The sequence below is a fragment of the Mesorhizobium sp. Cs1299R1N3 genome (assembly GCF_037179625.1).
GTDB classification, from domain to species: Bacteria; Pseudomonadota; Alphaproteobacteria; order Rhizobiales; family Rhizobiaceae; genus Mesorhizobium; species Mesorhizobium salmacidum.
Genome location: NZ_JAPYKQ010000006.1, coordinates 166,776 through 224,275, shown reverse-complemented (window position 1 = coordinate 224,275; position 57,500 = coordinate 166,776). Strand labels below are relative to the sequence as shown.

49 protein-coding genes and 5 pseudogenes (2 of these 54 cut by a window edge) are annotated in these 57,500 nt (G+C 61.8%); 30 read left to right on the top strand and 24 right to left on the bottom strand.

What is annotated here, in order from left to right; all coding sequences use genetic code 11:
* The 3 genes from O7B34_RS16245 to O7B34_RS16235 form a co-directional block, all read left to right on the top strand.
* Nucleotides 1-411: the end of an aldehyde dehydrogenase family protein gene (locus O7B34_RS16245; RefSeq protein ID WP_337146997.1), read on the top strand. The gene continues 1,962 nt to the left of window position 1, outside the view; 411 of the gene's 2,373 nt are visible here — the last part of the coding sequence; the start codon falls outside the window, past its left edge; it ends in the stop codon at nt 409-411.
* A 227-nt stretch (nt 412-638) separates the two neighbouring features.
* On the top strand, nt 639-1,370 hold the full coding sequence (locus O7B34_RS16240) for an SDR family oxidoreductase (protein ID WP_337146996.1): 732 nt from the start codon (nt 639-641) through the stop codon (nt 1,368-1,370).
* Between the two features lie 202 nt (nt 1,371-1,572).
* Nucleotides 1,573-2,418: a fumarylacetoacetate hydrolase family protein gene (locus O7B34_RS16235; protein ID WP_337146995.1), complete on the top strand. Its 846-nt coding sequence runs from the start codon at nt 1,573-1,575 to the stop codon at nt 2,416-2,418.
* Nucleotides 2,419-2,591: 173 nt separating this feature from the next.
* Here the strand turns inward: O7B34_RS16235 and O7B34_RS16230 are convergent, their stop codons facing one another.
* The 6 genes from O7B34_RS16230 to O7B34_RS16205 all read right to left on the bottom strand — a co-directional run bounded on the left by O7B34_RS16230 (nt 2,592) and on the right by O7B34_RS16205 (nt 9,328).
* Nucleotides 2,592-3,590 (bottom strand): ABC transporter ATP-binding protein, encoded by a 999-nt coding sequence (locus O7B34_RS16230; protein ID WP_337146994.1) that lies wholly within the window; start codon nt 3,588-3,590, stop codon nt 2,592-2,594.
* A gap of 220 nt (nt 3,591-3,810) precedes the next feature.
* Nucleotides 3,811-4,890 (bottom strand): Gfo/Idh/MocA family protein, encoded by a 1,080-nt coding sequence (locus O7B34_RS16225; protein ID WP_337146992.1) that lies wholly within the window; start codon nt 4,888-4,890, stop codon nt 3,811-3,813.
* Complete coding sequence (locus O7B34_RS16220) at nt 4,887-5,726, bottom strand: carbohydrate ABC transporter permease (protein WP_337146991.1); 840 nt, start codon at nt 5,724-5,726, stop codon at nt 4,887-4,889. The genes O7B34_RS16225 and O7B34_RS16220 overlap by 4 nt, the downstream gene beginning before the upstream one ends.
* 220 nt (nt 5,727-5,946) lie before the next feature.
* Nucleotides 5,947-6,876, bottom strand: coding sequence for a carbohydrate ABC transporter permease (locus O7B34_RS16215; RefSeq protein ID WP_337146990.1), 930 nt, complete (start codon nt 6,874-6,876; stop codon nt 5,947-5,949).
* 230 nt (nt 6,877-7,106) lie between these two features.
* Nucleotides 7,107-8,366: an ABC transporter substrate-binding protein gene (locus O7B34_RS16210; RefSeq protein WP_337131682.1), complete on the bottom strand. Its 1,260-nt coding sequence runs from the start codon at nt 8,364-8,366 to the stop codon at nt 7,107-7,109.
* Between the two features lie 47 nt (nt 8,367-8,413).
* The gene (locus tag O7B34_RS16205; RefSeq protein ID WP_337146989.1) at nt 8,414-9,328 is read right to left on the bottom strand and encodes an N-acetylmuramic acid 6-phosphate etherase; all 915 of its coding nucleotides are present in this window, start codon (nt 9,326-9,328) and stop codon (nt 8,414-8,416) included.
* Between the two features lie 199 nt (nt 9,329-9,527).
* Here O7B34_RS16205 and O7B34_RS16200 point away from each other — a divergent pair, with 199 nt between their 5' ends.
* Genes O7B34_RS16200 through O7B34_RS16180 form a run of 5 tightly spaced genes read left to right on the top strand, consistent with a single transcriptional unit; the run spans nt 9,528 to nt 14,508 of the window.
* A complete protein-coding gene (locus tag O7B34_RS16200; protein ID WP_337146987.1) occupies nt 9,528-10,406 on the top strand; it encodes an N-acetylglucosamine kinase in 879 nt (292 codons plus the stop codon).
* Complete coding sequence (locus O7B34_RS16195) at nt 10,403-11,185, top strand: GntR family transcriptional regulator (RefSeq protein WP_337146986.1); 783 nt, start codon at nt 10,403-10,405, stop codon at nt 11,183-11,185. The genes O7B34_RS16200 and O7B34_RS16195 overlap by 4 nt, the downstream gene beginning before the upstream one ends.
* On the top strand, nt 11,182-12,216 hold the full coding sequence (locus O7B34_RS16190) for an SIS domain-containing protein (protein WP_337146985.1): 1,035 nt from the start codon (nt 11,182-11,184) through the stop codon (nt 12,214-12,216). The genes O7B34_RS16195 and O7B34_RS16190 overlap by 4 nt, the downstream gene beginning before the upstream one ends.
* The gene (gene nagA / locus O7B34_RS16185; protein ID WP_337146984.1) at nt 12,213-13,385 is read left to right on the top strand and encodes an N-acetylglucosamine-6-phosphate deacetylase; all 1,173 of its coding nucleotides are present in this window, start codon (nt 12,213-12,215) and stop codon (nt 13,383-13,385) included. The genes O7B34_RS16190 and nagA overlap by 4 nt, the downstream gene beginning before the upstream one ends.
* A gap of 10 nt (nt 13,386-13,395) precedes the next feature.
* Nucleotides 13,396-14,508: an NAD(P)/FAD-dependent oxidoreductase gene (locus tag O7B34_RS16180; RefSeq protein ID WP_337146983.1), complete on the top strand. Its 1,113-nt coding sequence runs from the start codon at nt 13,396-13,398 to the stop codon at nt 14,506-14,508.
* A 37-nt stretch (nt 14,509-14,545) separates the two neighbouring features.
* On the opposite strand, the gene O7B34_RS16175 is transcribed toward O7B34_RS16180, so the two are convergent.
* The 5 genes from O7B34_RS16175 to O7B34_RS16155 all read right to left on the bottom strand — a co-directional run bounded on the left by O7B34_RS16175 (nt 14,546) and on the right by O7B34_RS16155 (nt 24,250).
* The gene (locus O7B34_RS16175) at nt 14,546-16,072 is read right to left on the bottom strand and encodes a malonate--CoA ligase (RefSeq protein WP_337146982.1); all 1,527 of its coding nucleotides are present in this window, start codon (nt 16,070-16,072) and stop codon (nt 14,546-14,548) included.
* Between the two features lie 192 nt (nt 16,073-16,264).
* Entirely contained in the window at nt 16,265-17,011 is a 747-nt protein-coding gene (locus tag O7B34_RS16170; RefSeq protein ID WP_337147116.1) for a GntR family transcriptional regulator, read from the bottom strand.
* 392 nt (nt 17,012-17,403) lie between these two features.
* Entirely contained in the window at nt 17,404-18,081 is a 678-nt protein-coding gene (gene rpe, locus O7B34_RS16165; protein ID WP_027142504.1) for a ribulose-phosphate 3-epimerase, read from the bottom strand.
* A gap of 222 nt (nt 18,082-18,303) precedes the next feature.
* Nucleotides 18,304-22,083, bottom strand: a complete 3,780-nt coding sequence (locus O7B34_RS16160) for a DUF7929 domain-containing protein (RefSeq protein ID WP_442920970.1) — start codon at nt 22,081-22,083, stop codon at nt 18,304-18,306.
* 199 nt (nt 22,084-22,282) lie between these two features.
* Nucleotides 22,283-24,250 (bottom strand): hypothetical protein, encoded by a 1,968-nt coding sequence (locus O7B34_RS16155; protein ID WP_337146980.1) that lies wholly within the window; start codon nt 24,248-24,250, stop codon nt 22,283-22,285.
* A 489-nt stretch (nt 24,251-24,739) separates the two neighbouring features.
* On the opposite strand from O7B34_RS16155, the gene dnaK reads away from it, so the two are divergent.
* The 6 genes from dnaK (at nt 24,740) to O7B34_RS16125 (ending at nt 31,030) form a co-directional block, all read left to right on the top strand.
* The gene (dnaK, locus tag O7B34_RS16150; protein ID WP_140506953.1) at nt 24,740-26,656 is read left to right on the top strand and encodes a molecular chaperone DnaK; all 1,917 of its coding nucleotides are present in this window, start codon (nt 24,740-24,742) and stop codon (nt 26,654-26,656) included.
* 221 nt (nt 26,657-26,877) lie between these two features.
* Complete coding sequence (gene dnaJ, locus O7B34_RS16145) at nt 26,878-28,005, top strand: molecular chaperone DnaJ (protein WP_140715790.1); 1,128 nt, start codon at nt 26,878-26,880, stop codon at nt 28,003-28,005.
* A 105-nt stretch (nt 28,006-28,110) separates the two neighbouring features.
* Nucleotides 28,111-28,719: a phospholipid N-methyltransferase PmtA gene (gene pmtA / locus O7B34_RS16140; RefSeq protein ID WP_027142509.1), complete on the top strand. Its 609-nt coding sequence runs from the start codon at nt 28,111-28,113 to the stop codon at nt 28,717-28,719.
* A 683-nt stretch (nt 28,720-29,402) separates the two neighbouring features.
* Entirely contained in the window at nt 29,403-29,999 is a 597-nt protein-coding gene (locus tag O7B34_RS16135; protein WP_337141025.1) for an NADPH-dependent FMN reductase, read from the top strand.
* Between the two features lie 11 nt (nt 30,000-30,010).
* Nucleotides 30,011-30,724 carry an orotidine-5'-phosphate decarboxylase gene (gene pyrF / locus O7B34_RS16130; protein ID WP_181165994.1) on the top strand — a complete coding sequence of 238 codons (714 nt, stop codon included), beginning with the start codon at nt 30,011-30,013 and terminating at the stop codon, nt 30,722-30,724.
* An 18-nt stretch (nt 30,725-30,742) separates the two neighbouring features.
* A complete protein-coding gene (locus tag O7B34_RS16125; protein WP_337146978.1) occupies nt 30,743-31,030 on the top strand; it encodes a DUF1330 domain-containing protein in 288 nt (95 codons plus the stop codon).
* Here O7B34_RS16125 and O7B34_RS16120 read toward each other — a convergent pair.
* The 7 genes and pseudogenes from O7B34_RS16120 to O7B34_RS16090 all read right to left on the bottom strand — a co-directional run.
* The gene (locus O7B34_RS16120) at nt 31,027-32,085 is read right to left on the bottom strand and encodes a D-alanine:D-lactate ligase-like protein (RefSeq protein ID WP_337146976.1); all 1,059 of its coding nucleotides are present in this window, start codon (nt 32,083-32,085) and stop codon (nt 31,027-31,029) included. The genes O7B34_RS16125 and O7B34_RS16120 overlap by 4 nt on opposite strands.
* A 136-nt stretch (nt 32,086-32,221) precedes the next feature.
* Nucleotides 32,222-33,097, bottom strand: a complete 876-nt coding sequence (locus O7B34_RS16115) for an SMP-30/gluconolactonase/LRE family protein (RefSeq protein WP_337146975.1) — start codon at nt 33,095-33,097, stop codon at nt 32,222-32,224.
* Nucleotides 33,097-33,735 (bottom strand): 2-dehydro-3-deoxy-6-phosphogalactonate aldolase, encoded by a 639-nt coding sequence (locus O7B34_RS16110; RefSeq protein ID WP_337146974.1) that lies wholly within the window; start codon nt 33,733-33,735, stop codon nt 33,097-33,099. The genes O7B34_RS16115 and O7B34_RS16110 overlap by 1 nt, the downstream gene beginning before the upstream one ends.
* A complete protein-coding gene (locus O7B34_RS16105) occupies nt 33,732-34,685 on the bottom strand; it encodes a 2-dehydro-3-deoxygalactonokinase (protein ID WP_337146973.1) in 954 nt (317 codons plus the stop codon). Before O7B34_RS16105 ends, O7B34_RS16110 begins: the two co-directional genes overlap by 4 nt.
* Nucleotides 34,682-35,449 (bottom strand): SDR family NAD(P)-dependent oxidoreductase, encoded by a 768-nt coding sequence (locus O7B34_RS16100; protein ID WP_337146972.1) that lies wholly within the window; start codon nt 35,447-35,449, stop codon nt 34,682-34,684. Before O7B34_RS16100 ends, O7B34_RS16105 begins: the two co-directional genes overlap by 4 nt.
* Before the next feature lie 165 nt (nt 35,450-35,614).
* Nucleotides 35,615-36,964: a putative bifunctional diguanylate cyclase/phosphodiesterase gene (locus O7B34_RS16095; RefSeq protein ID WP_337146971.1), complete on the bottom strand. Its 1,350-nt coding sequence runs from the start codon at nt 36,962-36,964 to the stop codon at nt 35,615-35,617.
* A gap of 118 nt (nt 36,965-37,082) precedes the next feature.
* Nucleotides 37,083-37,211: pseudogene (locus tag O7B34_RS16090) on the bottom strand (LysR family transcriptional regulator); the annotation flags it as partial.
* On the opposite strand from O7B34_RS16090, the pseudogene O7B34_RS16085 reads away from it, so the two are divergent.
* Nucleotides 37,152-37,474, top strand: a pseudogene (locus O7B34_RS16085) (Atu4866 domain-containing protein). The pseudogenes O7B34_RS16090 and O7B34_RS16085 overlap by 60 nt on opposite strands.
* A gap of 15 nt (nt 37,475-37,489) precedes the next feature.
* Here the strand turns inward: O7B34_RS16085 and O7B34_RS16080 are convergent.
* Nucleotides 37,490-39,325: a GtrA family protein gene (locus O7B34_RS16080; RefSeq protein WP_337146970.1), complete on the bottom strand. Its 1,836-nt coding sequence runs from the start codon at nt 39,323-39,325 to the stop codon at nt 37,490-37,492.
* Between the two features lie 122 nt (nt 39,326-39,447).
* Here O7B34_RS16080 and O7B34_RS16075 point away from each other — a divergent pair, with 122 nt between their 5' ends.
* From O7B34_RS16075 to gshB, 3 genes are all read left to right on the top strand, one after another.
* Entirely contained in the window at nt 39,448-40,449 is a 1,002-nt protein-coding gene (locus tag O7B34_RS16075; protein WP_337146969.1) for a glycosyltransferase, read from the top strand.
* Between the two features lie 3 nt (nt 40,450-40,452).
* Nucleotides 40,453-40,827 (top strand): GtrA family protein, encoded by a 375-nt coding sequence (locus O7B34_RS16070; protein WP_337146967.1) that lies wholly within the window; start codon nt 40,453-40,455, stop codon nt 40,825-40,827.
* A gap of 71 nt (nt 40,828-40,898) precedes the next feature.
* Complete coding sequence (gshB, locus tag O7B34_RS16065) at nt 40,899-41,843, top strand: glutathione synthase (protein WP_337146966.1); 945 nt, start codon at nt 40,899-40,901, stop codon at nt 41,841-41,843.
* Nucleotides 41,844-41,853: 10 nt separating this feature from the next.
* Here the strand turns inward: gshB and O7B34_RS16060 are convergent, their stop codons facing one another.
* Complete coding sequence (locus O7B34_RS16060) at nt 41,854-42,228, bottom strand: cupin domain-containing protein (protein WP_337146965.1); 375 nt, start codon at nt 42,226-42,228, stop codon at nt 41,854-41,856.
* Between the two features lie 417 nt (nt 42,229-42,645).
* Here O7B34_RS16060 and O7B34_RS16055 point away from each other — a divergent pair.
* From O7B34_RS16055 to O7B34_RS16035, 5 genes and pseudogenes are all read left to right on the top strand, one after another.
* Nucleotides 42,646-43,258, top strand: a pseudogene (locus tag O7B34_RS16055) (class I SAM-dependent DNA methyltransferase).
* A gap of 259 nt (nt 43,259-43,517) precedes the next feature.
* Nucleotides 43,518-43,622: pseudogene (locus tag O7B34_RS16050) on the top strand (ATP-binding protein); the annotation flags it as partial.
* A gap of 63 nt (nt 43,623-43,685) precedes the next feature.
* Nucleotides 43,686-45,002 carry a recombinase family protein gene (locus tag O7B34_RS16045; protein WP_337146964.1) on the top strand — a complete coding sequence of 439 codons (1,317 nt, stop codon included), beginning with the start codon at nt 43,686-43,688 and terminating at the stop codon, nt 45,000-45,002.
* A 71-nt stretch (nt 45,003-45,073) separates the two neighbouring features.
* A complete protein-coding gene (locus O7B34_RS16040; RefSeq protein ID WP_337146963.1) occupies nt 45,074-45,496 on the top strand; it encodes a hypothetical protein in 423 nt (140 codons plus the stop codon).
* Between the two features lie 250 nt (nt 45,497-45,746).
* A complete protein-coding gene (locus O7B34_RS16035) occupies nt 45,747-46,406 on the top strand; it encodes a hypothetical protein (protein ID WP_337146962.1) in 660 nt (219 codons plus the stop codon).
* Nucleotides 46,407-46,720: 314 nt separating this feature from the next.
* On the opposite strand, the gene O7B34_RS16030 is transcribed toward O7B34_RS16035, so the two are convergent.
* Entirely contained in the window at nt 46,721-49,591 is a 2,871-nt protein-coding gene (locus O7B34_RS16030; RefSeq protein ID WP_337146961.1) for a plasmid replication protein, CyRepA1 family, read from the bottom strand.
* 389 nt (nt 49,592-49,980) lie between these two features.
* Here O7B34_RS16030 and O7B34_RS16025 point away from each other — a divergent pair, with 389 nt between their 5' ends.
* Nucleotides 49,981-50,352 (top strand): hypothetical protein, encoded by a 372-nt coding sequence (locus O7B34_RS16025; protein ID WP_337146959.1) that lies wholly within the window; start codon nt 49,981-49,983, stop codon nt 50,350-50,352.
* 401 nt (nt 50,353-50,753) lie between these two features.
* Here the strand turns inward: O7B34_RS16025 and O7B34_RS16020 are convergent, their stop codons facing one another.
* Nucleotides 50,754-51,017, bottom strand: a complete 264-nt coding sequence (locus O7B34_RS16020; RefSeq protein WP_337146958.1) for a helix-turn-helix domain-containing protein — start codon at nt 51,015-51,017, stop codon at nt 50,754-50,756.
* Nucleotides 51,018-51,123: 106 nt separating this feature from the next.
* Between O7B34_RS16020 and O7B34_RS16015 the strand changes: the two genes are divergently transcribed.
* Together O7B34_RS16015 and O7B34_RS16010 are read left to right on the top strand one after the other, a co-directional pair.
* Nucleotides 51,124-51,456 carry a hypothetical protein gene (locus tag O7B34_RS16015; protein ID WP_337146956.1) on the top strand — a complete coding sequence of 111 codons (333 nt, stop codon included), beginning with the start codon at nt 51,124-51,126 and terminating at the stop codon, nt 51,454-51,456.
* Between the two features lie 11 nt (nt 51,457-51,467).
* Nucleotides 51,468-52,184, top strand: coding sequence for a hypothetical protein (locus tag O7B34_RS16010; protein WP_337146955.1), 717 nt, complete (start codon nt 51,468-51,470; stop codon nt 52,182-52,184).
* A 55-nt stretch (nt 52,185-52,239) separates the two neighbouring features.
* Here the strand turns inward: O7B34_RS16010 and O7B34_RS16005 are convergent, their stop codons facing one another.
* Entirely contained in the window at nt 52,240-52,533 is a 294-nt protein-coding gene (locus O7B34_RS16005) for an ArsR/SmtB family transcription factor (RefSeq protein ID WP_337146954.1), read from the bottom strand.
* Nucleotides 52,534-52,800: 267 nt separating this feature from the next.
* Between O7B34_RS16005 and O7B34_RS16000 the strand changes: the two genes are divergently transcribed.
* Nucleotides 52,801-53,793: a hypothetical protein gene (locus O7B34_RS16000; RefSeq protein ID WP_337146952.1), complete on the top strand. Its 993-nt coding sequence runs from the start codon at nt 52,801-52,803 to the stop codon at nt 53,791-53,793.
* Nucleotides 53,794-53,848: 55 nt separating this feature from the next.
* Nucleotides 53,849-53,998: pseudogene (locus O7B34_RS15995) on the top strand (MucR family transcriptional regulator); the annotation flags it as partial.
* Between the two features lie 91 nt (nt 53,999-54,089).
* Here the strand turns inward: O7B34_RS15995 and O7B34_RS15990 are convergent.
* Entirely contained in the window at nt 54,090-56,087 is a 1,998-nt protein-coding gene (locus tag O7B34_RS15990; protein ID WP_337146951.1) for a caspase family protein, read from the bottom strand.
* A gap of 86 nt (nt 56,088-56,173) precedes the next feature.
* On the opposite strand from O7B34_RS15990, the gene O7B34_RS15985 reads away from it, so the two are divergent.
* Together O7B34_RS15985 and O7B34_RS15980 are read left to right on the top strand one after the other, a co-directional pair.
* Entirely contained in the window at nt 56,174-57,115 is a 942-nt protein-coding gene (locus tag O7B34_RS15985) for a glycoside hydrolase family 25 protein (protein ID WP_337146949.1), read from the top strand.
* Nucleotides 57,116-57,164: 49 nt separating this feature from the next.
* Nucleotides 57,165-57,500 carry the start of a phospholipase effector Tle1 domain-containing protein gene (locus O7B34_RS15980; RefSeq protein ID WP_337146947.1) on the top strand. It continues 1,047 nt past the right edge of the window, so 336 of the gene's 1,383 nt are visible here — the first part of the coding sequence; the start codon lies at nt 57,165-57,167; its stop codon lies off the right edge, out of view.

Here is a 57,500-nt window from a genome sequence, read left to right as displayed (position 1 = left end):
GTCGCGCCGGACAATCAGCCCCTGCTCGGCTTTATTTCGCTGGTCGCGCCGGCGCTGGCCATGGGCAACACGGTGATCGCCGTGCCATCCGAGCGCTATCCGCTGCTCGCCACCGATCTCTATCAGGTCATCGAATATTCCGACGTGCCGGCCGGCGCCATCAACATCGTAACCGGCCGCAGCGCCGAACTTGCCGGCGTGCTGGCCAAGCACGACGACGTCGACGGGCTCTGGCTGTTCACTGACGCCGAGACCTGCGCCAAGGCGGAAGCCGACTCCATCGGCAACCTCAAGCGCGTCTGGAGCGGCAATGGCCGCAGCCTCGACTGGGCTTCGGAAGAAGCCGCCGGCGATGCCTTGCTGCGCCGCGCCATCGAGGTGAAGAACGTCTGGGTGCCTTATGGGGACTAAGGCATGTCGCCCAAAAGTGCGCAGCGGTTTTGGGACAACGACATGCCTGGAGCTCTGTTGCGGTTGTTGATCGCGTTCGGGCTTGACGCCCGAACATATGTTCTTTAACGAGAAAAAACATCTTTATCAGTGAACTGGCACAGGCCGCACAATCGCGCCTGACTGGCACATGACGCCTTCGCCGGCCGCCGATAAAGGCAATTGACCCAAGCAGGCGAGGAAAAGATATGGCGGATCTGGCAGGCAAGGTCGTTGTCATCACGGCGGCGGCGCAAGGCATCGGCAAGGCAAGCGCGCTGGCCTTCGCCAAGGCCGGCGCCACCGTCCATGCCACCGACATCAACGAGACGCTGCTGGCGGAACTCGCCAAGGCCTCCGGCATCAAGACCCGCAAGGTCGACGTGCTCAACGACGAGGCGGTCAATGCCGCCTTTGCCGAGATCGGCGCCGTCGATGTGCTGTTCAACTGCGCCGGTTTCGTCCATTCGGGCTCGATCCTGGAGATGAAGGACGCCGATCTCGATTTCGCCTTCAATCTCAATGTACGCGCCATGATCCGCACCATCCGGGCGGTACTGCCCGGCATGCTGGAGCGCGGCGACGGATCGATCATCAACATGGCTTCGCTCGCCAGCTCGACCAAGGGCGTGCCGAACCGCTTCGCCTATGGTGTCACCAAGGCGGCGGTCATCGGCCTGACCAAGTCAGTCGCGGCCGACTATGTCGGCAAGGGCATACGCTGCAATGCCATCTGCCCCGGTACCGTCGAAAGCCCGTCGCTGCAGGACCGCATGCACGCCCAGGGCGACTACGACGCCGCCCGCGCCGCCTTCATCGCCCGCCAGCCGATGGGCCGGCTCGGCACGCCGGAGGAAATCGCCGATCTCGCCGTCTACCTGGCCGGCGCCAGTTACACATCGGGGCAGGCCTATAATATCGACGGCGGCTGGTCGATCTGAGCGCCGTCTGGAGACAAACTGGAAGATCGGGTTTGACGAAGGATCGCGAAGTCTGAAAATCCCGCTCGCCGGCCGTCAAAACAGGCTGTCCGCGCTTGTCGTGAAGCAGGCCGGTGGCTACGGTCCGCCCGGTTCCAGAAGGGCTGATGCCTCGGCGGAGAGTTTGTAGAACGGCCACGAGGCCGCAATCAGGAGAAGATGCATGAAACTGCTGCGCTATGGCGAGATGGGGAGCGAACGTCCCGGCCTGCTCGATGCGGATGGAACGATCCGCGATCTCTCCGCCCATGTCGCCGATATTGCCGGCACCACGCTTCATCCGGCCTCGCTGGATATGCTGTCGAAGCTCGACGCGAAGTCGCTGCCGGTGGTTTCCGGCAAGCCGCGCCTTGGCGCCTGCGTTGCCGGCACCGGCAAGTTCATCTGCATCGGGCTCAACTATTCCGACCATGCCGCGGAAACCGGCGCCACCGTGCCGCCTGAGCCGATCATCTTCATGAAGGCAAGCTCGGCCATCGTCGGCCCGGACGACGACGTGCTGATCCCGCGTGGTTCCGAGAAGACCGACTGGGAAGTCGAGCTCGGCGTGGTCATCGGCAGAAAAGCCAAATATGTCAGCGAAGCCGATGCGCTCGACTACGTCGCCGGCTATTGCGTCGCGCACGACGTGTCGGAACGCGCCTTCCAGGCCGAGCGCCAAGGCCAGTGGACGAAGGGCAAGAGCTGCGACACGTTCGGCCCGACCGGCCCGTGGCTGGTGACCAAGGACGAAGTGGCCGACCCGCACAACCTCAAAATGTGGCTGACGGTCAATGGCGAGACGATGCAGAACGGCTCGACCAGGACCATGGTCTATGGCGTTGCCTATCTCGTCTCCTACCTCAGCCAGTTCATGTCGCTGCACCCCGGCGACATTATTTCAACAGGCACCCCGCCTGGAGTCGGCCTCGGCATGAAGCCGCCAGTGTTCTTGAAGGCAGGTGACGTGGTGGAACTGGGGATCGAAGGGCTAGGACAGCAGAAGCAGACGTTCAAGGCTGACGTTTAAGCGCCTCTTCCTTCTCCCCCTGTGGGAGAAGGTGGATCGGCGCGCAGCGCCGAGACGGTTGAGGGGTGGGTGACGGAATGCCGTCGGTGCCAAGCTGGAGCACCCCTCATCCGACCTCGCTTCGCGAGGCCACCTTCTCCCACAAGGGGAGAAGGAAGAAGTACCGGCGCGTCCTACTTCAGCACCTTCCCATCCGCCCCGAACCGATACGTCTTCGCCGCATCCGGCGTCGCATAAAGCGTGGCGCCCGGTTCCGCGTCGTACACACCGAAAATCCGCACGGTGATCAGCCCGGCCTTCTCGCAATCCAGATAAAGATTGGTGTCGGCGCCGAGATGCTCGGCATGGACGACAGTGCCCTTCCAGGCGCCTGACTTGGGATCGACGGTCAGGTGCTCGGGCCGCACGCCGATGGTTTTGGCTGTCTCGCCGAGCCGGGCGCCGTCGACGAAATTCATCTTCGGCGAGCCTATGAAGCCGGCGACAAACTCGTTTGCCGGCGAATTGTAGAGCTCCATCGGGCCGCCGATCTGCTCGATCTTTCCGGCGTTGAGCACGACGATCTTGTCGGCCAGCGTCATCGCCTCGACCTGGTCGTGGGTGACGTAGATCATCGTCGCCTTGAGCCGGCGATGCAGCTGCGCGATTTCCAGCCGCGTGTTGACGCGCAGTGCCGCGTCAAGGTTCGACAGCGGCTCGTCGAACAGGAACAGTTTTGGCTCGCGCACCACGGCGCGGCCGATGGCGACGCGCTGGCGCTGGCCGCCGGAGAGTTCCGCCGGCCGTCTTTCGAGATAAGGCTCCAGCGACAGCATGGACGAAGCAACACCGATGCGGCGATCGATCTCCGCCGCCGGCGTGTGCGCCTGCTTGAGGCCGAGGCCCATATTGTTCTTCACCGTCAGATGCGGATAAAGCGCATAGGTCTGGAACACCATGGCGATGCCGCGTTTTGCCGGCGGCGTGACGGAGACGTCGTCGCCATCGATCAGCACCCGGCCCGAGGTCGAATCCTCCAGACCGGCGATGACGCGGAGCAAGGTCGACTTGCCGCAACCCGAAGGGCCGACAAAGACGACGAACTCGCCATCCGTCACTTCGAGGTCGATGCCCTTCAGCACCTCGACCGGCCCAAAGGCCTTCTTCACGTTCTCGATCTTCAACGAGCCCACGGCAGTCCTCCAAATTGATGAGTGGGCGCGAAAGCACCCCCCTCTGGCCTGCCGGCCATCTCCCCCTCAAGGAGGGAGATTGGCAGCGTCGACCCAGGCTTTCTTCTTGCAATGTTGGTGATTGGCGAAGGCAACCGAGACAGTCGATCTCCCCCCTTGAGGGGGAGATGTCCGGTAGGACAGAGGGGGGCGCCGTAGGGCGCTGACGACGACAGCCTGGTCACAGTCGCACCGCCTTGCCGCTGCGCACGCTCTCGTCGGCGGCAAGGCAGACGGCGAGCGACCGCACCGCGTCGTCCATGTGTCTGGTGAGATCGACGTCCTCGCGGACTGCCTTGAGGACAAAAGCCTGTTCGAGATCGCAGAGGTCCTGATGACCGGGTTCGCCTGCCATCGACAGCATCTCGTCCGGCCTGGCGAACTTGCCGTCCGGCCCGGTTTCGGCGCTGTGCAGGCGGATGGTCGAGGTCTTGGTGTGGGTGTCGATGTCGTCGGACTTCACGCCCTCCTTCATGACGATCGACACGCAGCCCTTGGGCGACATGACATCCTTCACGAAGAAGGCCGTCTCGGAAATCATCGGACCCCAGCCGGCCTCGTACCAGCCGACCGAACCGTCATCGAACAGCACCTGCAGATGGCCGTAATTGTACATGGAGGGCGCCACCTCGTCGGTCAGCCGCACCCCCATGCCGCGCACCTCGATTGGCTTGGCGTCGGTGATCTGCAGCATGACGTCGAGATAGTGCACGCCGCAATCGACGATCGGCGATGTCGTCCGCATCAACTGCTTGTGCGTCTCCCAGGTATGTCCCGAGGATTGCTGATTGAGGTTCATGCGGAAGACGTAAGGGCCGCCGAGCTTGCGCGCCTCGGCGATCAATCGGATCCAGGACGGGTGGTGACGCAGGATATAGCCGATCACCAGTTTTCGGCCATTGGCCTTGGCCGCCGCGACGACGCGTTCCGCATCGGCCACCGTGGTTGCCAGCGGCTTTTCGACGAAGACATGGCAGCCGGCCTCGAGCGCCTTCACCGCATAGTCGGCGTGGCTGTCGGAATAGGTGGCGATGCAGGCGACGTCGGGTTTTTCGTCGCGCAGGGCGTCGTCGAAGGACCGCCTGATGCCATAGCCGGCCAGCCCGCTAGGCAGCGGCACGTCGGAGCGATTGACCAGCGCCGCGATCTGAAAACCCGGATTGGTGTGATAGGCCAGCGCATGGCTGCGGCCCATATTGCCGAGGCCGGCGACGATTACTCGGAGGGGATCTGGGACGCGAAGGGGTGATTCTGAACTCACTTGACGGCTCCGGAAGTAATGCCGCGGATCAGCTGCCGCGAAAAGATGACATAGAGGATCAGCACAGGCAGGATCGCCAGCGACAGCGCGGCCAGGATGGCGTTCCAGTTGGTGACGAACTGGCCGAGGAAAAGCTGGGCGCCGAGCGTCACCGTCTTGGTCTCTTCCGACGGCGCCAGGATCAGCGGGAACCACAGATCGTTCCAGATCGGGATCATGGTGAAGACTGCGACCGTCGCCATCGACGGCCGCACCAGCGGCACCACCAGGCGGAAGAAGATGGTGTATTCGGACAGGCCGTCGATGCGGCCGGCATTCTTCAGGTCGTCGGAGACCTGCTTCATGAATTCGGACAGGATGAAGACAGCAAGCGGCAGGCCTTGCGCGGTGTAGACCAGGATCAGCGCGGTCAGCGTGTTGACCAGCCCGCTCGCCACCATCAATTGCAGGATGGCGACGGTGGCGAGGCGGATCGGGATCATGATGCCGAGCGCCACGTAAAGCCCCATCAGCGTGTTGCCGCGAAAGCGGTACTCCGACAGCGCGAAGGCAGCCATGGCGCCGAACAGCAGCACGAAGAACAACGAGCCGACGGTGACGACGAGACTGTTCTGGAAATAATGGATGAAATCACCCTGGCCGATCACCGTGGTGTAGCCGATCATGTCGAAGGTTTTCGGCGTCGGCGGCGTCAGCGGCGCGCCGAAGATGCCGGCGCGCGACTTGAACGAATTCATGATGACCAGAACCACCGGGAAAAGCGCGATCGCCGTGTAGGTCAGCAGAATCGCGTGGGCGCCGATGGTGCGGGGCAGTGAACGGGTGGCGATGCTCATTGGAAAAACTCCCAAGCGCGCAGAGAGGCTGGTTCCAAGGCGCGCCCCTCTGGCCTGTCGGCCATCTCCCCCTCAAGGGGGGAGATCGGCAGCGTTGGCCTTGCCGCCCACTTTGCAACGTTGACGATTGGCGAAAGCAGTAGTGACATCTGATCTCCCCCCCTGAGGGGGAGATGGCCGGCAGGCCAGAGGGGGGTGTTCAGCCGTGACATCTCCGCCCTCAGAACTGGTAGCGACGCAGGCGCGTCTGGATGAGGAAGAGGTAGACGCAGACACCGCCGAGGATGATCAGGAACATGATCGTGGCGATGGTCGCGCCCATGTTGGGGTCGCCGACCTGCAGCTGGAAGCCGAAGAAGGCGCGGTAGAGGAAGGTGCCTAGAATATCGGTCGAATAGTTCGGCCCGGCGAGCGCGCCCTGTGCGGTGTAGATCAAGTCGAAGGCGTTGAAATTGCCGACGAAGGTGAGGATCGAGATGATGCCGATCGACGGCAGGATCAGCGGCAGCTTGATCTTCCAGAACTGCGACAGGCCGGTGATCCCATCGCATTCGGCCGCCTCGATCACCTCTTCGGGGATCGACAGCAGCGCGGCATAGATCAGCATCATCGGGATGCCGATGAACTGCCACACCGAGATCAGGCTGAGCGCGGTCAGCGCGTATTGCTCCTTGCCGAGCCACGGCGTGAACAGGCTTTTCAGGCCGACGAAGTCGAGCAGATGCGGCGCAACGCCCCACAGCGGCGACAGGATCAGCTTCCAGGCGAAGCCGACGATGACGAAGGACAGGATGGTCGGCACGAAGATGGCGGTGCGATAGAAGGCCGAGAATCGCAGCTTCGGGCTGGACACGATGGCGGCCAAAAGCACGCCGACCGGGTTCTGCACCAGCATGTGGATGATGAAGAACCAGACGTTGTTGCGCAGCGCGTTCCAGAAATTCACCGACCAGTTGGGGTCGCCGAACAGGGTGCGGAAATTGTCCAGGCCGACGAAGACCTGGGACTGGTCGACGTTGCGGAACAGCGAAAGCTGCAGCGTGCCGGCCAGCGGCAGGATCATGATCGCCGTATAGACCAGCACCGCCGGCGCCAGGAAGACGGCGATATGCCAGCGGAACGGTCTTTTCGGTCGTGTTTGTGCGGCCATGAGTTCGGTCCCCGCCGTCTCTCGGTTCCAGACGATGTGATGCTAGATAATGCCTCGATACATGGCCCAAACCTTGCCCGGCGCGGCAAGACAAAGGCCTGCGACTGATCAGCTAGCCTTCCCCGACAAGAGCAGGGTAAAGCCGTGAGGCAGAGCCGACAATCGCAATATGGAACAGGATAATCCGGAACCGGCCGGGCATGCGCCCAGCCGGCTCCGTTGCTGAGCCCTTACTTGGCCGGCTTATACCAGCTGTCGAGGCCGGTCTGCAGCTTCTTGGCCGCGGCTTCGGGCGTATCGGTGCCGTTGATGACGTTGGCCGATTCAACCCAGGTCTCGTTTTCGAGGTTCGGCGTGCCGCGCGACAGGATCTGGTAGGTCGAGCGGATCGTCGACTTGCACTTGCCGCGCCAGGAGACGAATTCCTGCGCCAGCGGGTCCTGCATCTTCACCGGTGCGGAGTTCAGGCTGAAGAAGCCCGGCAGCGCGTTGGCGTAGATGGTGGCGAAGTCCGGCGAGGCCACCCAGGACAGGAAGGTCTTGGCCGCGTCCGCATGCTTGGAGGCTGCGTTCAGGCCCATGCCGATATCGGTATGGTCGGAGATGTAGCAGGTGTCGCCTGCCTTCTCGACCGGCGGCGGGAAGGCGCCCATCTTGAACTGGGCCTGCGTGTTGAACAGGCCGATTTCCCAGGAGCCGGCCGGGTAGATGGCGGCGCGGCCGAGCGTGAACAGGTTCTGGCTGTCCGGATAGGTCTGGGCTTCGAAGCCGTCGCCGAGATAAGGCTTCCACTTGGCCAGTTCCTCGTAGGGAGCGACCCAGTCCTTGTCGGTCAGCTTCTGATCGCCCTTGATCAGCGCCGCGCGGCCGTCCTCGCCCTTCCAGTAGTTGGGGCCGATGTTCTGGTAGCCCATGGTCGCGGCTTCCCAGAGGTCCTTGGTGCCCATCGCCATCGGGATATAGGTGCCGTCGGCCTTGATCTTGTCGAGCGCGGCGAAGAACTCGTCGCGGGTCTGAGGCACCTTGATGCCGAGCTTGTCGAAGGCATCCTTGTTGTAGATGAAGCCGTGGATGACGGATGCCATCGGCACGCAGAAGCTCGCCTTGCCGTCATCGGTCTGCCAGGCGGACTTGGCGACGGGCGAGAAGTTTTCCATGCCGGGCAGTGCGGAGAGATCTGCAAGGTTACCCTTCTTGAACAGTTCGAGCGACTTGTCGAAGGGGCGGCAGGTGATCAGGTCGCCCGCCGAACCGGCGGCGAGCTTGGCGCCGAGCGCGGCGTCATATTCGGTCGGAGCCGACGGGGCGAACACCACCTTGATGCCGGGGTTCTTGGCTTCGAAGGCCGGGATCAGCTTATCCTTCCAGATGGCAAGGTCGTCGCCGCGCCAGCTTTCGATGTTGAGCGTTACGTCCTCGGCGTGAGCCAATCCGGCCGAGCCGAGAATGCTGGTGCCCAGAAGCAGTGCCGTCAGTAGTTTCGTTGTCATGCTCAGTCTCCCTGTTGACCTTTTTCAGGTTCGGTTTTGATGAGAACCTAGGCTTTGGAGCCCTTGTTCCCCTCGATCGCGGAAAGGGCTGGCCGCAGCTTATGGCCTGTCCGTTCCAGTATCTTCTGCGCCGCGTCGGCGCTGTCGGCGCCGGCGGCGAGCAGAATGGCGGTCTTGACCGCGCCGCCGCTCTTTTCGAGCAGGCTGGCGGCCTCTTCGTGGCCGCGGCCACTGACGGCGGCAACGATGCGCGCCGCGCGGTCGCGCAGCTTCATGTTGTCGGCCATGAGGTTCACCATGTAGCCGTCATGGACATGGCCAAGATGAATGGCGGTCAGCGTCGACAGCATGTTGAGCGCGATTTTCTGCGCCGTGCCGGCGCCCATGCGGGTCGAGCCGGCGATGACTTCCGGCGGTGTTTCGAGCAGGATGGCGGTGTCGGCCAGCCGGAGCAGAGCCGTGTCCCTGTTGTTGGCGATGCCGATGGTGGCGGCACCCCGGCGCCGCGCGTCCTCGATGGCGCGCACCGCGTAGGGCGTCGTGCCGCTGGCGGAAAGAGCGATCAGGCAATCGCCCGCGCCGATACCGGCATGGGCGACCGCGGTCGACGCCTCCTCGGTATCATCCTCAGGCCCGCCAGCCAGCGTCCTGAAGGCTTCGTCGCCGCCGGCGATCAGGATGGCGATGCGGTCGCGCTGGATGCCGAACGTGCCGGGCAGTTCCAGCGCGTCGGCCAGCGCCATCAGGCCGGAGCTGCCGGCCGCGGCATAGGCAAGCTTGCCGCCGCTGCTCAGGCAGCCTGCAATGATCTCGGCTGCCTTGGCGATGGAGGGAATGGCGTTGCGGACGGCCTTCGCGGCCTCGACCTGCGCATCGGCCAGCGAGCCGAGGATCGCTTCGGGAGCCTGGATATCCAGCCCCTCGGCATTCCCATGCGGCGCTTCGGTGCGCGGTTCGGCCATCCCAGTTCCTCCAATCCACGAAACAATACCAAAAAAATACCACTTGTCCACACGCATTAACGAATTCGTGGACGGGAAATCGCTGAGCCGGCGAATTGCCCAGTTTTCTCAATGAAATGCGGCTTAATCTTTTTGAAACGGAAATTAACCCTTGGCTATTGGTATTTTATTGGTATTATCCGCCCGGAGGAGAAATCGCGTGAAATTCGTGCTCGGAATCGATGGCGGCGGCACCAGCTGCAGGGCCGCGCTGGCTACGGTGGACGGCGTTGTGGTCGGCCGCGCCAAAAGCGGCGCCGCCAACATCCGCACCGACCTCACCGGCGCCCGCTCGAACATCGTCGATGCGGCGCGGCAGGCTTTCATCGCCGCCGGGCAAGATCCCGAGCTAATCCCGCAAACACCGGCCATTCTCGGCCTTGCCGGCGCCAATGTCGGAACCTATAGGCAGCAGCTCGAAGCGATCCTGCCGTTCAGCACCAGCCGTGTCGAGACAGATGCGGAAATCGCGCTCGAAGGCGCGGTCGGTTCGGGTGACGGCGCGATGGCGATCCTTGGCACCGGCACAGCCTATATGGCGCGCAAGAACGGCAAATCGCGTGCCATCGGCGGCTGGGGGTTCCAGGTCGGCGACCAGGGCAGCGGCGCCCGCATCGGCCGCGACCTCCTGGAACAGACATTGCTCGCGCATGATGGCGTGCGCCAGGCCTCGCCGCTGACCGACAGCATGATGGCCGTTTTCCGCAACAATCCCGAGGACGTGGTCGAATTCACCACCAACGCCAAGCCCGGCGATTTCGGCGGCTTCGCGCCGAAAGTGTTCGAACACGCGCAAAAAGGCGACATCGTCGCCAACTGGATCCTCGACAAGGCGGTCGCCGATGTCGAGGCCTCGCTCGGCGCGCTCGACCTCGCGGCCGAAGCGCCGCTCTGCTTGCTCGGCGGGCTGGCGCCGCTCTATGCGCCGCGCCTGTCGGCGCGCTACCGCGCCCTGCTGAAGGAACCGCTCGACGATGCGCTAGGCGGTGCGGTGCAGATGGCGGCGCGTCTGTTCGCCAGGACGGAGGCCACACGATGAGCGATGCCGCCGACCAGATCTTCACCGCGCTCAAACAATCCTCGCAAAGCGGTGCGCCGCTTTATCTGCAGCTGCGCAAAAGCATCGAGGACGCGGTCAATCGCGGCCTGATCGGCCCGGGCGACGCGCTGCCTTCCGAGCGCGACATCGCCACCAAGGCCGACATTTCGCGCGTCACCGTGCGCAAGGCGGTGCAGGACCTGGTCAAGGGCGGCATATTGGTGCAGCGCCACGGCTCCGGCACTTTCGTGGCGCCGCGCATGGAACGCGTCGAGCAGTCGCTGTCGCGGCTGACCTCCTTCACCGAGGACATGGCGCGGCGTGGCATGGCGGTGCGCTCGGCCTGGCTCGATCGTGGCCTCTACGCGCCGTCGCCCGACGAGATGATGGTGCTCGGCCTGTCGTCGAACGAACTGGTGGCGCGCGTGGCGCGCCTGCGCATCGCCAACGATACGCCGCTGGCGATCGAACGCGCCTCGCTGTCGGCCAGCGTGCTGCCCGACCCGGCCGGCATTGGCTCCTCGCTCTACGCGGCACTGGAACTGACCGGCAACCGGCCGGTGCGCGCCGTGCAGCGCATCTCCGCCGCCAATCTCGGCGATGGCGATGCGCGCCTGCTCGAAGTGCCGCCAGCCATTGCCGGCCTGCACATCGAGCGTATTTCTTATCTCGCGAGCGGCAAGGTGATCGAGTTCACCCGCTCCATCTACCGGGGCGACGCCTATGATTTCGTCGCCGAACTGCGGCTGACAGGGCCAAGCGAAGAGGGCCGACCATGATTGCCAACACCACTCATATGCAGCGCGAGATCGAGGAGATCCCGCAGGCCGTGGCCCGCCTGCTCGACGGCTCGGGAGCGGTGCTGGCCGAAGCCGGGCGCGGCATCCGGGAACGCGACCCGCATTTCGTCGTCACCGTGGCACGTGGCTCGTCCGACCACGCCGCCACCTTCATGAAATATGCCGTCGAGCTGACCGCGGGCCTTGCCGTCGCCTCGGTCGGGCCCTCTATCGCGTCGATCTACGGCCGCAAGCTCCGGCTCGGCGGCTCGGCCTGCCTGGCGATCTCGCAATCGGGCAAGAGCCCCGACATCGTCGCCATGGCCGAAACCGCCCGGGCCGGCGGCGCGCTGACCATCGCCGTAACCAACACCGCCGATTCGCCGCTCGCACGCGCCTCGGATTTCGCCATCGACATCCTGGCCGGCCCCGAGCGCAGCGTCGCGGCAACCAAGACCTTCATCAACTCCGCCGTTGCCGGGCTCGCCCTGATGGCGCATTCGACCGGCGACGAAGCGCTTCTCGCGGCACTGGCCCGCCTGCCCGAGCATTTCGGCAAGGCGATCGCCTGCGACTGGATGAGCGTTCTGGCCGAAACGATCGAGAAGCAGAAGTCGCTGTTCATTCTCGGCCGCGGCCCGTCGGCGGCGATGGCCAACGAGGCGGCGCTGAAGTTCAAGGAGACCTGCGGCATGCATGCGGAGGCCTACAGCGCGGCCGAAGTCATGCACGGCCCTCTGGCGCTGATCGGCCCCGACTTTCCGGTGCTGGCGCTGGCCGCGCGCGACGCCTCCGAGCCCTCCGTCGCCGAAGCCGCCGACAGCCTGGCGGCCAAGGGCGCGCCGGTGTTCGTCACCTCGGCACTCGTCAATCGCGCCACGCGCCTGCCGCATGTCGCCACCGGTCACCCACTGACCGATCCACTGACGCTGATCGTCTCCTTCTACATGTTCGTCGAGGCCTTTGCCCGGCATCGCGGCCTCGACCCGGACGCACCACGCAACCTTCGCAAGGTGACGGAGACCATATGAGCGACCGTTTTGCCCTGACCGGCGCCCGCATTTTCGACGGCGACGACTGGCATGAAGGCGCAGCACTTGTCGTGCGCGACGGCCTCGTAGAAGCCATGCTGCCGCAAGGCGCGCTTCCCGGGGATATCCGCGTCATCGACACCGGTGGCGGCATGCTGGTGCCGGGCTTCGTCGATATCCAGGTCAATGGCGGCGGCGGGGTGATGCTCAACGACCATCCCGACGTCGCCTCGATCGAAACCATCTGCCGCGCGCATGCGCCATTCGGCACGACGGCGCTGCTGCCGACGCTGATCACCGACACGCCCGCAATCACCGCCGCCGCGATCGCCGCCGGCGAAGCGGCAGCGCTGCAGAAAGTGCCGGGTTTTCTCGGCCTGCATCTGGAAGGTCCGCATCTGTCGATCGCCCGAAAGGGCGCGCACGATCCGGCGCTGATCCGGCCGATGACGGACGCCGACCAGGCCATGCTGGTCGCGGCACGCCAGAAGCTGCCGGTGCTGCTGATCACGATCGCGCCGGAATCCGTCGACGCGGCCCGCGTCAGGGCGTTGGCCAAGGCCGGGATCATCGTCGGCCTCGGCCATTCGGACACGGGCCATGCCACGGCAAAAGCCTTCGCCGAGGCCGGCGCCAGCGTCGTTACCCACCTCTTCAACGCAATGAGCCAGATCGGCAATCGCGAGCCCGGACTGGCGGGCGCGGCCATCGACATCGGTACCTTGTCGGCCGGCCTGATCGCAGACGGCATCCATGTCCATCCGGCCACGATCAGGATCGCGCTCGATGCCAAGCAGGGACCGGGCAGGATCGTGCTGGTCACCGACGCGATGGCGACCATCGGCACCGATATGAGCTCGTTCACGCTCAACGGCCGCACCATCTACCGCAAGGACGGGAGCCTCAGGCTTGCCGACGGCACGCTGGCTGGCGCCGACCTCGACATGATCTCTGCAATCCGGTTCATGCACCGCACCGTTGGGCTCGAGCTGTCCGAAGCCCTGCGCATGGCCTCGCTCTATCCGGCGCAGGCGATCGGCCAGTCGCACCGGCTCGGCCGCTTCGCCAATGGCACGGCGGCGGACATCGTTGCGCTGTCGGACGATCTTGGCATAGGAAGCGTCTGGATCGGCGGCGACAAGGTGTTCGAGGCTGTCGCTCCCCGCTGAGAGCGAGGCCATGCGGACAATCGATTGTGTCGTCGCCGGAGCAGGCGTCGTCGGCCTTGCAGTCGCCAAGGCGCTTGCCTTGTCGGGCCGCGAGGTGGTGGTGATCGAAAAGGCCGACGCGATTGGCACCGTCACCAGTTCACGCAATTCGGAAGTCATCCATGCCGGGCTCCATTATGCGCCTGGCAGCCTGAAGGCCCGGCTCTGCGTCGAAGGCCGCCGGCTTCTCTACGCCTACTGCGCCGAACATGATATCGGCCATCGCCGCGCCGGCAAGCTGATCGTCGCCAGCGAGCCAGGCCAGGCGGACAGGTTGCGGGCGATCGAGGCCAATGCGAAGCGCTGCGGGGTCGACGATCTCCAGCTTTTGACGCGCGGCGAGGCCGAGCGCCTGGAACCGGCGCTGACCTGCGCTTCCGCGTTGCTGTCGCCGTCGACCGGCATCATAGACAGCCATGCGCTGATGCTGTCGCTGCGCGGCGACGCCGAAGCCGCCGGCGCGTCCTTCGCGTTCCTCACTTGCGTTGCCGGAGCGGCGATCGAAACCGACGGGATCCGGATCGACACGCGCGATGCCAATGGCGAGACCTTCGCCTTGGAGGCCGGCGCTTTCGTCAACGCCACAGGCCTTGACGCGCAGGCGGTGGCCAGCCGGATCGAGGGTTTCCCGAGGATGCTCATCCCCCGGCAGTGGCTGGCTCGCGGCAATTATTTCGCGCTTCCGGGGCGCTCGCCGTTTTCGCGCCTGATCTATCCGGTTCCGGTCGAAGGCGGCCTCGGCATCCACCTGACGCTCGACCTCGCCGGCAATGCGCGCTTTGGCCCCGACGTCGAATGGATCGACGGCGTGGATTACACGGTCGACCCCGGCCGAAGCGCTGTCTTCTACGAGGCGATCCGCCGCTATTGGCCTGATCTTGCGGGTGACGCGCTGCAGCCGGCCTATGCCGGCATCAGGCCGAAGCTGTCCGGCCCGGGTCAAGCTTCAGCCGATTTCATGATCCAGGGTCCAGCCGATCATGGCGCGAGCCAGATCGTCAATCTGTTCGGCATCGAGAGCCCCGGCCTGACGGCGAGCCTGGCGATCGCCGACCATGTCGTCGAACTCTTGTACCCGACCTGAACCGGCACGTCGCGCCGGGCCGGAGCGGGATATCTGCTTAGCCGACTTTGGTTGAGGCGTAGAGGTCCTTGTAGCTGTCGCGCAGCAAGTTCTTCTGCACCTTGCCCATCGTGTTGCGCGGCAGTTCGTCGACGAAGATCACCCGTTTCGGGTGCTTGTACTTCGCCATGCGGCCGGTGATGGCGTCGAGGATTTCGGCCGCGGTGATCCGCGACGCGGGCGAGCGCACGACGACAGCGGTGACGCCTTCGCCGAAGTCCGGATGGGCAAGGCCGATGACGGCGCTTTCCAGGACGCCGTCGAGCGCGTCGATCTCGCTTTCGAGCTCCTTCGGATAGACGTTGTAACCGCCTGAGATAATCAGGTCCTTGCCGCGACCGACGATGTGGACATAGCCGCCGGCATCGATCATGCCGAGATCGCCGGTGATGAAGAAGCCGTCGGCGCGGAATTCCGCCCTGGTCTTTTCCGGCATGCGCCAGTAGCCGCCGAACACGTTGGGACCCTTGACCTCGATCATGCCGACCTCGCCCTGGCCAAGCGGCTTGCCGGAATCGGGATCGGCGATGCGCAGCGATACGCCAGGCAAGGGGAAGCCGACCGTGCCGGCGCGCCGCTCGCCCTCATAGGGGTTGGAAGTGTTCATGTTGGTCTCGGTCATGCCATAGCGCTCGAGGATGGCATGGCCGGTACGCTCGCTCCAGGCCTTGTGCGTTTCGGCCAGCAGCGGCGCGGAACCGGAAACGAACAGCCGGATGTTTTTCGCCGCCTCGCGATCCAGCCCCTCCTGCTGCAGCAGCCTGGTGTAGAAGGTCGGTACGCCCATCAGCGCGGTGGCGCGCGGCAGCAGCGAGACGATGCGGCCCGCGTCGAATTTCTGCTCGAACAGCATCGAGGCGCCGGCCATCAGGACGACATTGGTGGCGACGAACAGGCCGTGCGTGTGGAAGATCGGCAGCGCGTGGATCAGCACGTCGTCCCTGGTGAAGCGCCATTGCTCGACCAGCACCTGCGCGTTCGAGGCGAGGTTCTCGTGGCTGAGCATGGCGCCTTTCGAGCGGCCGGTCGTTCCCGACGTGTAGAGGATCGCCGCAAGGTCGTCGCCGCCGCGCTCGACATCGTGGAAATCGGAGGACTGGCGGGACGCCTGGTCCGCAAGCGATCCCCGGCCATTGCGGTCGAGCGTGACCACGATGGCACCGGACGGGTCGACCATCCCACGGATATCCGCCGACCGTGCCGGATCGCAGACGATGACCCGGGGTGCCGCATCGTCGAAGAAATAGCCGAGTTCGGCCAGCGTGTAGGCGGTGTTGAGCGGCAGGAAGACGGCGCCGGCGCGCACGCAGGCGAGATAGAGCAAAACCATCTCCGGGCTCTTCTCGACCTGCACGGCGACCCGGTCGCCGGGCGCGACGTCCATTTGCAGGAGCGCATGCGCGAACTGCGCCGACCGCGCCAGCATGTCACCATAGGTGAGCGAGCGTCCATCATCGGTTTCCATCAACAGATGACCAGGCGCCGGCATCCGGGACCGGAATGCATCGAACAGATGATTGCTCATGAAATCTTCCTGAATGACCGCAATTGGGGTGACGGCACTTGGGGGTGATAGCAATGTCGACGCCGATCGTGGGTCGGCACGCGGCGAAGCGTTCGCGTTTCCCGGCCCGGCCGTCAAGCCGCAAACGGCTGCCCGGCGTCTACCGAAAAAGTTCGAGAGATGGGACAGCAGAGCGCGCCGATCAAACAGCCGTCAACGGTGGACGCGCTGGCCCGGACCGGCGGCGACCTTTGGCGCCTCGCCTTGCTTGAAGCGTTCCATGCACATGGCGGCGGTCAGCTGGTAGTGATCGATCAGGGCCTGGACGGCGCCATCCGCGTTTCCGTCCAGCGCATTTTCGGCAATCAGCCGGTGTTCGGCGAAATCGTCGCGCTGGATGCTCTCGCCGTCATTGGCCATCTGCCGATAGCGGTAGGCGTGATCGGAAAGCTGGTCGCAGAACCCCACCAGCCAGTGCGACCGGCAGGCCGAGATCAGCACCCGATGGAAAGTGCGATGCAATTTCTCCCAGTCCGGATTGAGCGACGAGGTACTTTGCGGCGAAAGCCGTGAGGCGCGCCCCAGGCGATGCAGCGCCAGCACCAATTGTTCTTCCCATTCGGCGGTGCGGTGGGCGATCGATTCGCGCAACGCCCGCTCCTCGAGCCAGCAGCGGGTGCGCGTCAGCTCCTCGAGTTCGGCCGCACTGACCGGCATGATGAAGAAGCCACGCTGGTCGTGGCGGCCGAGGAGGCCTTCCGAGGCAAGGCGATTGAGAGCTTCGCGAACCGGAGAGGCACCGGCGCCATACTTGGAAACGACCCACTCGACGCGCAGCTTGCTTTCGGCTTCCAGAGCGCCGCCGAGAAGATCATCACGCAATTGATGATAGACCGTACTGGCAAGCGTACTCTTGGCGCCCGTGCCGTCGTCGTTCAGATTGGCAGCTCCATATGTCAAAGCGACTCCTTGTCCCCAACTGTCGTGTTGGGCAATTCGAGTCAGAAATTCCCCTTCTGTACATGTACCATACAGCGCCACGCTTCCGCCGCTCAAGCAGAAGATCGCGCTATTGTACTTTAGAACAAAGAAATATACCCAATCGGCACGCCGATCGCGGGAATTCGAATATCTCTACAACCAGCAGAACCTTAAAGCGTTTTGTATGCACGCATGGTCATCTGTTTCTTGTGTCCCCATGCGAGCATCTTTTCTGCCGCGCGCAAAAGACAGTCGCGGTTTGGTCGGTTCAGGCCTTCTGCACGGATTTGATTCGGCCCGGACGCCGGGAGCCACTCTCCGCACCACGTTCTTGGACCGACCGAAATTGAAAACCGGTCGATCGGGCCGAGTTAGCCGGCGGCCTTGTCGGCCGCGGTCCTGATCGCCTCGATGTTGGCGCGGTACGCTTCGACGCTGCCGCCCCTGAAGATGGCAGCACCGGCCACCAGCACGTCGGCGCCGGCAGATGTGACCAGCGGCGCGGTTTCCGGAGAGACGCCGCCGTCGATCTCGATGCGGATCGGCCGGTCGCCGATCAATGCCTTGACCCTTTTCACCTTGTCGACCATTGCCGGGATGAAGGCCTGCCCGCCGAAACCCGGATTGACGGTCATGATCAGGATCAGGTCGAGCCGGTCGAGCACATATTCGACGGCGCTTTCCGGCGTCGCCGGATTGAGCGAGACGCCGGCCTTCTTGCCGAGGTTCCTGATGGTCTGCAGCGAGCGGTCGAGATGCGGCCCGGCCTCGGCATGCACCGTCATGCCGTCGCAACCGGCCTCGGCGAAGGCGGCGAGATAGGGATCGGCGGGCGCGATCATCAGGTGGCAGTCGAAAAAGGCCTTGGTGCGGTTGCGGATCGCCTTGATGACAGGCGGGCCGAAGGTGATGTTCGGCACGAAATGCCCGTCCATCACGTCGAGATGGATCCAGTCGGCACCGGCCGCCGCCACCGCCTCGACCTCGTCACCGAGCTTCGAGAAATCCGATGCCAGCACCGACGGTGCGATCAAGGTTTTTTTGCTCATCTCGCGGCCTTTCCGGGCGCCCTTTCATACGGTCGCCCCGAACCGACTGCCTAAAGCGCTCCCGGCGACTTGTCGAGGGCGCAAGTACAGCGGTTCCACAGGCAGGGGTATCGTCGCGGCGTTAGCCGATCCTGTTGCCGTCAATCACCGCCTGCCTTGATCATAAAGAAAACCCGCCGGATTGCTCCGGCGGGTGGTTCTCGTTTGGCGTCACGCGGATGGTTACTGCTGCTGGAGTTTCAAGACCCTGTTTGGAACCGGATCCTGTTGCTGGTCGATCTGTTGCCTGCGTCGCGGCAGCAATTGCAGCAGTTGACCCGGATCGATTTCCAGCGACGGCTGCCCGCGTATCGGCCTGCAGTTCGGATACCGCCCGATCGTACCCTCCGGGCAGTGTCGCCTGAAGATGGGCTGGCACTGGCCGTTGACCATCTGCGAGCCCGGCGCGCATTCGCTCTCTTGCCTGGGCTTGCGGCATGCGCCGTCGATCACCTCGGTCCCACGCGGACAGACGCATTCGCCGCGCTTGTTGTGGACCTGGGCGCGTATGTCGCACTGCTGCATGTCAGGCTGCTTGCGCCGGCAGGCATTGCCTTGCACCTCCGTACCCCTCGGGCAGACGCAATTGCCATCGGAGTCATGGACCTGGCCACGAATGGTGCACTGGTCAGGCTGCGGACGGATCGGACGGCAGGCCCGGTCTCGCACCTCGGTGCCTTGCGGGCAGACGCAGTCCCCGTCCGCGTTGTGGACCTGGCCACGGATGCTGCACTGCTCGGGCTTCGGCCTGATCGGGCGACAGGCGCCGTCGCGCACCTCGGTGCCTTGCGGGCAGACGCAGTCCCCGTCCGCATTGTGGACCTGGCCACGGATGCCGCACTGCTCGGGCTTCGGCCGAGTTGGGCGGCAGGCGCCGTTGCGCACCTCGGTGCCTTGCGGGCAGACACAGTCACCGTCGGCATTGCGGAACTGGCCAGGGATGCGGCACTGCTGTGGTTTTGGCCGGATCTGACGGCAGGCGCCGTCTCGCACCTCGGTGCCGCGCGGGCAGCCACAGTCGCCGTCGGCGTCGTGGACCTGACCACGGATGCTGCACTGCTCGGGCTTGTCGGTCCTGACGCATTTTCCGTTCTCCAGCTCCGTGCCGCGCGGGCAGACGCAACGTCCGTCCTCGGTGCGGATCTGGCCTTCGAGCAGCACGCAGCGCGGCGGCGGTGGCAACGGCAGAACATTGGTGCCGCCGCCCGTGCACTGGCCGTTGCGGAAGGTGGTGCCTTCCGGGCAGACGCAGCGGCCGGCGTCGTTCATGACAAAGCCCGGCGAGCACTCATTCTTCACCTCATGCGTGATGATGAACGGATGGCACGCATAGGCCTTGCCGCGATCGCCCTGGACGCTGGTCGCATCCTTGGACAGCACGTCGGCGCCGCCCTGCACCCGTGTGTCGGGAGAGAGCACGCCAACGCAGTTCTGGCCATTGACGTTGCCCTGCAGATTGGCAAGACGCCCATCGTCGGGGATGACCACTGTCACACGGTGGGACTGGCTTTCGCCGGCGCCGAGGGTCAGGTTGGCGATGCAGGAGGCCGGCAAGCTCGTCGGTTCCGGCGAGCAGCCGAAGGGCGGGTCGATCGAAGTGATCGCAACGCCTTCCAGTCGGCCAAGCCCTTCCACCCCGATCGCATCGCCGATGCGGACCGGACCCAAGAAGGGGCTCGTCCCGTCATTTGTGATGGTGATGTCGAACGAGCAGGGCCGGCCGAGCCTGCATTCGCGGTCGCCGGTCTTCTCGACACGGATGGTCGAGGAGCCGCCGCCCTTGGCGCAGGCCTGGCCGATCGGATAGACAACGTCGTCGCCCTGCGCCGGGCCATAGGAGCCGCGCGCGCAGTTCTCGAACTCGCCATTGGCCGAGACCGTCACGTCGAAGTGCCTTGAGGTCCCGGGTGTCATGACGGCGCCGGGAATCTGGCACGACAATGCATTGGCCGGAACCGGTCCGCACGCCCATTCCGCGCCGTCAGGGGTGACGGTCTGGATCTGCACGGGCGCTCCGCCCGACACCAGCGTGGCGGCATCGTTGACCCGCACCGGACCGGTGGGGGCAGCCGTGCCGACGCTGCTGATGGTGATGCGGCAGGAAACCAGCGCCGCACCAGCCAGCGAGCCGTTGCACACCTTGGTGATGCGCAAGGTCGGCTGGCCGCCATTGGGATGGCGGATGCGTTCCTTGGCGCAGGCCCTGTTGTTGGTGAGATCGACCTCACCGGGGATGGCCCTCACCTCGGCGCAATTCTCGACCATGTCCGACCGATAGCTGGCCGGCACGACCGCCTTGACGAAGATCGGCGTCGAGGCGCCCGCAGGCAGCGAGATGCCGGCATTGTCGCAGCGGAACTGGCCGGGGCCGTTCGGGCCGCATGTCCAGGGCGGGCTCGGTCCGAAGGTGGAGGATGTCGGCGCGCCGCTTGGGTAGTTGTCGATCACCGTCAGCGGCCCGTTATAGGTCGATGTGCCGTTGTTGATGATGTCGATGATGAAGGTGCAGACGCCATCGGCGGTGCAGACTTCGGTGCGGGCACGCTTCTTGAGGATCAGGTCGACCTTCTTTTCGACCGGCGGCTGGCAATCCGGGTTGCGGTCGCCGCGGCGGCAGATCGGGATCGACGCGCAGCCCCGGTCATTGGCCTGGCTGCCGAAAAGCGACTTGCCGCTGGCGCCGTAATTATAGGTGGCGCAGTTGCGCAGTACGCTGCCTTGCCAGCCTCCGGCCGGCCTGAAGCCGAGCTTGAGGTCGACAAAGGCCCCCGGATTGAGCGTGGTTACCGGGTAGGTGCACGTCATCGGGGTGGTTCCCGGCGCGCAGACCCAGGGCGGATTGGGCCCTGAACTCAGCGTCGAGCCGGCCGGCAGCGTCACCTCGTCGAGCACGATCTTGCCGTTGTAAGGCCCCGTGCCGACATTGGTGACCCGGATGGTGAAGTCGCAGCCGCCGGCCATGGTGCAGCGTGTGACATCGGCATGCTTTTCAACCTTGAGATCCGGCTCCTTGTCCCTGGGCGGGCACCTCTGGTCACGCGGGATGACGATGTCGATGGTTTGCGTGCAGCACCGGCCCCAGCCCTCCTTCGGTCCGGCATAGGTCTCGATGCCGGTGACGATGAGGTGGATGACGTCGCCGGGTGACGCGCCGACGATCTTCCAGTTGAGCACCCCGCCGCCCGCCGGCACCTTCTGGGTGTCGGGGATGATGGTGATGCCTGACGAGGTCGTCGACACCTGCACCCACTTGCCGCCCATCTCCGGGCCGACAGGCATGTGATAGATGAAGGCACCACCGCCGGGCACGCAGTCGACCGTGCCGCGCTCGACCTTGAAGCACTCATGGTCGGTTGGGGGCGGAGGTTGCTTGTCGCATTTGGTGAGGTCGATCCGGATCGAGGTCTTTTCGCCGGTCGCGATGTTGCCATCGTCCGGCTTGCCCGGATCCTGCGAGGGGATGATGGTTCCCGTGCCGATGCCGCCGGTGACCTTGATCAGGCCCTGATTGTCGACATTGAGCGGCGCCAGAAACGCAGCGTGGTCGATCTTGGCCGTGATGCGGAAGGTGATGACGCGTTCGTTCAGTGCGCCCGAGCCATCGAGATCGCTGGCGGACATCCGGAAATCGGAAACCGTTGCCGTATCGCTGGGTCCGGCCGAATTGCTGATGACGGCGGCAGGCAAAGGCCCACCCGATGCATCGGTGCCGTCGCCGGAGACCGTCACGTTGACGATGGAAAGACCGTGCGGAAGCTGATCCTTGAACTCGAGCTGGGCTTTCTTCAGCGCCGCCTCGAGGCCCGGATCGGCAAAGCCCTGCGGATTGCCGCGCAGGCCGAAGGTCAAGGTGTAGAAGACATAGTCGCAGCTGCGCTGGCCGCCGGTCTTGGTGAAGAACGGCACGACACGTCCGGGCTCCGGATTGATGATGCGCGGATTGTCGAGTTGCAACGGCTGCACATCTGGGCTGGTGACAGCCTGGACGGTCTGGGCGGCGGATGCCGGCAGTGCGGGCGCAAGGGCGACCGCGATACCGGCAGCCATCAGCCAGCGCGCACCGCGCCTGGCATATGACAGGGGTTTCATGATCGTCTCCATGACGGTTTTTTGCGTTTGGGTCGCGAGCGGGGATGGGGCAAGACTGTTCATCTTCGCCTCCTCAACGTTCGCAGCTGACGGCTGGGGTCCGGAGCGGCAAGGTCATCTTGCAGCAAGGGTAGTAGCCACCCTTGTCCTTGTCGGACTTCCTGTAGAAGCAAAGTCCAACATCCACTCTGTCGCCCGGATAGTGGCCGGTGATGTCGATCGTGTACGGCTTGCCCAGTGCATGCGACATGGGTGAGGTCACCCCGACGCCTGGCGTCCTGGACTGGGCCTTGATCGAATCGCCGCCGAAGCCGGCATGGTCATGGAGATAGAGATCGGCCTCGAGGCCATGCGGCGTGCAAAAATACTGCACGTCCTCGACATCGAGACACGGAGGCAGATTGCCGGGCGGTGGGAAGTCCGGCGGGTAGAAGGGGGGCTCATAGCCGCCCGGTATTTCCTCATAATAGCCGGCACGGCCCTCGCAAGGGTGCCAGACGGCGACGTCGCCGACATGGCCTTCCACTTCAGGATCCTCGAAATAGCCGTCGAAATCGACGAACCAGGAGCCGAAGGGCGGCACGTTGGCCGGCTTGACCAGGTCCTTGGGCGTGATCTGCACGCCATGGACGGCAAGCGGCCCGCCGGCAGCGAGCTTTTCGGCGAGCTCGGGGTTGTCGCGCAATTTGTCGCCGGTGTTGACCAAGGTCTGGGTGCAGACCGAGGTGTCGAGATTGCCGTCGGCGTCGTAGCCGTATTGCAGGTCGAGGCCGCCGGCCGACTGCCTGTTGCCTTGCGGGAAGCCGACCGCGTATTCCTGCGGCGCTTCCACCCAGATCGATTCCGTCGAGGGATCGTCCGGGTTTTCCCTGAAGTAGCGGATGACCTCGCCCTTGCCGGAATCGGCGAAGCGGCTGTAGTCGTAGCGGTTTTCGGTCGGGCCGCGTTGCGCAAGGTACATGAAGCCGCTGTTGTCGAAGGCGATGTCGGTGACGGCGTAGTCCTTGTCGGCCTTGACCGTCAGTTCCCAATGCGGATCGCCGGCGAAGGTGCCGTCGCGGGCAATGCCCACCGACCAGATTTCGGACTTTTCGCCGACCGAATAGTAGAGCCGGCCGCCATGATAGGAGACGGCCCAGACGCGGCGCTCGTCCTGGGTGTAGCCCCAGGTCTCGGCGTCTTCGGTGTCGAAGGCGGCGCCCTGTATGTCCATCACCGCGCCATCGTCGGCGACGGGAGCCAGCCCATGCGCCGGTCGCCCTGCGACGCCATGGTCGAAGGTGTCGATCGGTCCGCCGTCGGCGTCGATGCGGTGGATCAGGCCGGTGTCGAGGTCGGAGGCGAAAAACTGGCGATGGACGGGATCGAAGGTGAGGTTGCCGATGCCGGGACCGCTGTTGGTGTCGATGTCGGCGAATTTGGCGACCTGGCCGGTGATGCCGTCGATCTTCCAGATGGTGCCCGGTCCGCCGCCGTTTTCGGTGCCGAACTGACCCTCCATGAAAGTGGCGCCCGCCGTGCCGCGGCGCTGCCGCTCCGGCCTGCCGTCCTTGTCGGCGTCCGGCGTGACGATTTCGACGCCATGCAGCGAGGTGGCGGCGGCATAGAGGTTGGGAATGCCCGATGGCACACCGCCGCGCACGCCGTCATCATAGGCGAGGCCGAACACCTCGCCGATCTGGCCTGATGTCACCTCGAAAGGCGGCGGCGTGAAGACGAGCTGGCCGGAGGCCGGGCCGCCCAGGTGCGAAACATCGAACACGCGCAAGCTGGCGCGCGAAGTGTCGATGAAGGTCTCGTCGACCGGATCGACGCCGGGTGGCAAGCCCTCGTCGAAATTGGGGATGATGGTGCCGGGGAAGCCGGTCACCGCCATCGAGCCGGGATAAATGATCTGGGTTTCCTGCGCCTGGGCGGCGCCTCCAAGCCACAGGCTGGCGGCAAGTGCCAGGGCCAGCAAGCCGCTGCCTGCATGCGCGGCTCGTCGCAAGCCGCCGGCAAAATGGAGAGAAGACACAAACGTGCCGTGGACGCGAGACATGAAGCTACCCCCGTTAGCCACGGGAGAAACACCCGGCATCGCCGCGCAAATCAGGGCAAGGCGCGGTGGTCCGGCACGTTCTTCCCTGATCGAATTGTCTGCTTTCCTCATAGTCACGATACGCCTGCTCCTGCGCAGGGTCAACGGAATCAGCGGAAAGCCCAGCGCATCGACCCCGTCCCGAAGGCGGTGGTCGCGCCGAGCTCCTGTTGGTCCCGGAGACCATGGAGTCTCTGGGTTGCTGGTCATGGGGGCTTCCTTTCCGGGGCCGCACCATGCGGCACCTGGACATCAGTCGCGGGCGGAGGTGGAAAGGTTCATGGAAGCCTTGCGCAGAATGCTTGCGCGCGATGCCGCCTGTTCTTATATACGCGCCAAGCCGTGCGGCGCCGGAGAACCGGTGGCCGGACGGGATTTCTTGTGAACAGGGGCTTTCGTCGGAACGCCTTACCGGGTCCTGAGAGCCTGCTTAGCGGAGAGACTAGAAAAATGGCAAAAGTAATCGGTATCGATCTCGGCACCACCAACTCCTGTATCGCCATCATGGATGGCAAGGAGCCGAAGGTGATCGAGAATGCGGAAGGCGCGCGCACGACGCCTTCCATCGTCGCCATCTCGGGCGACGGCGAACGTCTCGTCGGCCAGCCGGCCAAGCGCCAGGCGGTCACCAATCCTGAAAACACCATCTTCGCGGTCAAGCGCCTGATCGGCCGCCGCTATGACGATCCGGTGACGGAGAAGGACAAGAAGCTCGTCCCCTACAAGATCGTCAAGGGCGACAATGGCGATGCCTGGGTCGAGGCCGGCGGCAAGAAGCAGTCGCCCTCGCAGATCTCGGCCATGATCCTGCAGAAGATGAAGGAAACGGCGGAGGCCTATCTCGGCGAGAAGGTCGAGAAGGCGGTCATCACCGTTCCGGCCTATTTCAACGACGCCCAGCGTCAGGCGACCAAGGACGCCGGCAAGATCGCCGGCCTCGAAGTGCTGCGCATCATCAACGAGCCGACCGCGGCAGCGCTTGCCTATGGCCTCGACAAGAAGGAAGGCAAGACCATTGCCGTCTATGACCTTGGCGGCGGCACGTTCGACATTTCGGTGCTCGAGATCGGCGACGGCGTGTTCGAGGTGAAGTCGACCAATGGCGACACCTTCCTCGGCGGCGAGGATTTCGACATGCGCCTGGTCGAGTATCTGGCGGCCGAGTTCAAGAAGGAACAGGGCATAGACCTGAAGAACGACAAGCTCGCCCTGCAGCGCCTCAAGGAGGCGGCCGAGAAGGCCAAGATCGAGCTGTCGTCGACGACGCAGACCGAAATCAACCTGCCCTTCATCACCGCCGACGCGACCGGACCGAAGCACCTGACGCTGAAGCTGACGCGCGCCAAGTTCGAAAGCCTGGTCGAGGATCTCGTCCAGCGCACCATCGAGCCGTGCAAGGCGGCGCTCAAGGACGCCGGCCTGAAGGCCGCTGAGATCGACGAAGTGGTCCTGGTCGGCGGCATGACCCGCATGCCCAAGATCCAGGAGATCGTGAAGCAGTTCTTCGGCAAGGAGCCGCACAAGGGCGTCAACCCGGATGAGGTCGTCGCACTCGGCGCCGCCATCCAGGCCGGCGTGCTGCAGGGCGACGTCAAGGACGTGCTGCTGCTCGACGTGACGCCGCTGTCGCTCGGCATCGAGACGCTGGGCGGCGTGTTCACCCGTCTGATCGAACGCAACACGACGATCCCGACCAAGAAGAGCCAGGTGTTCTCGACGGCCGAAGATTCGCAGTCGGCCGTGACCATCCGCGTCTTCCAGGGCGAGCGTGAAATGGCCGCCGACAACAAGGCGCTCGGCCAGTTCGACCTGGTCGGCATTCCGCCGGCGCCGCGCGGCGTGCCGCAGATCGAAGTCACGTTCGACATCGACGCCAACGGCATCGTCAACGTCTCGGCCAAGGACAAGGGCACTGGCAAGGAGCACCAGATCCGCATCCAGGCGTCGGGTGGTCTTTCGGACGCCGACATCGAGAAGATGGTCAAGGATGCCGAGGCCAATGCCGACACCGACAAGAAGCGTCGCGCCGTGGTCGAGGCCCGCAACCAGGCCGAAGCCCTGGTGCATTCGTCGGAGAAGTCGCTGAAGGAATATGGCGACAAGGTCTCCGAGGCCGAGCGCACCGCTATATCCGATGCGATCGCGGCGCTGAAGACCGCTGCCGAGGGCGACGATCCGGCCGACATCGAGGCCAAGAGCCAGGTGCTTGCCGAAGCCTCCATGAAGCTTGGCCAGGCCATGTACGAGGCCTCGCAGAAGGAAGCGGCGGAAGCCGATGCCAAGGCGGATGCCGCCAAGGACTCCGATGTGGTCGACGCCGATTTCGAGGAAATCGACGAGGACGACGACAAGAAGAAGTCGGCCTGAACGGCCTGACGGCAAGATAATGCGAAAAGCCCGGCGCAAGGCCGGGCTTTTTTGCAACCCTCGCTGAAAAAAATGCGCGCGCTGCCGAAAAAATCACCGAAAACCACGGACAAGTTCGCGCCGGCCCTAGCATACGGGCAGCACCGCTCCTAAATCGAACAACGTGCCGGCAAACGACGCACACCATGCATCAAGACGTTGATCCGGAACTGCGGGAAAAAATGAAAGCTGATTTCTACGAAACGCTGGGCGTGCAAAAGGGCGCCGACGACAAGGAGCTCAAGAGCGCTTTTCGCAAGCTCGCCATGCAGTTCCATCCCGACCGCAACCCCGGCGATCATTCCTGCGAGCACAAGTTCAAGGAAATCAATGAAGCCTACGAGACGCTGAAGGACCCGCAGAAGCGCGCGGCCTATGACCGTTTCGGCCACGCCGCCTTCGAGCAGGGCGGCATGAATGGCGCGCAGGGCTTTGGTGCGGGTGGCTTTGCCGATATCTTCGAGGATATTTTCGGCGACATGATGGGCGGCCGCCAGCGCCGCTCTTCCGGCGGCCGCGAGCGCGGCGCCGACCTGCGCTACAACATGGAAATCTCGCTGGAGGAAGCCTTCGCGGGCAAGACCGCGCAAATCCGCGTGCCAGCTTCGATATCCTGCACGGAATGCTCGGGCAGCGGCGCGAAGCCCGGCACCCAGCCGGTCACCTGCTCGATGTGCAACGGCCACGGCAAGGTGCGCGCCACGCAGGGCTTTTTCTCGATCGAGCGGACCTGCCCGCAATGCCAGGGGCGCGGCCAGACGATCAAGGATCCGTGCCCGAAATGCGCCGGCCAAGGCCGCGTCACCGAGGAACGCTCGCTGTCGGTCAACATCCCGGCCGGCATCGAGGACGGCACCCGCATCCGCCTTGCCAATGAGGGCGAGGCCGGGCTGCGCGGCGGGCCGTCGGGCGACCTCTATATCTTCCTGGCCGTCAAGCCACACGAATTCTTCCAGCGCGACGGCGCCGATCTCTATTGCAAGGTGCCGATCTCGATGACGACGGCAGCCCTTGGCGGCTCGTTCGAGGTGACGACGCTCGACGGTACCCAGACCAAGGTGAAGGTGACCGAAGGTACGCAGAACGGACGCCAGTTCCGCCTCAAGGGCAAGGGCATGCCGGTGTTGCGCCAACCCAATGTCGGCGACCTCTACATCCAGACCGCGGTCGAGACGCCGCAGAACCTGTCGCGCCGCCAGCGCGAATTGCTGGAGGAGTTCGAACAACTCTCCTCGCAGGACAATTCGCCCCAATCGAGCGGCTTTTTCGCCCGCATGAAGGACTTTTTCGAATCTTTCGGCGAGCGTTGAGACGCGACCAAAGCTATCTTATCCACGACACAGGCAGGGCAGCGCCTTGCCTTGCGTCACCCAGGTGTTAAGTAGCTTCCAAGGGGAGCGCTGAGGAGAGCTTGCATGGCACGTGGTCACGGACTGCGGAAGGCGTTTGCCGAGAAGTTCGACGACGAACTCAAATTCTTCAAGGGCTGGATCGACAAGCCGAAGACGGTCGGCTCCATCGTTCCGACCAGTTCGATCACCGCACGCAAGATGGCTTCGATCGTCAACCCGAAGTCCGGACTGCCGGTGCTCGAGGTCGGTCCCGGTACCGGGGTCATCACCCGCGCCATCCTCGCCCAGGGCGTGCGGCCTGAAAACCTCTACGCGGTCGAATATTCCACCGATTTCGTGCGCCACCTGCGCCAGCTCTATCCCGGCGTCAACGTCATCGAGGGCGATGCCTTCAACCTCAACGCCACGCTTGGCGAGAGAAGCGGGATGATCTTCGATAGCGTCGTTTCCGGCGTGCCGCTGCTCAACTTCCCGGTCGCCCAGCGCATCGCCTATATCGAAAGCCTGCTCGACCGCATCCCGGCCGGACGGCCGATCGTGCAGCTGACCTATGGTCCGATGTCGCCGATCCCGGCCGGCCGCGGCGACTACACGGTCAAGCATTTCGACTTCATCTTCCGCAACATCCCGCCGACGCAGCTGTGGATCTACAGGCGCGGCAGCGGCGATTGACGCGGATTCTCGCCCAGTATCCCGCCTGCTTCGCCGGGAAAACGAATTGGTGATTTATCGCCGTTCGATATCATTTGATATTTAATTGCAGGTATAGAGAAACTGCTGATCGGTATAGCGGGGCTCCGGATGCATAAGGAGCTACCCTTGCGCCTCGTATATTCCCTATTGTTGTTTTTTTCTGTATTTCTGGCAACGGCGCCATTGGCCGCCGAGCCCATCTCGCTTCGAGGACAGTGGCGACAAGTCGCCTCGAATGCCGGGGCTTGTGACAGTTGTCGTGTATCGATTGAGCAGCACGGTAATGCGCTTTTGGTGACAGCGAATAACGGATGGACGGCAACAGTTGTTCCAGACCAGGCTGGCGGTCGATTCGCGAGGGGAGAAGGGCGATGGGGTTCTGACTCTGGTGGTTCCTATAAAGGACAGCCTTTTCAGATTCTTGTTGCCTCGAAAGATGGCGGACGGATGTGGATGGCCATGTCCGTGAGATCGGCAAAAGGTAGGCAAGCAGTCATCCAAGCGGTCTTTGAACTGGAGTACCCCGCCGATACTGAACTTTGAAATCGCCGCGCCTCCGACGTCCATGATGCGCCTCCGTGTCTAGCGGCAACAATATGAGCTTGGCTATTTGATTCAGTCCGTGCATCGCCTATAGCTGCCGCGACAGCATGGGAGACTCGATGCCGATCATCCCGAAAATCCTCGTCTTCGCCGGCTCGGTGCGCAGCGGCGCCTATAGCGGCAGGACCGCCGACGTGGCGCAGAAGGAACTTGCGGTGCAAGGCGCCGAGGTGACCCGCATTTCGCTCGCCGATTATCCCTTGCCGATCCTCGACGAGGACCTGGAAAAGGAAAATGGCATCCCTGAAAACGCCCAGAAGCTGGCGCGATTGATCGCCGTCCATGATGGGCTGCTGATCGCGACGCCTGAATATAACGGCTCCATCCCGCCGTTGCTCAAGAACACGATCGACTGGGTGAGCCGGGTGCGACGGGATGGCGGCCAGACGGTCAGGCCGCTTGCCGGCAAGGTCGCCGGCCTCTGCTCGTCCTCCAAAGGCCATTTTGCCGGCATCCGCTGCATCAATCATCTGCGCGCCGTGCTGGTGCGTTGCCGGATGGAGGTGGTGACGCCGGAATGCTCGGTGCCGGAGGGTGGCGACGCCTTCGATGGGGACGGCCATTTCCGTGACGAAAGACTGCACAAATCGATGGAGCACCTATGCCGCACGCTGATCGAAACCTCACGCATGCTGTCGACCAGGGTCGAGGCGTGACTGCCGCTACCATGCAGGCTCACCCCATGCAGGCCAAATCCATGCAGGAAAGATTGATCGTCGGCCTCGACGTGCCGACCGTGACGGAGGCCGAGCAGGCGGTGCGCGAGCTCGACGGTGTCGTCTCCTTCTACAAGATCGGCTATCAGCTGGCCTTTGCCGGCGGGCTCGACTTCGCCAGGGAGCTGGCCAGCGGCGGAACGAAAATCTTCCTCGACATGAAGCTGCTCGACATCGACCACACGGTGGCCAAAGGCGTCGAGAACATCGTCAAGATGGGCATGACCATGCTGACCATACATGCTTATCCCAAGGCGATGCAGGCGGCGGTGGAGGCAGCGCGCGGCAGCGAGCTTTGCCTGCTTGCCGTCAGCGTCCTGACCTCGATGGATGAGCAGGACATGATCGATGCCGGCTATGAATATGACCCGCACACGCTGGTGCTGAGGCGCTCGGAACAGGCGCTGCATGCCGGCATGGGCGGCATCGTCTGCTCGGCCGCGGAGGCCGAAGCGGTGCGCCGCCTCGTCGGGCCCGACATGGCGGTGGTGACACCCGGCATACGCCCCGTGGGCAGCGATCATGGCGACCAGAAGCGCGTGATGACACCTGCGCAAGCCATTCGCAGCGGCTCCAGCCACCTGGTCGTCGGGCGCCCGATCGTCGCTGCGGCGGACAGACGCGCGGCGGCTGAAGCCATCCTCGACGAAATGCGCTCGGCGTAAGGAATAGGGAGAAGAAGAATGCCCAAGGGATACTGGATCGCCCGCGTCGATGTGCGCGACGCGGAAGGCTACAAGGATTACGTCGCGGCGGCGAAGCCGGCTTTCGAGCGCTTCGGCGCGAAATTCCTGGCCCGTGGCGGCGAGCATGAGAAAGCCGAGGGCCCAGGGCGCGCGCGCAATGTGCTCATCGAGTTCGAATCGCTCGCCGCCGCGCATGACTGCTACCATTCGCCGGAATATCAACGCGCAGTGACGATCCGCCAGAAGGTGGCCGACGGCGAGATCGTGCTGGTGGAAGGGGTCTAGCGAAAGAGCCTGTTCGCCGCGGTTTCCGCCATCGCGTCGACGAGTTCCAGCCCCCATTGCTGGCGGCAATAAGCGCGGAAATCGAAGCACGGCAGGCCGGGGCAGACCTCGAACTCGATGAGATGAACCGTATCGTCGGCCTCGACGCGCAGGTCGACGGAAAACACGTCCCGCAGGCCGAGCCCGTCCATCAACCGTTTGGCAATCGTGTGGATTCTGGCATCGGCCACCGGCTGACTGTTTGCGACCGGAGCGAGTTCGGGTTCGGCATAATGCCCAGCGGCCTTCGCCGCCTCGCCGGTGTCGCCATAAAGCGCCAGGCTGTCGGCCATGGTCTGGAAATCCGCGCCTGACTCGACAAAGGCGATGCCAAGCGCCTCGGCACCGGTTTGCGGCGTCAGCCCAAGGAAGCTGGCGCGCACATTGCGGCCCGCGACATAGGGCTGGACGACGACATCATCGCGATAGGCCGCGAAAACACGCCGGCTAAGCTCCAGCGCGTGACCGAGATCGGTTACGCGCGAATCCGGCCAGATGCCGATCTTGGCGCCGAGCCTGTTGGGCTTGACGAACCAGCCGGCGGCGGAGGCCGGCGGCTCGACCAGCCAGTTTCCATTCCGGGCAAGACCCGCCTGCGGCACCGGCAGGCCGAGCGCGCCAAGCACGGCGCCGGAACGGAACTTGTCCTGGCAGAGCGCGAACAGCGCATCGTCCGCTCCGATCGTCCTCATTCCGTTGAGCCGAGCCAGCGCGGGTGCGGCGCCGCCCCGGAAATAGGCGATGCCGTCGGTCAGCGTCCAGACCAGCGTCGTGGAAGGATCGGCTTCGGTGAGCGCGCTCGCGGCATGGTCCAGCTCCACCGCCGCGAAGGTGAGGCCACGCCTGTCACAGGCGGCGGCCAGCGCGTCGAATTCGGGGGCGAGGTCGGTCGATTGCGCCAGATAGGACGATATCTCGGCCGCGCGCTGCGGTGCGTGACCGTCGGCGACCAGGCGGTCGAAGCAGGCCTTCACCGGCTCGTGAACGAGGATCAGCTTTGGCTTGTGACTCGACATGAGACGAACATTCCCGGCGGTGCGATCACCTAGCATCGCACGGCCGACGCAAACGGCTTTCGCGAAACCGACTCAAGCCGGACGCCTGCGTGACAGCACCACGATAGATATGCGCGGAGCCAATCGCCCGGCCTGTTCAGGCGATCAGCACGCGCGGTTCGAAGCGGCCGTTGACGGGAATATCGAGGACGAACGTCATGCCGGCCTGCGGATCGAGCTGGCGCTGCTTGTCGTCCTTGCCCTTCCAGGCCGACGTCACCGCCAGCCGGTCGGCGTTCCTGCCGACAAAGGCCGGGCACGAGGGCTGCGTCACCGGCATCGCAACTTCGCGCAGCAATGTTCCGTCGGGCGAATAGGCCTTGACCGCCTTGCCGCTCCAGACGGCGTTCCACAGCACGCCGTCGCGGTCGACGACCGATCCGTCGACATAGCCCTTGGACGAGCGATGGTCGACGAACACTTTTGGTTCTCCAGAGGGCAGGCCGCTCGCCGGATCGCAGGCGACGCGCATCAGCAGGCCGGTCGAGGTGTCGGTATAATAGGCGAGCGCGCCATCCCCGGAGAAACAAATCGAGTTCGACACGGTGATGCCGGAGAACAGCTTGCGCAGTTCGCCCTTGAAAAACCAGTAGATCGCACCGGCGCCCTTTGCCTCGCTCTTGCCCATCGTCCCCATCCACAAGGCGCCGCAGGGATGGACACGGGAATCGTTGGACCGGGTAAGGGGGTTGTCCGCCTCGACAGGCGTATGCAGCGTCATCTGGCCGGTCGCGACGTCGCGGACGAAGAGGCCGGTCTCGGTGGCGATCAGCTGGCGCTTGTCGTCGATGATGGCGATGGCGCTCGCCATCTGGCCAAGCTCGTGGATCTTCAGCGCACCACCGGCCACGGGCTTTTCCAGGAGCTGGCCGTTGACGATGTCGAACCAGAACAGCGCATCGGTGGCGGGATCGTAGCTTGGCCCTTCGCCGAGCTCGCAGACATGATCGGAAAAAACCGAAACCTCGTTCATCATGCGTCTCCGAATGCTACGTCCCAGGCAGCGACGGCGGCGTGAGCGCGCGCCGCCACGTCATCGACGCTCATGCCTGGCTTGAACAGGCTGGAGCCAAGTCCGAAGACCGTCACACCAACCGCCTTGTAGCCGGCAAAGTCCTTGTCCGAAACGCCGCCGACCGCGCCGACCAGCGTCTGCGCCGGTAGCACGGCCCGGATCGCGGAAATACCCGATGCGCCGAGCACGCTGGCGGGAAAGAATTTCAGCGCCGAGGCGCCGAGCCGGATCGCCTGGAAGGCTTCCGTGGGGGTAAACACGCCGGGCATGGTGACCATGCCGTATGTCCTGGCACGGCCCATGACCTCGGCATCGATGTTGGGGCTGACCAGCAGCCGGCCGCCGGCCTGGTGAAGATTGTCGACGTCGGCCCCCGTAAGCACCGTGCCGGCGCCGACCAGGGCGGTTTTCGGCAGCACTTCGACAATCCTGGCGATCGACGAGAACGGCTCGGGCGAGTTCAGCGGCACCTCTATCGCCTCGATGCCGGCATCGAACAGCGCCTGGCCCATGGCGATCGCCTCAGTGGGCTTGAGGCCGCGCAGGATAGCGACCAGGCCGCGCTTGAGTTTTGGAAAGGGTGCGGTCTGGCTCATATGGCGGCTCCACTTCTGGCAATCATGCCATTCTCCCGCGCGGCCTCGATCAGCCCGGCGCGTACTGCTTCGTCGGCGTCGACGGTGCGCACACCTAGCCCGGCAAGGCCGAGCGCAGTCTGGTAAAGCACCGCCAGCGCGCCCGAGGCAACCAGCACGACCGATGTCGCGCCGGCGCCATGGCGGCGCCGGGCGGAGGCGATCTCGCCGCCGATCAGCAGGCCCGACAGGCAGGCGGCCGCATCATCGCCCTTGAGATCCTGGAGCAGGCCGGCAGCGCGGATGGCAAACAGCCGCGAGGTGACATCACCACCCTCGCCCAGTGCTGTTTCGCACCAGCGGCGGAAGAACGGATTGTCGGGAGCAACCGGGCTGGGATGTTCGCCCAGCGAATGGCGCAGGATCGAGTGCGCGGCAAGCACGGAAAACAGCTCGCCCGTCGGCCAGGTGCCGAAGCCGGCGACGGCGCCATCCTCGACCAGCACCCATTTCGAATGGGTGCCGGGCATGCAGACCAGTTCGCGGCCTCTGGCCGGCAGGCCAGCGCCGGCAAGCTGCGTCTCCTCGCCGCGCATGACGTCGGGCGCGTCGGCCAGGCGCTGGGCAAGGCCGGGGACGATGCGGATGTCGCGTTTCTGATCTGGCACCCGGGCGGCGACGCCGAGAATGGCGCCGAGCGGCGACGGCACGCTGACATAGGGCGCCTCCAGCCAGCCCTGGCGGGAGCCGGCCATGCCGCAGATGATTACGGGCAATTCCTCCGGCGCTCCCATCGCCGCCAGATGGCCCTCCAGGATATTGGCAAAGCCCTTTTCGCGCGCGGTGATCAGGCCATCGTCGCCGCGACGCTCGGCAAGCACCTTGCCGCCGCCGTCGATCAGCCAGGCCCGAAGCCGGGTCGTGCCCCAATCGAGCGCCGCGACTGCCGGAACGTTGCTGGCTGGGCTCATAGGAAGCCACCATCGACGATCAGCATTTGCGCGGTCAGCATCCGCGAGGCGTCCGAGGCCAGGAACAGCACCGTGCCGACCATGTCGTCCGGCCGCATGACGTCCCTGATGCATTGCTTGGCGACATGGGCGGCAAGCGCCTGTTCGGTCACCCAGCGCTCCTGCTGCCGCTCGGTGATCACCCAGCCGGGCGCGACGGCGTTGACGCGGATGCGGTCGGGACCAAGCTTGCCGGCCAGCCCCTTGGTGAGGCCGAGTATGCCCGCCTTGGCGGCGGTATAGGCCGGCATGTCTGGATGGTTGATCAGGTAGGAGGTCGAGGTGAAATTGATGATCGAGCCGCCGCCGGCCCGCTTCATGCCCGGCGCCACGGCCTGCGCGGTGAAGAAATGCGGGCGCAGGTTGATGGCGAGGTTGTTGTCCCAGAACTCGACGGTGACGTCCTCGACGGCATGGCGTTCGTCCCAGGCGGCGTTGTTGACCAGCACGGTGACGTCGCCATGCGCCTCGGCCGCCCTTGCCGCAGAGGCGCGCAGCGCCTCGACGTCGCGCAGATCGGTCTTGAGGTAGAGCGGTCGGTGGCCGAGCTCCTTCTCGATGCGGTCGGCGAGCGCGGTGCTCGGCGCGTCGGCGATGTCGAGGAAGGCGACCTTGGCGCCTTGGCGCATGAATCCTTCGGTCAACGCCGCGCCGATGCCGGAGCCGCCGCCGGTGATCAGCACCGAAGCGCCTTCGAGGTCGGCAAAACGCGCCGATGGCATCATGAGTTTCGTCTCCCGGGTCAACCGGCGCGCATCCTAGCCAGACACGTCCGGCGGGCAAGGGCGAAAAGACGCTATTTCGGGCTTATGTCGGACAAAAAGGCCTGGCGATGGCGCGAGACCCGCCAGCGGCATCGCCGCTTGGCCGGCATCGCCGAATTTAGCCGCTCAGATCGCCTTGGCGCGCAAGGCGCCACGAAAGGAATCGCGGAGGTAGCCCAATGTAGCGTCGGCATCGACCGGCTTGCCGAAGAGATAGCCCTGCCCGCCGGCGCAACCGAACTGGACCAGCCGGTCGGCCTGCGCTTCCTCTTCGATGCCTTCGGCAACCACGTCCATGCCGAGCCCTTCGCACATGGCGAGAATGGCCCGAATGATGTGTTCGGACGGCCGGTCGTCGAGAATGGAGGAGACGAAGGCGCGGTCGATCTTGAGCTTGTCGAAATGAAACTCGCGCAGGCGGCCGAGCGAGGACTGGCCGGTGCCGAAATCGTCGAGCGAGACACGGATACCGACGCGGCGCAGATCCTCCACGATCTGCGCGGCCGAGGCAGGGTCGTTCATCAGGCCGGTCTCGGTGATCTCGATCTCCAGCCGGCGCGGATCGAAACCGGTGCGGTCGAGGATCGCCAGTATGTGCAGGCCGGTGTTCTGATCGACGAGCTGCGAGGGTGACAGGTTGAAGGACAGGAACAGGTCCTTCGGCCAACTCCTGGCGGCTTCCGTCGCCTTGCGCAGCACCAGCTGCGACAGCGGGCCGATGATGCCGCGCTCCTCGGCGATCGGAATGAAGACGGTCGGCGGCACCGCGCCGAGGTCGCGGTCGGTCCAGCGCGCCAGCGTCTCGAAGCCGATGGTGCGGCGCGTGGTGAGGTCGACGATCGGCTGGAAATGCGGCTCCACCTCGCCGGCGGAGACGGCGCGGCGCAGCGCCTGCTCGATGCGGGTGACGCGCTTGGCGGCCTCTTCCATCTCGCGGGTGTAGACGACTACGCGGCCACGGCCGGAGCGCTTGGCATGGTAAAGCGCCGTTTCGGCCTTGTTGATGAGGATCTCGGTGGTCTCGTCGCCGGAATAGAACAGCGAGCAGCCGACAGAGGCGGAAAGCCTGGCGGTGCGTTCGCCGACATCATAGGGCGCCGACAGGATCTCGATCAGCATGCGGGATTTTTCCGCCGCCGCCTCTTCCGAGAATACCAGGGGATAGAGGAAGGCGAATTCGTCGGCGCCGATGCGGCAGACCGTCGAATGACCGTCCATCGAGGCACGCAGCCGCATGGCGACCTGGATCAGGATGTCGTCGCCGGCCTTGTGGCCGAACAGGTCGTTGATCGGCTTGAAGCCGTCGAGGTCGAGAATGCCGACGGTGAAGGGTGCGGGATCGTCGGCGCGGTCGCTGATCAGGCGGTCGACCTTGTCGAAGAAGCGGCGATGATTGCCAAGCCCGGTCAACGGATCGGTGAACGCCAGATCCGTGCTTTCCCTGTTTGCCTGACCGGTGCCAAACGGAGTTTGCATCGGTGTCCCTGCTCGTCCCTGCTTTTGTCGTCGGAATTTATTTCGAGACTGGCAGCAAACCCTTTAGGAAACGTATCGCGCCAACCGATTTTCGAGACTCGCGAACGATCCCACGATGCTATCTGAAGCGCTGCAGGTGATCGACAAGGGCGAGCAGCTTCGGCGCCAGGTTGCGACGGCCTGGATAATAAAGATAGAAGCCGGCAAAGCGTGGGCAGTAGGTCTCCAGGATGGGCACCAGAACACCGACCAGAAAATCATAGCTCAGCCAGCGCAAAGCCATCCCTATGCCGGCATGTGGGTGACAGCCGATGGTCATGTCCGTCACAAGCTGCTTCCAAATGGCCGCTACGACGAAGCGCGTGGGACCCGGGAAAGCGCGTATCGGGGCGTTACGAAGTCCGGGGAAATCACATCGACTATTGGGACGATGCCGGATTCACCGCCGATGGCAGGTTCGTCGACGGCGTGCTGCATCACGGCGGCATGATCTTGTATCGGAAGGAGTAGCGGCTGCCGGTTGGATCAGCCGCCGAGCCGGACGCGGTAGAGTTCCAGGGGGCTGCCCCTGGTCTCCGCCACCGGCTCCAGCCATTCCGGCACGCTGCCGCGCATCAGACCGGCCAGAAAACCGTCCGGCGCCCTGGCCGCGAACAGCCGGCTTTCCGGGTTGCCGCGGCAGAGCGCGACAAGGCCGACATGGTGGCTTTCGACGACGGCTTTCGCGTCGGTGGCCGAGCCCAGCAAGGCGTCGAACACGAGCAGGTTACCGGCGACGTTGCGATGATAAGGCCCGGCGAACACGCGATGACCGGTAAAGGCGAGGATCGGCGAGCCAAGATTGGAGATGGCAAGCACCGTGGCGGGGGCCATCGCGCCAAGCACGGCGAACGAAGCCTTGCTGTTGCAGGGCGCATCGACACCGGCATCCCTGGCGGGAGCAGCGGTTGCGAAGGCGCTCGATGCCGCTTGAGCGGCACCCGACCAGATGGCGTTGACCGAGATCAGCCAGGCCGCCGCCATCCTGAGCACGGAACCACTGGACGGGCTGGCTTCTGCCCGCTGCCGCCATTTGGTGATCCAGGCCGAAAGCGGGATCACCGCGAAGGCGATGGAGAAGGTCGAGCCGCGCACTTCCCAGGCACTGACCAGGACCGCCACCACCAGCAGTGCGGCGACGAGGCTGTCCTGCCGCCGCCAGCCGCCATGGCTGAAGCGGAGCGCCGTCAGAACGATCGCCACCAATGGCGTGGCAAAACGCGCCACCGCCCTGGCCGGATCGCCGGCGACAAGCTGGACGATCGACTGCGCCTCCTCGATATAGCCGAGCCACATTTGCTGCAGGCGCGGATCGAGATGGGCATAGGGCGCCGCCAGGCATTGCGGAAACACGAGCACCACGACGAGAGCGACAGCGACGGCGAGCAGGCCAAGCGACATCAGGCGCCGGGCGGCCGTCGCGTTGGCGGCCTTCCATGAAGCAATGATTGCCAAACCGGCGCCGGCAAGCCCGGTGACGGCGAACTGCACGACCGAGAACGTGTCGCATTGGGCCTGGCCCCAGGACGAGACGGGGATGGTTGCGGCGAAGATGAGAGCCGAGGCGCCGGCGACGCCGAGGCCGAAATCCCTGGCGATCAGCCTTTCACCCTCCCGATTGCCGAGAAACAACAGCGCGACGACGGCGCCGAGGGCTCCGGCATAGGGCGCGCTTTCCATGCCGATGGCGAGGGTCAGCGTGGCGCAAATGCCCGCGACGAGGGCAGCCGGCCGATGCGTTGGCGCCTCGAGCAGCAAGGCGAGGCTCGCCAGCGTCAGCATCAACTGGACATTGTGATGATCGAGCGCGCCGGGAGAAAAAATCCCGATGTAATACAAGGCCGCCCCGCCGACGACGGCGGCGGGCAACACAGCGGACGGGCCGGCGAAAGCGCGCGCGGCGCGGATGGTCAAGAAGATCGCGAGCCAGAACTGCAGGGCGGGCCAAAGTATCTGCACGACATGTTCGGCCATGGCGGTGCTGCCTGTCAGGGCCGAAACGGCAAGGATGCTCAGCGCCAGCGGCGCGTCGAGCAGCCGCGACCAGTGCATGACGAAGCCGCCTTCGAGACCCATCCTGTACTGGTGCAGGTCGAACCAGCCCTGGCCCGCCAGCAGGTCGCGGACCTCGACCAATTGCAGCAGGCTGTCATTGTCGCCCGCCGGATTGGCCAGTTGCGGGAATCCCTGCTGGACCTCGAGCGCCAGCAGCAGCAAGGCGGCAAGCAACGCGAATCCGATATCGGACTTCCAGGTGGAAGTTCCCCTTGCCGTGCCCATCCCGATCGCCCTTGGCGTGAATGCCGGGCCTTTCCAGGCCAATCGACACTCGTGAAGTCGGTCTTAAACCTAGCCTTAACGGCTTCAATAAATAGTAAAACCGCCTGAACGCGGCCGGTTTCCGGAGCGCGGCCGCATGGTCGACAAGGCATTCGGAGACGAAAATGCCGCAAGACATCAGCCGTGAACCCACCATCGCCGTGCTCCTGCCTTGCTACAATGAGGAGCTGACCATCGCCGAGGTGGTGCGGCGGTTCCGCGAGACGCTGCCTGCGGCAACCATCTATGTCTACGACAACAATTCAAAGGATCTGACGGCCCTGCGCGCCCGCGCGGCCGGCGCCATCGTGGTTCGCGAGCCGCGCCAGGGCAAGGGCAATGTGGTGCGGCGCATGTTCGCCGACATCGACGCCGACATCTATCTGATGGCCGATGGCGACGGCACCTACGCGCCCGAAGACGCACCGCAACTGATCAACACGCTCTTGACCGAGCGCTGCGACATGGTGGTGGGCACCAGGCGCGGCGTCACCGACGATGCCGGCCGCGCCGGCCATGCCTTCGGCAACCGTGTCTTCAACAGCCTCTACAAATGGCTGTTCGGCGACGATTTCACCGACATCTTCTCCGGCTACCGCGTCTTCACCAGGCGTTTCGTCAAGAGCTTTCCCGCCGTGTCCGGCGGCTTCGAGATCGAGACCGAAATGTCGGTGCACGCCTCGCAGCTCAAATTGCCGGTCAGCGAAATCGCGCTCGACTACGGACGCCGGCCGGAAGGCTCGTCGTCGAAGCTGTCGACCTTCCGCGACGGCGCCAGGATCCTGTGGATGTTCGCCATGCTGATGAAGGAGACGCAGCCGCTGCGCTTCTTCGGCGCCTTTTCGCTGTTCTTCCTGGCTTCGAGCCTGTTCCTGATGGCGCCGGTGCTGGTCGAATTCGCCGAAACCGGCCTTGTACCGCGCATGCCGACATGGGTGCTGTCGGTCGGGCTGCTGCTTCTGTCCATGCTGGCGGCGGTGACCGGACTGATCCTCGATTCGGTCTCGCGTGGGCGCGCCGAACAGAAGCGGATCTTCTACCTCTCCATGCCTTCGGGCCGGGTCGAGCGCCGCACGGGCGATTTGGTTCGGAAGCCTGAACGGGGCAAGGCCTCCCGCGCGGCCTGAACGATGCAACGCGTCGTCCGCTTTGTCTTCGCAGGCGGCATCGGTTTCGTCGCCGACGCGGCGGCGCTGTGGCTGCTACTCGCCGTCACGCCGCTCGGGCCCTTCGTCAGCCGCATGCTCTCGATCGGCCTTGCGCTCTGCGTCACCTGGCAGATCAACCGGCATCTGACCTTCTCGCCGTCGAGCAGGGGAGTGACACAGGAAGGCGCCCGCTATGGCGGCGTCGGCGTCGCCACCAGCATCGTCAACTACGCCGTCTACTCGGCGATCCTGCTGGTGCTGCCGGCGGCGCCACCACTGGGCGCGCTTGCCATCGCATCGCTGGTGGCCATGACGCTGTCCTTCCTGGGTTACTCGCGGCTGGTCTTCGACCGTTAGCGGCGTGGCCCGATTGGCAGAAGGCGCCGCGACCCTTATATCGCATGCGTTGACTGCGTTGGGGATCCGCCATGAAGCTCAAAATCGCCGTCCAGATGGACCATGTCTCCACCGTGTCGATCGCCGGCGACACCTCGTTCGCGCTGTCGCTCGAAGCGCAGCGGCGCGGCCATCAATTGTTCCACTACACGCCAGACCGGCTGTCGCTGCGCGACGGCAAGGTTTTTGCCCGCGTCGAGGAGATGCAGGTGCACGACGAGAAGGGCAGCCACTACTCGCTGGGCGAAAAGGTGCGCACCGACCTGTCGGAGATGGACGTCATCCTGCTGCGCCAGGATCCGCCCTTCGACATGAACTACATCACCACGACCCATATCCTCGAGCGCATCCATCCGAAGACGCTGGTCGTCAACGACCCGGCCTGGGTGCGCAACAGCCCGGAAAAGATCTTCGTCACCGAGTTTCCCGACCTGATGCCGGACACGCTGATCACCAAGGATCCGCTCGAGGTGGCCGCCTTCCGCAAGGAGTTCGGCGACATCATCGTCAAGCCGCTTTACGGCAATGGCGGCGCCGGCATTTTCCATCTGCTGGAAGCCGACCGCAACCTCGCCTCGCTGCTCGAAATGTTCGGCCAGCTGTTTCGCGAGCCCTATATCGTGCAGCGCTACCTGAAGGATGTGCGCAAGGGCGACAAGCGCATTATCCTGATCGACGGCGAGCCGGTCGGCGCCATCAACCGGGTGCCGGCCGAGCACGATTCCCGCTCCAACATGCATGTCGGCGGCCGCGCCGAGAAGACCGAGCTGACCGAACGCGAGCGCGAAATCTGCGCCCGCATCGGACCGTCGCTGAAAGAGCGCGGCTTCATCCTGGTCGGTATCGACGTCATCGGCGACTACATGACCGAAATCAACGTCACCTCGCCGACCGGCGTGCGTGAAGTGCAACGCTTCGGCGGCGCCGACATCGCCAGCCTGTTCTGGGACGCCGTCGAAGGCAAACGCAGGAAATAGCGCCTATATCCTACGATGGTCGGGCATACTGTTCGGCGCTCATGACTTCGATGCAGACGAAGCGTTCGTTGCCTTCCACCCAGGCATCGTGGCCCGGCGGAATCGTATAGGACGTGCCTTGCTCGAAGGTTTTCTGGGTTCCGTCATTCATTTTGACGGTGATGGTTCCCGAGACGACGTAGCCGACATGCGAAACCTGACAACTGTCGGTCTTGACCACCGGCTTCACGCATTCGGACCATTTCCAGCCCGGCTCCATGTTGAGCCGGCCCAACGTATAGCCGGGAAGACGCACCACTTCGACGCGCGTCTTGTTCGGCGTGCGAACTTCGTCCGGGCTGTTGTGAGACTTGGACGCTAATTTGGTGACTTCCACACCGGCCATGTCATCCTCCCTGTACTCGACGCGGAGCCTGACGTTGCGATTGTCGGAACCGCGACCGGATTCATATCCCAAATGGGGCCGGCATACAATTATAAGCAGTTTCTAAAATGCCTGTTGACTGTGCCCGCTCTTCTCCGGCGGCGCCGGGCCGAACAGCCTGTTTTCATTTTGTCTTAACCATGTTCCGCTTTCTGCAACCGCATACAAGCGCTGTGCAACCGGGGCGGTTACAGGTTCCGGAGGTGTTCCGGGTTTGATCGGGGGCTGTCGGTCAGCGATAGCAGGCGGTCGCCCCGCCTGCTCGACCAGCGTGGGCTGTCCGACCATCTCAAGCGCGATATCGGCATGCTCGACGGCCACGCGCCTTATGGCAGTATCCGCTGAGCGCAATCTGGCGGACAGGGACAGGAGGGAACGATGAATATACCGGCGAAAACCCTGGCACAAGAGCCGCCGGACGATCGAGTCGTACGAGGACTACGCGGTCCGTTATGACGAGATTGTCGGGCATATCCCGCATCCGAACGACCGGGCCGCGCTCGAGCGCGCCGCGGCGATCATCGGGCCGGGCGGCCAAGTCCTGGAGATCGGGTCCGGACCGGGCCGCGATGCGGATTTCCTGGAGGGCCTTGGCGTCAAGGTCCGCCGAACCGACGCCACGCGGCGCTTTCTCGACCTGCAGGCGGCGCGCGGCAAGACCGGCGAACGCCTCGACGTGATCACCGACGAGCTTGGCGGTCCCTACGACGCGGTGGTGGCGCTCGCCGTGCTGATCCATGTGCCTCGCGACCAGATCGACCAGGTCCTGGCGAAGATTGCGCGTTCATTGCGGCCCGGCGGTGCCTTTGTCGTCTCGATGCGCGACGGCGACGGCGAAACGGGCGGCAGATACCTTACTGTCGACTGGCGCAAGGACGCCTTCGCCGCGCGCATCGAGGCCGCCGGCATGGAGCTTGTCAGCCACAGCTTCCGCGTCGGCAGGAAGCAGCGGGGATGGAACACCTTCCTGGCGGTGAACAGCGCGCGCTGACCGACCGTTTCCGGCGCGGGTTGCCGCGCGTTCGCCCTCATCCCGTGCCGCTCAATCCGGGGCGTTGCGAACACTGGAAGACCCGCGCACAAGGCAACAGGCTGACACGGACGACAGTGACCCCATCCGACGGTATGCACCCGTTTGCCTTTGTTCTTGTATTGTTCTTGCCTAAGCCTGAAATCTGTGGTTGTCTTGAGCTGACGTCGCTCGCGGATTGTTCACAAGGGCTGGGGCGAGCCGGCATCGGGGGCAGAATATGGTGGCGCGGGTTCGTACGGTCGCTTTCCAGGGCATCGAGGCCGTGCCGGTCGACGTGCAGGTGATGATCGCGCCCGGCAAGGTCAACATGCAGATGGTAGGGTGGATTAATTAATTTCTCACCGGTACGTTGAGCTGGAATCGGGGCCGGTTTACAAGCTCTTTCATGGAACCAGGAAGCTCCGGACCGGCGGCATATTCGTACATTCGAATGTCGACAGATATTCAGTTGCGGGGTGACAGCCTCCGCAGGCAAGAACAAGCCTCGAAAAGGTACGCCGAGCAGCATGGTCTGCGACTCATCGAAGACTTCAAGCTTGAGGATATTGGCGTATCGGCTTTCAAAGGTGCCAACGTCACCTCCGGTTCGCTGGGCAGATTTCTCGACCTAGTTAAGGCAGGAGACATTGCCAAAGGGTCCTACCTGCTCGTCGAGTCATTGGACCGGATAAGCCGCCAACAAGTCCTTGATTCCGTCCCGGTGTTTTTCGATATCGTGAAAAGCGGGATCAACGTCGTAACCCTCGCAGACAATCACATCTACCGGGCTGGAGACACCAATTTCGCCGATGTGATCTACTCGGTCGTTGTGCTTGGACGAGCTTACGAGGAGTCAAAAACCAAGAGCATCCGTGTAGGTGCAGCCTGGGCCAACAAGCGGCAAAACGCTGGAAACAAGAAGCTCACAAGGGTTGCCCCAGCATGGCTTTCACTTCGCGAAGATCGCACCCAATTTGACGTCATTTCCGAGCGCGTCGACGTCGTTCGACATATTTTTCAAATGGCGGACGCTGGGCACGGGTCATACGTGATTGCACGGCGTCTCAATGAGTCAGGTGTGCCAACATTCACCAAGTCCAATGGCTGGCATGAGTCGTACGCTACCAAAATTCTGAATAGCCGCGCCGTATTGGGCGAATTCCAACCTCATCGATTTGATGAGCACGGAGAACGAATTCCCTTCGGCGACTCGGTGCTGAACTATTTTCCCAAAATTATCGAGGAGGCCCAGTTCCTTAGAATCCAGGCATCTCGGCGAAAGAGGTTGGTCGAAGGCGCTGGACGGAAAGGCCCTGAGTTCCGGAACCTTTTTACCAAGATAGCTAAGTGCGACTATTGCGGTGCCCCAATGCGGTTCGTCCACAAGGGTTTGCCGCCGAAAGGCACACAGTCACTCAGATGTACCAATGCGGTACGCAAGTTGGGGTGCGTGAACAGCAGTTGGAAATACTCCGATTTCGAGACATCGTTCCTGTACTTTGTCAAGGAGATCGACCTCACAGCCACTTTGAACGCAGCGACTGAGAATTCTGAACGGGCCTCGGTTGAACAGCAGGTCTCCGCCATTGAGGAAAAGATCCTCCAGCTCCGAGCAAAGCGCGAACGGATATTTGAGCTTCTAACCAGTCCGGGCGCATCGATGGCATTCATAATGGGCAAGCTCGACGAATGCGAAAGCCAAATCGTCAAGAGGAACAACTAGCAAGCGACGTTAGGAAGCAAATGTCGACTGCTCAGGCCAGGCCAATAATCACGGCTTCCGAATTGAGATCGTTGATCGAGACGATCCAGGATATGTCCGCACCGGATATTTTTAATCGTCGCGCTGCGGTCGCCAATCGTTTGCGGATGGTAATTATGTCATTGAGGCTGGAGGTTGAGGGAGCGCGACCTAAAATCAAGCGGATCAAAGAGTTTCTTGAAACCGACAATGTTGACCTGGGCGAAAGTCGCCAGATTCTCGACGCGATCGAACGCACAAATAGTGAAGCCCAGCGGTACAATCGTAGCTTCACCGTGGTACTCGCTGACGGTATTTCTCGAAGGATCGTCTTGAGCAACGACAATCCGACGGACTTCGTCGCCGAGGTACTCGTTAATGGCAGCGGAGCCGTTTCAGGGAGCGATCGCGGAATTCCACTCGGTGTATCGGACGGGTGGCATAACGTATTCGATAAGCCCGCCTCGGTCCAATAAGACAAAGTTTCTCTAGGCGAGCCAACAATACCGGCATGTCCGTCGCACTAAATAGAGGTGCCGATCATCCGGCATTACGTTTAGAACCTCCAGAACCGATCTGCTCCGTTTTCCCATTTGCTCCAATTCACATTCGACATCGGCATTTGAGCCGTGCCGACGGCTATCCTCGCACGACTTCAGACACCTAAACGCATTTTCAACCCGTCAACTCGATGGGTTTATATCCCTATGACAGAAGACAACTCACATGCTGAAAAGCCACCCACACGCCTCTCCACCCTCCATCCCATCTCAATATGCATCCTGGTTCGATGACAGGATCGAGCAGTTCATCGAAGCTCGCAAAGGCAAATACGAACCCACATCATTCTTCAAAGGACGGAATGGTTTTTTCATCACGATCTCTTTCGATCACAGCCTTCGCAAGCAGCGGCTGGAAGATTCCGCCCTGGTCGACGGCTCAGGCGCCAAAACGGAGATGGACACGTTCCAGGACCTGTACAACGTGATCTGCCGTATCCTAATTGGACGGAACTACCATCGACCCTCATTCCATGACCTCAAACCTCTGGCCATCGGTTGTCTGGACGTGAACGGATCGAGATACTGGAGATCGATGGGGGAGCTAGAGAACGCTCATATTCATTCAATTTGGATTTTCACCGACCAAACTACAGATGGATTTCGAACGTTGTTAGCCGACAAAGAACGCCTCGCATCCATCAAAGAACGGTTCTCGATTCGAGAGCTAGATGTCCAGCAGCTCGACCATGACCATCGAAATTCGACGGGTGACAGTCGTGCATCATCGTACATGGCGAAATTCATGGTGCACAATAATCATGAGCTAAAAGTCGCTGACGATTTCAGGGTGCTGCCATTTCAGGTCGAGAAAACGCTGAACTGAGACAGGGTTCAGGCAGGGTGCGTGAATGTTTTTGAGGTGAAGACGCGATCGCAAATCGGGTGTGCCGACAGCATCGGAAATCCGGATGGCCCTACTACCACCCTGCGCGGAGTTCCGCAGTTGAAGAGAAGCCCCGTCAAACCTGCGTGTGTGGCTTGGTGTGGTTTCCCATCGTGAGAATAGGTTTGCAGGGTAATGCCTGAAGTTGTTGGAATGTCCGTCTTTCAACGTGCTCGGAAGGAAGATGCCCCACCCCCCCTAACAGAGAGGGGGACAGGGCATGTGTTGATATAGCTAATCGAGTGCCAGTCCCCTCAAGCGGCGAGTTTGGGACGTTCGGAGTCCCCCCGGATTTGCCGACGTGAAGAGATTTCCATCATCTGATCCAAGCTGATTTGACTGATCCGGTACGGAACGACCGTGGGACCGCCAGCACGAGTCTTGGGAAGCTTTTCCAGGTCAAGCCCAACCATGGCCAGAAATGGTCGCAGCTGGGTGATTGGGTTGCCCTCAAGGCTTTTGTGGATCGCAATGTTGAACTGCTGCTGGATCGCAATCCGATTTCTCTTCACCCACTCAATGAAGGGTTGGAGACCAAGCTTACTGAACTCGGCTTCAGGATTGAAGACAAAGCTCCCATAGATGGGGGTCATGGAAAGGGTTTCCATTAGCAAGATGCGTGAGGCATTCGCATTCGGGATCAACATAGCCATCTGGTCCCGGCGCTTTGCATCCCCAATCCCATCGCGAAGCGATATTGCCGTAGTTCGATCAAGCATCGTTTCGAAGCAGCTCACGCGCGAACGGAACCGACCCCTGTCATCGAGTGAGATTAACTCGGCAGAGATCGCCGTGTTGTAGAACGCTTCGATTGCAGATCGCTCGTAACGAGCGAGATCAGCATCGCTAGCGAACTCGTAATTTCTGATCCGTCGCTCGATTCGCTCAAACTCGTCATTCGAGAGCGGCTCCGCACGCATAAGACGATCGACTTGGAACTGCGAGCGACGTTCCCTGCCGGCACCCAGAATGCCAACGCCAACGTGAATGAGATCGGCATCTGGGCCGACATGTTCAATTTCCCAACCCTGCTGCTTCTTGTAGTGGAGGAAATTGCGCCACAGGTCGTTCTTCGAAGCGCGCTGATGTGAAATGATTGCCACAGCAATGTCCGTCAGCTGGTCAGGACGATAGATGGCTTGAGGAATGGCGTCGTTGGTGTATCCATCGATAGTCGCATCCATGAGGTACGTTGTGAGCACATCCCGACTGACCACGCCTAGGTTCGTTTCAAATGCACCCTTCGCGGGCGATATGAAGACCTTCACCTGTTTCGGATGGCGGACGCGTCCCAGCTGCTGATCGCACTCGAAATGTGTCAACACCTGCGGCACGAACAAACCATACACGACGTCGTAGAAGCATTCGTCACCGTCGAAGGTGATATCAACGCCCGAGCTGATTGACGGTGAGCACAAGATCGCCTGATACTTCTTCGCCTCGACAGCGGGGCTCTTAATGAACTCAGCTGCGGCGGGGTCCTTCACTGCCGTCTCTTCGGAGGTGATCACCAGAATCGGGGCGTCTGGGCATTCCTCCCTGACTTGGGTAGCGATCTCTTGGATTCGTTCCTTAGAATTTGCCGTGAAGAAGCATCGCTTACTCGATTTCAGTGAGGTGACAAAGTCGCCGATCAAGTGCTGTTCGGACGTAAAGACCTCGATCTTGCCCTTCGGCGATACGTGCTGATTGATGATGATTTGAGTGCGCCTTCGGCCATTCAGCCGTTCAGCCCATTGGTTGATGAAGGAGAAAGACGTCCAGGACAGGTCCGCATCAGCTGCGATTACCTGCTTGGCCCGGCTCAGAATATTGATCAGCGCAAACAGAGCGTGCCGCCGCTTGCCATCGAGCGTCCTTGAAAGCGAGTGCGCCAGCACCTGCTCAGACTCGTCGATCACAACGAGATCGTAGGATTGTTCAGCGACAACCTTCGTTATGCTGTCCAAGCAAATGCCATAGCGTTTGCGGCGAATGGAGAGGGGTTCGTCGACCTTGTCATCGTGAAGGTAACAAGCGAGACCCAAGCGCTGGCACATGGAATCGATCAAAGCTCGCCGATGACCTATCAAAAGGACACGCCCTTTATTGGATTGAACGATTCTCGCAAGCTGTTCGGTCTTGCCCGATCCCTTCGGGCTCTTAATGTATGTCGTTTCACCGCGAACCGCGACATCGCCGAGGAAACGCTCGTTTCGAAATTCGATCGTAGCCGTCCTGAGACCCTCAATAGCCTGGTCGTCTATGCTCAATGGCCTCTGGTCCATATGCTTCAACGAGAAATCCAGCGTGTTCCTTGCAGCCGTTTCGAAGCTGTTAAAGTCGTATTGATCGGCTTGCCCCTGCCAATGCGTCACTCCACAAGCGGAGCAATACACCCCTTTGCTCTGCTTGCTGGCGTTTTCAACGACGAAGGCGCTGGGGTTCTTGTCGTCGTGAACCGGGCAGTGCACTTCGGTCTTGGCTGGCGCGCTAGCGAGGAGTATGTCGTCTCCCTTCGCGGTATGGACAACCAAGTCTGCCGGCAATTGGATGGTGGATCGGCCGCTCCCGACAATACCGAGAGACCGGTCCTTGAACCCTGCGGCAGCGGTTTGTTCGATCAGCTCGTCTACGATCGCAGATGGCAGCGTCATTCCGATTTGGGTGATCTGCGCGCCTGTGTTGCCATAAAACATGCGGGCAGCGTCAACTGCCTTCGGGTCTCCGTTGAGCTTCAGCGCAAGTGAGCGCGTTGCCGCCTTGACGTCGTGAGCGTTCAAGAGGGTCTCTTCAAGGACGAAAATGATCCGGAAGCGATGCACTTCGGGGGTGTGGCTGCACGTCGTATAAAGGAATGACGCGTGCGCCTGGACGAAGGGGTGCTCTATGGCCTCCGTGAGCGTCGTGCCGCCGTCAATGTCCACCGACAAAATGTCTGTCGCGACAAAGTTGTCGGCTTTCCGTCTACCGTTGAGCTCGGCACAATATGCGTGACCTTGCTTAATGTGAGCGATCAGCTCGTCGGCATTTAGTTGACACGGTTCGAAGCCCTCGGCCCTTGCTAGGGTATCGCCGAGTTCGTCTTTGTTAATGAGCCGCTTGTTTATGGACAAACGGAGGGGTTTGGTCGTGAAACCATTCATGAGAAGATCCTTTGATTTTGGGTTTTAAGTTAGGTTTGGTGGCCCAGCGGGATGCTGGAATTTTTGAAAATATGAATTTTTAAAAATGTGATGCCGCTTTATCACTTAGGCCTACGTAGCATTAATTGGTTTAAAACGCAATATATCGGCGACTTTGGCGAATATATACTTAAATTAAACCAATAGTATATTGGTTTAATTTATTTCGCAGAAACCACCGAGATATCAGTGGGTTGTGCGGACCCCTGCCGCCGAAAAAAGTAGGGCGGTCAAAACCCGCTGCTGAGCGCTGAAAAAAGTTTGCTGCAATGATGCCTGAACCGCGTCGCGTTGACCTTCTCGGCCGTTCGACGGGATGCTGTTGTCGATCAACAAGGAAGGAGATCACAATGGCATTCGAAGGATTGAAGCTGGTCGCCACCCCGAAGCAGGACGCATCGGACCCTGCATCCAAGCGGCGGCAAAGGCTGGTAATGCAGATCGACCATCAGCTGTATATGGCCGAACCGGAAAACGTCGGCCGAAAGTTCCGTGGCCGCTGGTGGACAATTGGGATCGACGGCAAGCCGACACTGGCAATCAAGTACGGCAAAATCCCCCTGGAGCTTGCCAAAGGCAAGCATGCGTTCGCATGCCCGGATATTGCAGGCGTCACCGATGCCCTTCAGAAGGCCCGAGTAGCCGCTGTGGACGGAGCATTCGACGTACAGTTGGCGACTGTGTCAGAGCAGGTCAGGGCTCGATTCAAGAAGGGACGCTGAGCACCCATCGCCTATTCCGCGGTTGGGGGAATAGGCACCGCCACAGCAGTCGGGTCAAGGAAGGACAGCCGACTATCGGACCAGTCCAAGGTTGACCCGACACTGTGTCACAATAGTTGGTTCGAGGACTGTGACCCACTGGCTGTCCAACACGTATCTCTCTATGGCTAAGTCAGGACGCCCCAACTCATAAAGCCTAGCTAACCCCGTGGTTTCGTGACTGCTTATCTGTGCGAGAGTGCGTTGCGCGCCTTCAGATGCCAATATTCTTCGAAGCTCCTTCGGATTGTAGGATGTTTCCCGCTGGATTCGCCCGCAATGATTCAACAGTTCACAGGCTAGTTGGCTGTCTTGTTTCGGGCTTAGCGCCATTCGTTCCCCCTCAATGCCAGCCAGAACGGCTAGCCTGTCCTTTTTCGCCCGGCTTTCAGCGTGGTCGGTACGGCTTCCCCGTCCACCGGTTCCCGAAACAGCTGTGAAATATGGATGCTCATGGCATCAGCCAACTTGTTGAGCGTGACGATGGTTGGGTTGCGCGCTCCGCGCTCCAGATATCCGACATAAGCCCGTTCAACGCCAGCCGAGAGCGCCAAGTCATCTTGCGAGATGCCTCGTTCAACCCGTAAGCGCCGGAGATTCCAGGCGACTAATGACTGCACTTCCATTTTCAGGAAGCAATCAGTTGCCCTTGCCCGAAACCACGTAATATAAGACCATGATTATGGGCTGAGGAGCTTATCTCCTCGGGGTATCAGACTTGTTGGGGGACTAATGGACGAGACCGCTTCGCCGGCCGCAACGATCGACTGTCCGTATTGCGCGGAGCCGATCAATCCGAAATCCAAGAAGTGCAAGCACTGCGGGGAAATCCTCGATCCGCAGATGCGGGAACTCGAGCTTTTAAAGAGCCAGCGGAACACCCCTCAGGTGTTCATGAATGCCGGCGGCGGAGCTGCCGCTGCTGCGGCTGCTTCTGGGGTCGGGACGATGTTGAGGCGATTCCCCCACTGGATGCATGTCCTTCTGGTGATCCTGTCTGGCGGGCTTTGGATTCCGGCGTACATCCTGATGTACCTGTTCCGAAACAAGCGCTACTACTATTGATAGGCTGTCCGATGGATGTCCTCTCCACGCGCTTCCTAACCAGCAATACGATTAAAACGGCGCTCCCACTGGTAGCCTTGATGGCCGGCGCGCCGATAGCCCACGCGTCTGATCCGCTGCCGGTTGGGGATGGCGCCTATATGATGTCAGCCAATGCGTGCGAGCAGTTTCGTAAGGGGGAACTGGACTCGATTGAGTTTTCGGTCTCGAAAGGCGGCCACGCGTATGAAGTTCCCGAAGTGGGGTGCGTGGTCGCTTCGGTACGCAAGCTACGGACAAATCGTTATGTGGTCGAAGCCGATTGCCTGGAAACCGGAAATCCTTTCCAGCGTTCGTTCATACTGGATGTCGAGAGCGAGCAGACGATACGAATTGACGGTCAGCAACTGACTGCCTGCGAGGTTAAGGGTCCGACTGGCAAGCTCATTCAACGTACCGAACACCTTCCCGGTATTCCGATCGTTCCTGCCAACAGTGAAAATGGCACGAAAGCCGAGACCAAAAGGGCAACCCCACCGACGAAGCTGATTCGTCAGTGGGAGGCAGCTAACGAGAATTGCCGTGGCGGCTCCGGAGATGATCCTAAAACCCTCAAGGCGTGCGGTGTCAGAGACACGCTGGCCCATCAGCTTGCAACGGTGAAGTGGTGCTATGGCAGAGAAGGCCAATCCCATTACCAGTACAGATGGCACCGCTGCCAGAAGGGCTCAATCCACTACCCCTCATAACTGCCATGCTCATCGGGATGACAGCGGGTAAGCTGGCCGGCAATATGCCTGACCGTCACAAGATGCCGATCAGGGACCCGATCGCCTTCTGGATCGCGTCCTCATTCCGCTTGTAGAAAATACGGGTACCGACCCGCGTTGACGTGACCAAATTGGTCTTCGTCAGCCACTTCATGTGAAGGCTAACGGACTCCTGGGTGATCTGAAGCTTGCTCGAAATCATTTTGTTCGTCAGCCCGGTGTCGGCCGCATCGGGAACGTCAGGGAAATGCTCCTCAGGGTAGTTCAGGTAGTCCAAGATTTTCAGCCTTGCGTCACAGGCAAGCGTCTTCATCAGTCGGTAATCCATCGCCGGCTCCATCAACGTGCTTCTGATGGGCGGCTATCCCCTAGCAACCGACTATCGACAACGACATGTCTTGAGACAGATTTTCATATTTCCTCGCTGTTTAGCGGCGTTTCTAACGAAAAGCGGCGCAAAGTCCGCGTTTAACCCGGCTTCTACAGCCTAAAATGAGCGTTAGAAGCGTTGTTTTTCTCCGTAGATCGGCGCTTCGAAATCCTGCGGTTGTCGACGAGGATGTTTATGGGGAAAGCGGGCTATCAGGAGATAGCCATGCATCACTATCGAAATAACACGCAGCTCGTCCGCAATCTGTCGGACAATTCGATGATCGCTCTACTGGCGCGGCAAGACAGCGATCAGGTTCACTCGATCTGGCAGAGTGATCGCATCTGCGAGTACCTGCTCGCATCAGATAGCCGGCGGCACACTTGGCATGCGTGGCTTGCTATTCATGGCACCGCCATCTGCGATGTTGCCGACACATACCGGCTTTTGACCTTCTCCAAGTCCCGGCAGATTCTCACGCACGCATTCGGCTCCTCCCCTGCGGGCATGGTCCCGGCACTCAGCAAATTGGGACCATATGCTAGGCCAAAACACGTTTATGTGGCGCTTCATCAGGCGCTTTCAGCATGTAGGCCGCTGGCAGATCACATCTTTCAGGCGACCGAAATCCGGGACGACGACCTTGTCTCACTGGCATCAGCCTCGACCATGCTCGTGTCGAACCGAGTCTTCCGTGTGCTTCTGAAGTGCAAGATACCCGCCCCGACGCTGGTTGAATTGCTGTGGGTGATCGCACAGTTGGCACCGATCCACGATGATCAGCACCTGGTTAGAGCCGTTTCTCAGGGCCGCCAGGCGGCAGCTATCCTCGCCAATTTGCTTGGCCTCATGCCGTTCCCCGACCCACCGTTTGATCAGGTTGGTGACCTCGTTCCGATCACCACAGCTGAGCAGCTTCGAAAAGCCGGGCATGAATTCGACAACTGCCTGAGGGGCGGCGAAGAACTCGCGCACGCTCTCGCGTCAATCCAGTCGGGTCAGCGATACTTCTATCGCTGGATTGGCGATCATCCGACGATCCTCGCATTTTGTAGGTGTGGTATAACGGGATGGATTTTGGCTGAGCGTTCTGGTCCAGCTAATGCCCGCGTCTCGCAAGTTGCGGTCAATCAGATCAGCGAAGCGCTAGCCGGCATCACCGACGTGTTCGTCGGCAAAGAAGGCGCAGGCTTGTTAGAGTGGGTCTGTGCGAGATGATCTCGACGGCCGGCCCGCCGTTGATTGGCCTTTCGCCAAAAGCTAGGAAGGCTGGATGCTTCAAAGGAGAGAGCCCTTGGCCGACGAGACCATCAACCTGATCGAATTAACCGCCGATATCGTTTCCGCCTACGTAAGCAACAATCCTGTGCCGGTTGCGTCACTCTCGGACCTGATCCACAGCGTGAACCTGTCTTTGTCGAGGCCTCCTTGGTCGCTCATGGTGGCACGTTCGGCGTCGGCACGCTAATTACCGCTGACCGAAAAATCTCGCAGTAAAGACACTTTTCGTCCCGCTATTTCTGATCTGCCGGCAACTTCACATACGCATTCCGAGCAGCGGCAATATCGCTGCGGCCTAGCCATATCTCTATGACAGGATTTTCATTTACCGGCTTAAGGTTCCCTGTCGTGAGCATAACCACACCGACCTTATGACCTAGTCGATTGGACAGTTCGTTAGATAGATCAACCGCGTCGCTCCGCTGAGCGCTCAAGAAGTAACGTACTTCAGTCGAGTTTGGCGACTGTATTTGATCGCCCTCGTCAACTGCAGAGACATGTTTGGCAAAGCCAAGCTGTGGCAACTCCGAGTTGAGATAACTCACCATTCTATCTCCGATCAAAGTCTCCGACCGGGATGGCACCTGTAGGTACACCGTACTTGTCGCCCTTGCATCTTCGGCCCCTTCACATAAATACACGCTCAAATAGTTCTTTGACCGGTTTCCCGTGATCGGAAACTGGGTTAGTGGCGTCGGCGACTTGCTGTTTACATAATCAGCCCAAGCCAACTCCGAGCGACTCCGTGGGTCTACCCAGACCGTATTCATGCCGTAAACAAAGTTGTGCTCGAGGTTTAATGCAGCTGTAAGCTCCCTCACTCGAACGAAAGCCAGCCGATTCCCTTCAAGTACAAAGTTCGAACGAGTTGTTCTTGTTATCTGCTGCGCCAATTCCGTGGCGAGTTGCAGCCGGTGGCCACTTTGCGAGTCCCCTGTGCAATAATAGATGTCCATCCGCAATGCATCAGAGGCGGGCGACATGTTCGGAATGTCATCTGGCGCGATAGTGTCTTGCGAGACGATAACGTCATTTGTAGTAAACCTATGGATGTCAGTCACCCCGGGCGTATACTCGTTAAAAGCAAGAATCGGCTCGTTTCGGGATTTCGCACCGACTTGGTCCAGACCCTTTTGAATAAACTCGGTCTTCTGACCTTTCCCACCTATCCCCTCCTCGGGCTCTTCGGGTCGGAATAAGAGTGCGGAATCGGTGCGCCAAATCGCAAGTGGTTGTGGACAGCCCTTAAAGCAGAATACTGGCCGGTAGGGCATTAGACCCTGCCGTTGAGCGTACTGACGCTTACCCTCATCGAGTGCCTCCTGAGCGTTGTATACTCGGAGTCGCAATTCATCAACAAATGTGCTGACGTTGACCTTCTGCATGTCCTCATCGGCAAGCATGGACAGGATGGTGCTGGCGAACATCGTTGATCCGGCCCTGCCACCGTCATCGGCTGGCAAGCCAGGCGGAGTCGAATATGCCACAATTATGTTCTTGAGTTCCTTCTGAGAGTCGTCGGGATATCCATATGTCAACGAAATCCGCTGCACCTGCTTAGCCGTCAAGGCCTTCGGCGATTTCTTGATCAAGTCGTCGACCTCAGATCTGTATTTATTCAAAACCGGGTTATCGCGACAAGCATCAATGAAGACCAAAAACCCCTGGCCCGGAAGGCCGTTCAGACCAATAATGTCCCTAGTCAAATTGACGGCTTGATCGCCAAAAATTTCGTAGTCAGGCCCCTTTACAATCCTTTTGAGTTCTCTCAGCGGGTCGATATCGCTGTCAACACCAAATATATACTCGTTACTGTGATTTTGAGCTCCGTGTCCAGCATAATAAATCACCGCAAAAGGATTGTCACTTCCGTCAATTCTTTCGCCGCTGAAAGCACTAAGTTCCCTCCTAATCTGGGCATTAGTGAGATTGCAGTAAGTGCGTCTTAAATATTGACTATCACCCATCTTGCTCTTGTCTGCCATTGACGGATGAATATGGTCAGGGTCCCAACCGACCTGCAGGAGCGATTGTCGGAAGGCAATCGCTTCGTCGCAGGCAGTATCAAGATCCCCCAAGGAGCTCCCGTTAGCAAGATAGTCAGCATTTCCTATGACCAGTGCATAGCGACTTGGTTCTTTGGTTGCTGGTGCCTGGCCAGCGCTCGGTCTCGTCAGTAGGCCAAGAAGTAAGAAAACGCTGATCGCTATGCCTGAGGAAAGCTTCCGCATTTATCGCTCCGCGCAAAAAGTTAATACGTTGAACAACGGTTTGATGATGATATGTTTGCGTGGGGCTCTTGAAAAGGGGGAAGCAGATGCGAATTTCTCGAAGGACAACGCTTTTAGGTGCGGCGGCAGTGGCGGCGAGCTGGGCCGCGCCATCCGCTCGCGCTGACGCTAAGCTTTTCAACCTTGTTGACGACGATACTCGCGGAGCGTTGGGAGAGCGTGATCTTCTAGAGTCGGGTATTTCTGAAGATCATTTGCGTTCAGCCATGGCCGACTTCATCTTTCCGGACAACGCCGACGATGGAAAGCCCTACGGTATCGATGTTTCTCATCATACTAAGAATGTGCCATGGGCTGATCTTCACGCCGTGAAATGCCAATATGTTTATGTAAAAGCGTCGCAGGCATCGCGCGGCGTCGACGAACGGTTTGTCGAGCACTGGAAGAACGCCACCTCGATCGCAAATGTTCCCGTCGGGGCATACCATTTTCTGTGCCCAAGAATACCGGGCGAAGATCAGGCTAAGTTTTTCCTTTCTCGTGTTGTCCAAGTCGACGGTGTAGCTGATGGCAATCTACAGCCGGTGGTTGATCTTGAATGGGACACTTACGGTCCCGATTTCAAACGAGTTGTGAGCGGTTATGATAAAAAGAAAAGGCCGATTTACAAAGACTATTGGTTGGACGAGAAGCCCAGTGACATTGTAGCGGTCGTGCAGGGATTTGTGGACCAATTGAGGGCTCAAGTCGGCAGTCATATTGTTCCGCGAATATACACGAATAGAACGTGGTGGCATTCCGTCTTAGGCGACAAGGTTAGGTTTAATGATTGCAAGATATGGATATCAGATTACCGTAAGGCAAGTTTTGATAGCCAGCAGCCACAAAGCGTGGTCGGGCATGAATACGATCTGTGGCAGTTCAGTGAAACTGGGCGAATTCGAGCATCCAAGGGGCCGCTGGTTGGTCCGTTTGATTGCAACAAGCTGTCGAGAGGCGCTCTTTCAGATCTGATCATAAGCCAGTGACCAGGGCGAAGCAAAGAAATCACGCTGTTCGCTAATTTCGGGATGAGTCGTGTCTCGCAACATTGTCATCTTTTCAGACGGTACTGGTCAGCGCGGCGGTGTTTTCTTTGATGAAAATAGGAGCAACATCTACAAGCTGTATCGGGCGACCAGGTGCGGTCCCGATTCCACGGTCAATCCCTCGCTGCAACTAACGTTCTACGATCCTGGGATCGGGACGGAACCTATCGGCAGCAGCTTCCTATCCCGCCTTTACAGACGTCTTCATAACTTGGTTGGCCAAGCGACCGGTCTAGGTCTGACGTTGAACATGATACAATGCTATGCTGCGATCATCCGGCTGTGGCGGCCGGGCGATAAGATATTTCTGTTTGGGTTCAGTCGC

Bases quoted from the DNA above. Each gene is read 5' to 3' on its own strand.
- nagA (WP_337146984.1), top strand. From the start codon at position 12,213: ATGAGCGACCGTTTTGCCCTGACCGGCGCCCGCATTTTCGACGGCGAC.
- O7B34_RS16175 (WP_337146982.1), bottom strand. From the start codon at position 16,072: ATGAGCAATCATCTGTTCGATGCATTCCGGTCCCGGATGCCGGCGCCT.
- O7B34_RS16135 (WP_337141025.1), top strand. From the start codon at position 29,403: ATGCCGATCATCCCGAAAATCCTCGTCTTCGCCGGCTCGGTGCGCAGC.
- gshB (WP_337146966.1), top strand. From the start codon at position 40,899: ATGAAGCTCAAAATCGCCGTCCAGATGGACCATGTCTCCACCGTGTCG.
- O7B34_RS16015 (WP_337146956.1), top strand. From the start codon at position 51,124: ATGGACGAGACCGCTTCGCCGGCCGCAACGATCGACTGTCCGTATTGC.
- O7B34_RS16060 (WP_337146965.1), bottom strand. From the start codon at position 42,228: ATGGCCGGTGTGGAAGTCACCAAATTAGCGTCCAAGTCTCACAACAGC.
- O7B34_RS15985 (WP_337146949.1), top strand. From the start codon at position 56,174: ATGCGAATTTCTCGAAGGACAACGCTTTTAGGTGCGGCGGCAGTGGCG.
- O7B34_RS16020 (WP_337146958.1), bottom strand. From the start codon at position 51,017: ATGGAAGTGCAGTCATTAGTCGCCTGGAATCTCCGGCGCTTACGGGTT.
- O7B34_RS16210 (WP_337131682.1), bottom strand. From the start codon at position 8,366: ATGACAACGAAACTACTGACGGCACTGCTTCTGGGCACCAGCATTCTC.
- O7B34_RS16045 (WP_337146964.1), top strand. From the start codon at position 43,686: ATGGAACCAGGAAGCTCCGGACCGGCGGCATATTCGTACATTCGAATG.
- O7B34_RS16215 (WP_337146990.1), bottom strand. From the start codon at position 6,876: ATGGCCGCACAAACACGACCGAAAAGACCGTTCCGCTGGCATATCGCC.
- O7B34_RS16005 (WP_337146954.1), bottom strand. From the start codon at position 52,533: ATGGATTACCGACTGATGAAGACGCTTGCCTGTGACGCAAGGCTGAAA.
- rpe (WP_027142504.1), bottom strand. From the start codon at position 18,081: ATGAGCAAAAAAACCTTGATCGCACCGTCGGTGCTGGCATCGGATTTC.
- O7B34_RS16235 (WP_337146995.1), top strand. From the start codon at position 1,573: ATGAAACTGCTGCGCTATGGCGAGATGGGGAGCGAACGTCCCGGCCTG.
- pyrF (WP_181165994.1), top strand. From the start codon at position 30,011: ATGCAGGCTCACCCCATGCAGGCCAAATCCATGCAGGAAAGATTGATC.
- O7B34_RS16105 (WP_337146973.1), bottom strand. From the start codon at position 34,685: ATGAGCCCAGCCAGCAACGTTCCGGCAGTCGCGGCGCTCGATTGGGGC.
- dnaJ (WP_140715790.1), top strand. From the start codon at position 26,878: ATGAAAGCTGATTTCTACGAAACGCTGGGCGTGCAAAAGGGCGCCGAC.
- O7B34_RS16010 (WP_337146955.1), top strand. From the start codon at position 51,468: ATGGATGTCCTCTCCACGCGCTTCCTAACCAGCAATACGATTAAAACG.
- O7B34_RS16100 (WP_337146972.1), bottom strand. From the start codon at position 35,449: ATGATGCCATCGGCGCGTTTTGCCGACCTCGAAGGCGCTTCGGTGCTG.
- O7B34_RS16240 (WP_337146996.1), top strand. From the start codon at position 639: ATGGCGGATCTGGCAGGCAAGGTCGTTGTCATCACGGCGGCGGCGCAA.
- O7B34_RS16220 (WP_337146991.1), bottom strand. From the start codon at position 5,726: ATGAGCATCGCCACCCGTTCACTGCCCCGCACCATCGGCGCCCACGCG.
- O7B34_RS16075 (WP_337146969.1), top strand. From the start codon at position 39,448: ATGCCGCAAGACATCAGCCGTGAACCCACCATCGCCGTGCTCCTGCCT.
- O7B34_RS16115 (WP_337146975.1), bottom strand. From the start codon at position 33,097: ATGAACGAGGTTTCGGTTTTTTCCGATCATGTCTGCGAGCTCGGCGAA.
- dnaK (WP_140506953.1), top strand. From the start codon at position 24,740: ATGGCAAAAGTAATCGGTATCGATCTCGGCACCACCAACTCCTGTATC.
- O7B34_RS16095 (WP_337146971.1), bottom strand. From the start codon at position 36,964: ATGCAAACTCCGTTTGGCACCGGTCAGGCAAACAGGGAAAGCACGGAT.
- O7B34_RS16030 (WP_337146961.1), bottom strand. From the start codon at position 49,591: ATGAATGGTTTCACGACCAAACCCCTCCGTTTGTCCATAAACAAGCGG.
- O7B34_RS16125 (WP_337146978.1), top strand. From the start codon at position 30,743: ATGCCCAAGGGATACTGGATCGCCCGCGTCGATGTGCGCGACGCGGAA.
- O7B34_RS15990 (WP_337146951.1), bottom strand. From the start codon at position 56,087: ATGCGGAAGCTTTCCTCAGGCATAGCGATCAGCGTTTTCTTACTTCTT.
- O7B34_RS16000 (WP_337146952.1), top strand. From the start codon at position 52,801: ATGCATCACTATCGAAATAACACGCAGCTCGTCCGCAATCTGTCGGAC.
- O7B34_RS16205 (WP_337146989.1), bottom strand. From the start codon at position 9,328: ATGGCCGAACCGCGCACCGAAGCGCCGCATGGGAATGCCGAGGGGCTG.
- O7B34_RS16035 (WP_337146962.1), top strand. From the start codon at position 45,747: ATGCTGAAAAGCCACCCACACGCCTCTCCACCCTCCATCCCATCTCAA.
- O7B34_RS16195 (WP_337146986.1), top strand. From the start codon at position 10,403: ATGAGCGATGCCGCCGACCAGATCTTCACCGCGCTCAAACAATCCTCG.
- O7B34_RS16025 (WP_337146959.1), top strand. From the start codon at position 49,981: ATGGCATTCGAAGGATTGAAGCTGGTCGCCACCCCGAAGCAGGACGCA.
- O7B34_RS16120 (WP_337146976.1), bottom strand. From the start codon at position 32,085: ATGTCGAGTCACAAGCCAAAGCTGATCCTCGTTCACGAGCCGGTGAAG.
- O7B34_RS16155 (WP_337146980.1), bottom strand. From the start codon at position 24,250: ATGTCTCGCGTCCACGGCACGTTTGTGTCTTCTCTCCATTTTGCCGGC.
- O7B34_RS16110 (WP_337146974.1), bottom strand. From the start codon at position 33,735: ATGAGCCAGACCGCACCCTTTCCAAAACTCAAGCGCGGCCTGGTCGCT.
- O7B34_RS16190 (WP_337146985.1), top strand. From the start codon at position 11,182: ATGATTGCCAACACCACTCATATGCAGCGCGAGATCGAGGAGATCCCG.
- O7B34_RS16180 (WP_337146983.1), top strand. From the start codon at position 13,396: ATGCGGACAATCGATTGTGTCGTCGCCGGAGCAGGCGTCGTCGGCCTT.
- O7B34_RS16070 (WP_337146967.1), top strand. From the start codon at position 40,453: ATGCAACGCGTCGTCCGCTTTGTCTTCGCAGGCGGCATCGGTTTCGTC.
- pmtA (WP_027142509.1), top strand. From the start codon at position 28,111: ATGGCACGTGGTCACGGACTGCGGAAGGCGTTTGCCGAGAAGTTCGAC.